This window comes from Micromonospora sp. NPDC048887 (genome assembly GCF_040649715.1).
GTDB lineage: Bacteria > Actinomycetota > Actinomycetes > Mycobacteriales > Micromonosporaceae > Micromonospora.
Map to the genome: position 1 here is coordinate 1 of NZ_JBEZGA010000003.1, position 56906 is coordinate 56906.

At 72.8% G+C, this 56906-nt stretch carries 50 protein-coding genes, 1 tRNA gene and 1 pseudogene (1 of these 52 running past the window's edge); 34 read left to right on the forward strand and 18 right to left on the reverse strand.

Translation table 11 applies throughout. The annotated features are described in order from the left end of the window. Window positions 1-135: 135 nt before the first annotated feature. On the forward strand, window positions 136-366 hold the full coding sequence (locus tag AB0C17_RS05635) for a winged helix-turn-helix domain-containing protein (protein ID WP_357469472.1): 231 nt from the start codon (window positions 136-138) through the stop codon (window positions 364-366). Window positions 367-551: 185 nt separating this feature from the next. Here the strand turns inward: AB0C17_RS05635 and AB0C17_RS05640 are convergent, their stop codons facing one another. After that, on the reverse strand, window positions 552-1136 hold the full coding sequence (locus AB0C17_RS05640) for a type II toxin-antitoxin system antitoxin SocA domain-containing protein (RefSeq protein WP_357469469.1): 585 nt from the start codon (window positions 1134-1136) through the stop codon (window positions 552-554). A 114-nt stretch (window positions 1137-1250) separates the two neighbouring features. Then, the gene (locus AB0C17_RS05645) at window positions 1251-2663 is read right to left on the reverse strand and encodes an alkaline phosphatase PhoX (protein ID WP_357469466.1); all 1413 of its coding nucleotides are present in this window, start codon (window positions 2661-2663) and stop codon (window positions 1251-1253) included. 182 nt (window positions 2664-2845) lie between these two features. Between AB0C17_RS05645 and AB0C17_RS05650 the strand changes: the two genes are divergently transcribed. The 4 genes from AB0C17_RS05650 (at window position 2846) to AB0C17_RS05665 (ending at window position 7640) form a co-directional block, all read left to right on the forward strand. Next, window positions 2846-5365 carry an FtsK/SpoIIIE domain-containing protein gene (locus AB0C17_RS05650; protein WP_357476828.1) on the forward strand — a complete coding sequence of 840 codons (2520 nt, stop codon included), beginning with the start codon at window positions 2846-2848 and terminating at the stop codon, window positions 5363-5365. A 115-nt stretch (window positions 5366-5480) separates the two neighbouring features. Further along, window positions 5481-6257, forward strand: a complete 777-nt coding sequence (locus tag AB0C17_RS05655) for a hypothetical protein (protein ID WP_357380909.1) — start codon at window positions 5481-5483, stop codon at window positions 6255-6257. A 148-nt stretch (window positions 6258-6405) separates the two neighbouring features. Next, on the forward strand, window positions 6406-6669 hold the full coding sequence (locus AB0C17_RS05660; RefSeq protein ID WP_073830945.1) for a DUF6244 family protein: 264 nt from the start codon (window positions 6406-6408) through the stop codon (window positions 6667-6669). Between the two features lie 167 nt (window positions 6670-6836). Beyond that, window positions 6837-7640 (forward strand): alpha/beta fold hydrolase, encoded by an 804-nt coding sequence (locus AB0C17_RS05665; RefSeq protein ID WP_357469460.1) that lies wholly within the window; start codon window positions 6837-6839, stop codon window positions 7638-7640. 116 nt (window positions 7641-7756) lie between these two features. On the opposite strand, the gene AB0C17_RS05670 is transcribed toward AB0C17_RS05665, so the two are convergent. Together AB0C17_RS05670 and AB0C17_RS05675 are read right to left on the reverse strand one after the other, a co-directional pair. Further along, the gene (locus tag AB0C17_RS05670) at window positions 7757-9349 is read right to left on the reverse strand and encodes a GMC family oxidoreductase N-terminal domain-containing protein (RefSeq protein ID WP_357476831.1); all 1593 of its coding nucleotides are present in this window, start codon (window positions 9347-9349) and stop codon (window positions 7757-7759) included. A 90-nt stretch (window positions 9350-9439) separates the two neighbouring features. Next, window positions 9440-10306 (reverse strand): aldo/keto reductase, encoded by an 867-nt coding sequence (locus AB0C17_RS05675; protein WP_357476833.1) that lies wholly within the window; start codon window positions 10304-10306, stop codon window positions 9440-9442. 175 nt (window positions 10307-10481) lie between these two features. Between AB0C17_RS05675 and AB0C17_RS05680 the strand changes: the two genes are divergently transcribed. The 6 genes and pseudogenes from AB0C17_RS05680 to AB0C17_RS05705 all read left to right on the forward strand — a co-directional run bounded on the left by AB0C17_RS05680 (window position 10482) and on the right by AB0C17_RS05705 (window position 17957). Continuing rightward, window positions 10482-10847 (forward strand): YciI family protein, encoded by a 366-nt coding sequence (locus AB0C17_RS05680; RefSeq protein WP_013287532.1) that lies wholly within the window; start codon window positions 10482-10484, stop codon window positions 10845-10847. 277 nt (window positions 10848-11124) lie between these two features. Next, window positions 11125-12573 carry a pyruvate kinase gene (gene pyk / locus AB0C17_RS05685; protein ID WP_357469450.1) on the forward strand — a complete coding sequence of 483 codons (1449 nt, stop codon included), beginning with the start codon at window positions 11125-11127 and terminating at the stop codon, window positions 12571-12573. Between the two features lie 64 nt (window positions 12574-12637). Further along, window positions 12638-13507: an acyl-CoA thioesterase II gene (locus AB0C17_RS05690; protein ID WP_013287530.1), complete on the forward strand. Its 870-nt coding sequence runs from the start codon at window positions 12638-12640 to the stop codon at window positions 13505-13507. A 71-nt stretch (window positions 13508-13578) separates the two neighbouring features. Then, a complete protein-coding gene (locus AB0C17_RS05695) occupies window positions 13579-14049 on the forward strand; it encodes an Rrf2 family transcriptional regulator (protein ID WP_357380921.1) in 471 nt (156 codons plus the stop codon). Window positions 14050-14181: 132 nt separating this feature from the next. Beyond that, a pseudogene (locus tag AB0C17_RS05700) lies at window positions 14182-15066 on the forward strand (sulfite exporter TauE/SafE family protein); the annotation flags it as partial. A gap of 608 nt (window positions 15067-15674) precedes the next feature. After that, a complete protein-coding gene (locus AB0C17_RS05705) occupies window positions 15675-17957 on the forward strand; it encodes a cellulose binding domain-containing protein (RefSeq protein ID WP_357476836.1) in 2283 nt (760 codons plus the stop codon). A gap of 167 nt (window positions 17958-18124) precedes the next feature. Here the strand turns inward: AB0C17_RS05705 and AB0C17_RS05710 are convergent, their stop codons facing one another. After that, the gene (locus AB0C17_RS05710) at window positions 18125-19120 is read right to left on the reverse strand and encodes an LLM class flavin-dependent oxidoreductase (protein WP_357380925.1); all 996 of its coding nucleotides are present in this window, start codon (window positions 19118-19120) and stop codon (window positions 18125-18127) included. A 61-nt stretch (window positions 19121-19181) separates the two neighbouring features. Then, window positions 19182-19661: an Lrp/AsnC family transcriptional regulator gene (locus AB0C17_RS05715; protein ID WP_357380927.1), complete on the reverse strand. Its 480-nt coding sequence runs from the start codon at window positions 19659-19661 to the stop codon at window positions 19182-19184. A gap of 83 nt (window positions 19662-19744) precedes the next feature. Between AB0C17_RS05715 and AB0C17_RS05720 the strand changes: the two genes are divergently transcribed. Further along, window positions 19745-20920, forward strand: a complete 1176-nt coding sequence (locus AB0C17_RS05720) for a PLP-dependent aspartate aminotransferase family protein (protein ID WP_357380929.1) — start codon at window positions 19745-19747, stop codon at window positions 20918-20920. Window positions 20921-20956: 36 nt separating this feature from the next. On the opposite strand, the gene AB0C17_RS05725 is transcribed toward AB0C17_RS05720, so the two are convergent. Both AB0C17_RS05725 and AB0C17_RS05730 read right to left on the reverse strand, forming a co-directional pair. Next, window positions 20957-21640 (reverse strand): transcriptional regulator, encoded by a 684-nt coding sequence (locus tag AB0C17_RS05725; RefSeq protein ID WP_357380931.1) that lies wholly within the window; start codon window positions 21638-21640, stop codon window positions 20957-20959. Between the two features lie 98 nt (window positions 21641-21738). Next, window positions 21739-21821, reverse strand: a tRNA-Leu gene (locus AB0C17_RS05730). A gap of 81 nt (window positions 21822-21902) precedes the next feature. On the opposite strand from AB0C17_RS05730, the gene AB0C17_RS05735 reads away from it, so the two are divergent. From AB0C17_RS05735 to polA, 11 genes are all read left to right on the forward strand, one after another. After that, entirely contained in the window at window positions 21903-22523 is a 621-nt protein-coding gene (locus tag AB0C17_RS05735; protein WP_013287522.1) for a response regulator, read from the forward strand. 37 nt (window positions 22524-22560) lie between these two features. Beyond that, window positions 22561-23772 carry a hypothetical protein gene (locus AB0C17_RS05740; RefSeq protein ID WP_357476838.1) on the forward strand — a complete coding sequence of 404 codons (1212 nt, stop codon included), beginning with the start codon at window positions 22561-22563 and terminating at the stop codon, window positions 23770-23772. A 257-nt stretch (window positions 23773-24029) separates the two neighbouring features. Continuing rightward, entirely contained in the window at window positions 24030-25190 is a 1161-nt protein-coding gene (locus tag AB0C17_RS05745; protein ID WP_357380935.1) for a branched-chain amino acid ABC transporter substrate-binding protein, read from the forward strand. 105 nt (window positions 25191-25295) lie between these two features. Beyond that, on the forward strand, window positions 25296-26246 hold the full coding sequence (locus tag AB0C17_RS05750) for a branched-chain amino acid ABC transporter permease (protein WP_135241219.1): 951 nt from the start codon (window positions 25296-25298) through the stop codon (window positions 26244-26246). Then, window positions 26243-27382, forward strand: coding sequence for a branched-chain amino acid ABC transporter permease (locus tag AB0C17_RS05755; RefSeq protein ID WP_357469437.1), 1140 nt, complete (start codon window positions 26243-26245; stop codon window positions 27380-27382). The genes AB0C17_RS05750 and AB0C17_RS05755 overlap by 4 nt, the downstream gene beginning before the upstream one ends. 55 nt (window positions 27383-27437) lie before the next feature. After that, on the forward strand, window positions 27438-28220 hold the full coding sequence (locus tag AB0C17_RS05760) for an ABC transporter ATP-binding protein (protein WP_357381176.1): 783 nt from the start codon (window positions 27438-27440) through the stop codon (window positions 28218-28220). Continuing rightward, entirely contained in the window at window positions 28210-28920 is a 711-nt protein-coding gene (locus AB0C17_RS05765; protein WP_357469434.1) for an ABC transporter ATP-binding protein, read from the forward strand. Before AB0C17_RS05760 ends, AB0C17_RS05765 begins: the two co-directional genes overlap by 11 nt. Before the next feature lie 32 nt (window positions 28921-28952). Then, window positions 28953-29864 carry an ABC transporter substrate-binding protein gene (locus AB0C17_RS05770; RefSeq protein ID WP_357476842.1) on the forward strand — a complete coding sequence of 304 codons (912 nt, stop codon included), beginning with the start codon at window positions 28953-28955 and terminating at the stop codon, window positions 29862-29864. Between the two features lie 2 nt (window positions 29865-29866). After that, window positions 29867-30841, forward strand: coding sequence for an amino acid ABC transporter permease (locus tag AB0C17_RS05775; RefSeq protein WP_357380942.1), 975 nt, complete (start codon window positions 29867-29869; stop codon window positions 30839-30841). Then, window positions 30838-31641 carry an amino acid ABC transporter ATP-binding protein gene (locus AB0C17_RS05780; protein ID WP_357469429.1) on the forward strand — a complete coding sequence of 268 codons (804 nt, stop codon included), beginning with the start codon at window positions 30838-30840 and terminating at the stop codon, window positions 31639-31641. The genes AB0C17_RS05775 and AB0C17_RS05780 overlap by 4 nt, the downstream gene beginning before the upstream one ends. 72 nt (window positions 31642-31713) lie before the next feature. Then, complete coding sequence (gene polA / locus AB0C17_RS05785) at window positions 31714-34413, forward strand: DNA polymerase I (protein ID WP_357476845.1); 2700 nt, start codon at window positions 31714-31716, stop codon at window positions 34411-34413. A gap of 456 nt (window positions 34414-34869) precedes the next feature. On the opposite strand, the gene AB0C17_RS05790 is transcribed toward polA, so the two are convergent. Genes AB0C17_RS05790 through AB0C17_RS05805 form a run of 4 tightly spaced genes read right to left on the reverse strand, consistent with a single transcriptional unit; the run spans window position 34870 to window position 36926 of the window. Beyond that, on the reverse strand, window positions 34870-35217 hold the full coding sequence (locus AB0C17_RS05790) for a DUF3140 domain-containing protein (RefSeq protein ID WP_073830920.1): 348 nt from the start codon (window positions 35215-35217) through the stop codon (window positions 34870-34872). Next, window positions 35204-35422 carry a DUF2945 domain-containing protein gene (locus AB0C17_RS05795; RefSeq protein ID WP_135241212.1) on the reverse strand — a complete coding sequence of 73 codons (219 nt, stop codon included), beginning with the start codon at window positions 35420-35422 and terminating at the stop codon, window positions 35204-35206. The genes AB0C17_RS05790 and AB0C17_RS05795 overlap by 14 nt, the downstream gene beginning before the upstream one ends. Before the next feature lie 41 nt (window positions 35423-35463). Continuing rightward, window positions 35464-36066 (reverse strand): Uma2 family endonuclease, encoded by a 603-nt coding sequence (locus AB0C17_RS05800; protein WP_357380949.1) that lies wholly within the window; start codon window positions 36064-36066, stop codon window positions 35464-35466. A gap of 56 nt (window positions 36067-36122) precedes the next feature. Next, complete coding sequence (locus AB0C17_RS05805) at window positions 36123-36926, reverse strand: methyltransferase domain-containing protein (protein ID WP_357476848.1); 804 nt, start codon at window positions 36924-36926, stop codon at window positions 36123-36125. Between the two features lie 312 nt (window positions 36927-37238). On the opposite strand from AB0C17_RS05805, the gene rpsA reads away from it, so the two are divergent. Both rpsA and coaE read left to right on the forward strand, forming a co-directional pair. After that, window positions 37239-38768 (forward strand): 30S ribosomal protein S1, encoded by a 1530-nt coding sequence (gene rpsA, locus AB0C17_RS05810; RefSeq protein ID WP_357380953.1) that lies wholly within the window; start codon window positions 37239-37241, stop codon window positions 38766-38768. Between the two features lie 161 nt (window positions 38769-38929). Continuing rightward, window positions 38930-40108, forward strand: coding sequence for a dephospho-CoA kinase (coaE, locus tag AB0C17_RS05815; RefSeq protein ID WP_357477263.1), 1179 nt, complete (start codon window positions 38930-38932; stop codon window positions 40106-40108). A 41-nt stretch (window positions 40109-40149) separates the two neighbouring features. Here the strand turns inward: coaE and AB0C17_RS05820 are convergent, their stop codons facing one another. Continuing rightward, complete coding sequence (locus AB0C17_RS05820; RefSeq protein ID WP_357476851.1) at window positions 40150-41760, reverse strand: hypothetical protein; 1611 nt, start codon at window positions 41758-41760, stop codon at window positions 40150-40152. Window positions 41761-42055: 295 nt separating this feature from the next. On the opposite strand from AB0C17_RS05820, the gene uvrB reads away from it, so the two are divergent. The 4 genes from uvrB (at window position 42056) to AB0C17_RS05840 (ending at window position 46387) form a co-directional block, all read left to right on the forward strand. Beyond that, entirely contained in the window at window positions 42056-44161 is a 2106-nt protein-coding gene (uvrB, locus tag AB0C17_RS05825; protein WP_357380959.1) for an excinuclease ABC subunit UvrB, read from the forward strand. 16 nt (window positions 44162-44177) lie between these two features. Continuing rightward, complete coding sequence (locus tag AB0C17_RS05830; RefSeq protein WP_357380961.1) at window positions 44178-45014, forward strand: helix-turn-helix transcriptional regulator; 837 nt, start codon at window positions 44178-44180, stop codon at window positions 45012-45014. Window positions 45015-45039: 25 nt separating this feature from the next. Continuing rightward, entirely contained in the window at window positions 45040-45408 is a 369-nt protein-coding gene (locus tag AB0C17_RS05835; protein ID WP_357380963.1) for a VOC family protein, read from the forward strand. 85 nt (window positions 45409-45493) lie between these two features. Next, window positions 45494-46387: a DUF5753 domain-containing protein gene (locus AB0C17_RS05840; protein WP_357380964.1), complete on the forward strand. Its 894-nt coding sequence runs from the start codon at window positions 45494-45496 to the stop codon at window positions 46385-46387. Window positions 46388-46486: 99 nt separating this feature from the next. Here the strand turns inward: AB0C17_RS05840 and AB0C17_RS05845 are convergent, their stop codons facing one another. Continuing rightward, complete coding sequence (locus tag AB0C17_RS05845) at window positions 46487-46780, reverse strand: antibiotic biosynthesis monooxygenase (RefSeq protein ID WP_357380967.1); 294 nt, start codon at window positions 46778-46780, stop codon at window positions 46487-46489. A 394-nt stretch (window positions 46781-47174) separates the two neighbouring features. On the opposite strand from AB0C17_RS05845, the gene AB0C17_RS05850 reads away from it, so the two are divergent. After that, a complete protein-coding gene (locus AB0C17_RS05850; RefSeq protein WP_357380969.1) occupies window positions 47175-48173 on the forward strand; it encodes a TerC family protein in 999 nt (332 codons plus the stop codon). Between the two features lie 57 nt (window positions 48174-48230). Here AB0C17_RS05850 and AB0C17_RS05855 read toward each other — a convergent pair whose 3' ends face one another. Then, window positions 48231-49100 carry a C40 family peptidase gene (locus AB0C17_RS05855; RefSeq protein WP_357474998.1) on the reverse strand — a complete coding sequence of 290 codons (870 nt, stop codon included), beginning with the start codon at window positions 49098-49100 and terminating at the stop codon, window positions 48231-48233. Window positions 49101-49199: 99 nt separating this feature from the next. Continuing rightward, window positions 49200-50297 (reverse strand): dipeptide epimerase, encoded by a 1098-nt coding sequence (locus tag AB0C17_RS05860; protein WP_357380973.1) that lies wholly within the window; start codon window positions 50295-50297, stop codon window positions 49200-49202. Window positions 50298-50341: 44 nt separating this feature from the next. Between AB0C17_RS05860 and AB0C17_RS05865 the strand changes: the two genes are divergently transcribed. After that, complete coding sequence (locus AB0C17_RS05865; RefSeq protein WP_357474995.1) at window positions 50342-51139, forward strand: tyrosine-protein phosphatase; 798 nt, start codon at window positions 50342-50344, stop codon at window positions 51137-51139. A gap of 4 nt (window positions 51140-51143) precedes the next feature. On the opposite strand, the gene AB0C17_RS05870 is transcribed toward AB0C17_RS05865, so the two are convergent. After that, a complete protein-coding gene (locus AB0C17_RS05870; RefSeq protein ID WP_357476854.1) occupies window positions 51144-52013 on the reverse strand; it encodes a serine hydrolase in 870 nt (289 codons plus the stop codon). A gap of 73 nt (window positions 52014-52086) precedes the next feature. Between AB0C17_RS05870 and AB0C17_RS05875 the strand changes: the two genes are divergently transcribed. Beyond that, on the forward strand, window positions 52087-52752 hold the full coding sequence (locus tag AB0C17_RS05875; RefSeq protein ID WP_357474989.1) for a class I SAM-dependent methyltransferase: 666 nt from the start codon (window positions 52087-52089) through the stop codon (window positions 52750-52752). A gap of 317 nt (window positions 52753-53069) precedes the next feature. Here the strand turns inward: AB0C17_RS05875 and typA are convergent, their stop codons facing one another. Then, window positions 53070-54938, reverse strand: coding sequence for a translational GTPase TypA (typA, locus tag AB0C17_RS05880; RefSeq protein ID WP_357476857.1), 1869 nt, complete (start codon window positions 54936-54938; stop codon window positions 53070-53072). A 131-nt stretch (window positions 54939-55069) separates the two neighbouring features. Here typA and AB0C17_RS05885 point away from each other — a divergent pair, with 131 nt between their 5' ends. Together AB0C17_RS05885 and AB0C17_RS05890 are read left to right on the forward strand one after the other, a co-directional pair. Further along, on the forward strand, window positions 55070-56593 hold the full coding sequence (locus AB0C17_RS05885; RefSeq protein WP_357476860.1) for a DedA family protein: 1524 nt from the start codon (window positions 55070-55072) through the stop codon (window positions 56591-56593). Between the two features lie 99 nt (window positions 56594-56692). Then, window positions 56693-56906, forward strand: partial view of a transglycosylase SLT domain-containing protein gene (locus AB0C17_RS05890; RefSeq protein WP_357476863.1) — the 5' end (the start) only. 590 nt of this gene lie beyond the right edge of the window; 214 of the gene's 804 nt are visible here — the first part of the coding sequence; the start codon lies at window positions 56693-56695; its stop codon lies beyond the right edge, outside the window.

Sequence of the window (56906 nt, forward strand, 5' to 3'; positions counted from 1 at the left end):
ACCCGCTACGACAAGTTAGCCGTCCGCTTCCAGGCCGTCCTGACCATCACCATCATCTGCGAGTGGCTCTGACCGGCTTATGAAACACGCCCTAGTCGTGCGTGATCGAATGGCGGAGCAGACCTGGGAGTCCATATGCCCGTCAAACCGAAGTGGGAACAGCTCGCGGACCAGCTCCGCACTCAGATTCAGTCGGGAGAACTCTCGCCGGGAGACAAGTTGCCATCTACGGCACAGCTCAAGGCGGAGCATGGCGTCTCGACGACGGTGGTCCGGCAGGCCATCCTCGTGCTGCAAACGCAGGGGTGGGTAGAGGGTGTGCATGGCCTCGGCGTGTTCGTCGCCGACCGTTCGGAGTCGCGGTAGATCGCAGAGTGGCGAGATCTTGGAAGCTGAGGGCCCTTCTGGGGGCCGTTTTCTTCCAAGATCTGCGTGGAGGGTCGGGGATGGCGCAGTGCGCGAATCCCTCGCCGAGTACCACGAGCGCCTAGCACGCGATCTTGCACTCTTGGTCGGCGGAGCGCGGCCTACGCGCCGTTCTGACGGGGCAGTTAGGGCAGGCGGGCGATCTCTTCGGCGATCAGATCGTCCGCGTCGACCAGGCCCGAGGCTACGTCACGCAGCCGCTCCTGCCAGTCATGGTCGAACTCCTTGCCCTCGATCGCGGCGTTCGCAGTGGCCAGCGCGACGGCTGTCTCGGTGCTTGCCATCTGCCGTGCGAAGTACGTCCGCATCAGGTCGACGTCGAGTTGTTCGGAAGAGCCGGCGGATTCGGGCAGCACGCCGCGAGCGGCCCGCCAGGGCAGCTCGTTGCGCGCCATGGCGGACAACTCGGTCGCAGAGAACCTGCCGTACTCGCGGGCCACCCAGCGGACGGATTCGCGCTGGGAGTCGGTGAGCCGGGAGAGGGCTCCGAGGGGCCACTCCGAGACGTAGAGCTGTTGGCGGTGGTGCCGGTGGAGCAGCGGGATCACGGGGCCTTCCCGCCACGCCTCGATTGGCTCGGCGAACAGCGGCGAACCGCTGCGCGCCAAGTGCCACCCCTGGCAGTAGTAGACGAGCTTCTCGAACTTCATCGCGGTGACCCGGCCGACCTCGGCGAGTACCGCAGCGGCGACGTCGTGTGCGGTGGCCATCCGGCGAAACCTTCCATCGGACCTGCTCAGAGAGTACCGATGATCCGGGCGCACCCCGAGACTCCATGACGACGGCCGGCGGCTCCCGCCCGGGAACTGCCAGCCGCCACCCTCTCAGCGGTGCCCGTTGCCCGGCCGCCCCCACGGCCCGGTGATCGCGAACACGTACCCCGGCGACTGGATGTTGGCGAACAGCGTCCTCCCGTCCGCGCTGAACGTCGGCCCGGTGAACTCGCTGTCGTTCAGTTCGTTGCGCGCCAGCGGGTACGCCTTGCCCTGCTCGGTGACGCCGACCAGGTGCGACACGCCCTCGCCGTCCTCGGCCAGGATCACCCCGCCGTACGGCGAGACGGTGATGTTGTCCGGCCCGTCGTAGTTGCCGTGGTCGGCCTCCGGGTCGGTGTTCACCCCGAAGATGGTCTTCAGCGTGACGGTCTGCCGGCGCGGGTCGTAGAACCACACCTGCCCGTCGTGCTCGTTGGCGCTGCCGTCGTCGTGCCGCGCGTAGCTCGCCACGAAGTACGCGCCGCCGTCGCCCCACCAGGCACCCTCCAGCTTGCGGCTGCGGGTCACCTCGGCGTCGGTGAACTGCTTGCGTACCGACACGGTGCGGGCGTCCCGGTCGGGCACCTCCACCCACTCGACGCGGTAGCGGGTGCCCGGGGTGGTGGCCTCGGACAGGTCGGCCACGTGCGTGTCGCCGCGCAGGCAGCGCATCGCGGCGAGGCTGCCGGCGGTGCCGCCGTCGGGCCGCTGGGCCAGCGCCCGCAGCGCGCCCTTGCCGGCCCGGAAACCGGGCGGCGGCGTCCACCGGAAGTACAGGCCGTTCGGCCCGCTCGCGTCCTCGGTCAGGTAGATCGAGTGGGTGTACGGGTCGACGGCGACCGCCTCGTGGGAGTACCGCCCGAGGAACGTCAGCGGCACCGGGTCGGTGTTGGCGGACCGGTCGTGCGGGTCGACCTCGAAGACGTACCCGTGGTCCTTGAGGTATCGCCCACCGGCCCGCTGCTCGGTCTCCTCGCAGGTCAGCCACGTGCCCCACGGGGTGATGCCACCGGCGCAGTTGTTGTGCGTGCCGGCGACGCTCACGTACTCGCGCAGCCGCCGCCCGTGCCGGTCCACCTCGATGGTGGTGGTGCCGCCGCGGGCGCCCGGGTCGTAGGTGAGACCGGGCAGCGCCGGCACCGGGTACGGCTCGTCGCCGCCGATCTCGTGGTTGTTCACCAGCACCGAGCCGTGCGGGCCGCGGAAGCAGCCGGTGCCGTCCGCGTCGCTCGGCGTGGGCTGCCCGGACTCCAGCAGCGTCGCACCCGCCCGCGCGACGACCGTGTACGAGAACCCGGGCGGCAGCGCCAGCAGGCCGGCCGGGTCCGGCACCAGGTCGCCGTAGCCGACGGCGGGGCGGCACGCGGGCCGGGCCGCCGCCGGTCCGGCGATCGCCTCCAGACTGCCGGCCACCACGATGCCGAGTCCGCCGGCCACGCCGCCGCGCAGCAGGGACCGCCGGGGGAGAGGTGAGGAGGTCACGTCGTCGCCTTCCTGTGCGCACGGATGCCTGAGGGAAGGCAAGCCGGGCCGGGGGAACGGCGGGCGGCGCGGCCGTCCGCCGCCGGGTGAACAGTGGACGAATCCCCGGTGCGGAGCGCCACGTGCCGCCGTGGCGCGCGTCCGTTAGGGTTCCCTCGATCGCAAACGTCGGAGGGCGGACGGTGGGCAGACTCGCGGCGGCGTACCGGCAGGCGGTCGATCGGCATCGACGGGCGGTGCGGCACTGGGAGGCGGCCCGGCGGCTGCTCGGCGCCGCCGGCCCGGCGCCCGTGGGGAGCCCCGAGCTGGTCGCGCGGCTGGCCCGCCTCGGCGGTGAGCTGGCCGCCGCGGTGCCTGGCACCGCCCGCGTCGCGACCCACCCCGTTCCGGTACGCCTCGGCGCGGCGACCACAGTCGACGGCACGTTCCCAGTGCTCGTGCCGGTGGGGGCGGGCGCGCACCTGGCGGTCGACGTGGACGCCCGTGACCCGCGCGTCGGCGAGCTGCTGCGTGCGGTGGTGGTACGGCTGCTGACCGCCGCCCCGGCCGGCGCGATCCGGGTGGCCGGCATCGACCAGGCCGCCTTCGGCGCGGCGTTCCTGCCGCTGCGCCCGCTGCAGGACGCCGGGGTGCTCGCCGCGGCGGCCACCACCGAGGCGGAGACGACAGCCCTGCTCGACCTGGCCGAGCGGCACGCGCGTACCGCCCAGCGATCCGCGCCGGAGGACCGCGAACTGCTCGTGGTGGTCGCCGCGTCCGCGCCGCCGCCCCGGGAGCTGGCCCGGCTGGCGGCGCTCACCCACGCCGGACCGGCCGCCGCCGTCTGCGTGCTGCTCGCCGGCCACCCGCCGGCCGGGCCGACCGCCGCGCCGCCGCTCGGCGCCACCACCCAGCTTCGCGTCACCGAGCGCTACACCCTCGTCGGAGACCCGCCCGGCCGCCCGTTCAGCGCCGACGGCAGCGGGCTGGCCGCACCGGTGGTGCTCGACGGCGACCCGTCGCACGCCACTGTGACCGCGCTGGCCCGCCGGTACGCCGAGGCCGCCGGCCAGGACGGCGTCACGTTCGCCGACCTGCTGCCCGCGCAGCGCTGGGCCGGGTCCGCCGCCTCCGGGCTGCGTACCGTGCTCGGCCGGGCCGGCCGCCGGCCGCTGACTGTGGCGTTCGACGACGCCACCCCGCACTGGCTTGTCGGCGGGCGCACCGGCGCCGGCAAGACGGTCCTGCTGCTCGACGTGCTCTACGGGCTGGCCGCCCGCTACTCCCCGGCCGAGCTGCGGCTGATGCTGCTCGACTTCAAGGAGGGCGTCAGCTTCACCGAGTTCGTGCCCACCGACCGCGACCCGTCCTGGCTGCCGCACGCCGACGCGGTGGGCATCGAGTCGGACCGCGAGTACGGCGTGGCGGTGCTGCGCGAGCTGCGCGCCGAACTGGGCCGCCGCGCCGACCTGCTCAAGCGGCACGGCGTCAGCCGGCTCGCCGACGTGCCGCCCAACGCCCGGCCGCCCCGGATCGTCACGGTGGTCGACGAGTTCCACGTGCTGTTCGCCGGCAACGACGCGCTGGCCCGGCAGGCGGTCGACCTGATCGAGGAGCTGGCCCGCAAGGGCCGCTCGTACGGCCTGCACCTGGTCCTGGCGAGCCAGAGCACCACCGGCGTCGAGGCGCTCTACGGCCGGGCCGAGGCGATCTTCGGGCAGTTCCCGCTGCGGATCGCGCTGCCAGGCGGCGACGCCGTGCTGGACCCGCGCAACGACGCCGCGCGCGGGCTCACCGTCGGCGTCGCGGTGGTGAACACCGGCGCGGGCGCGCCCGGCGCGGACGTCGAGGTGCGGTTCCCGGACGCGCACGCCGCCTCGGCCGACCTGGCGGCGCTGCGCCACGAGCTGCACGCCGCCCGCCCGGCCGGTTCGCGCCCGCCGGCCGTCTTCCGGGGGCACGAGACGCCCCGGCTCACCGACGACCCCGCCTGGGCGGCGCTGACGCCCGGCGCCGACCCGCCGTACGCGCTCGTCGGCCGCGTGGTCGACGTGGCCGGCAGCCCGGCGGGGTTCGCGCTCGACGCCAGTCCGGGCCGGCACCTGGCGGTGGTCGGCACCGCCGCGGCCGGCGCCGACGTGCTCCGCTCGGCCGCCCTGTCCCTGGCCCGCCAGCACGCCCCCGGCACCGCCCGGTTCCTGTTCGCGCCGCTGGCGCCGGGCACCACCGACGCCGCCGACGACCTGGCCATGACGCTCGCCGCCGCCGGGCACCCGGTCCGGCGCCTCGACGCCGCCGCGCTGCGCGCCCAGCTCGCCGAGACCGCCTCCGGCGACGCCCCGGCGGCCGGGCGCACCTACCTGGTGGTGTTCGGGATGGACGCCGCCGCCACGACGCTCGCCGCCTCCGACCCGGCCACGTTCCGATCCGGGTACGACGACCTGCGCGCCGTGCTGCGCCAGGGGCCCGCGCGCGGTGTGCACGTGCTCGGCTGGTGGCGCGGGCTGCGCCGGCTCGCCGACGACCTGGGCGGCAGCGGGCACCGTGACGACGTGACCGGCCTTGTCGCGCTGAACGTGCCCGCCGCCGACCTGGGCCTGCACCTCGGCGCGCACGACCTGGCGTACGTCCCGCGCGAGGGCCGCGCCCTGCTCGTCGACCGGCACGAGCACCGCACCGCGCTGATCGTGCCGTTCGCCGCCGGGGGAGAGGTCACCCCGTGAGCGCGAGGAGTGAGCCGGGTTTGCGAGCCCCGCAGTCGCGAACGGAAGACGGCCTTGTGAGCGCGAGGAGTGAGCCGGGTTTGCGAGCCCCGCAGTCGCGAACGAAAGACATCACATGAGCGGATTCGACGAGTACGCGGCGCTGCTGCGGGAGCTGTCCACCCGGCAGCGGGGCGGGGAGCGGGAGATCGCCGCCGAGGCGGAGCGCCGCCGTGGCCTCCAGGCCGCTGTCGACTCGCTCGGGCAGCGGCTCTCCGCCCAGGGGCAGCACCTGGATCGGCTCGGGCAGGCGATCGGCGTGCCGATGACCTCGGTCCCGGCCGAGGCGCCGGTGCCGGCGGCGGTGGCCGCAGGGGGAGCGCCGGATCCCGCGCCCGTTCCGGGGGACGGGGTGACCGGCGGCGCAGCCGACGCCCCGGGGCGGCCGGAGGTCGGGGCGTACCCCTCGGGTGGTGTGCCCGCGCCGCGAGCGGGTGACCCGGCGGCGGAGCTGGCGGCGGCGGGCCGGCTCGCCGAGGAGGCCGACGGGTACGGCCGGCAGGCCGACGCGCTGGCCCGCACGCCGGTGCTGCTGCCCACCTGGTCCGCGCCAGCTCGGGCGGTGGTGGTGTACGCGGGCTGCGCGCTCGTCGGCTCGCTGCTGATGCTGATCGCGATCATCGGTTCGTCGCTGCCGGTGGCCGGGCTGGACCTGGTGGCGGCGCTGTCCTGCGCGGGCGTTCCGTTGATGTCCTTCGTGGCCGGTCAGGTGGTACTCGCCCGCTGGGGCCGCCCGGCGGTGGAGGGCGACGCGCCGCCCGGGCGGTACGTGCCGCTCGGTTTCGTGATCTGCGCCCTGGTCTCCCCGTCCTTCTTCTGCCTCTATCTCCTCCTCTTCCGCCTCCTCCGCTGACCTTCTACCCGCTCCGTCGATCATGGAGTTTCGGCCCCGGGGGCGCGGCAATTGTGGCTTTCGGGCGGGCGGAAAGTGCAAGATCGCGAAGGCGGTGGGGTGGGGCGGGGCGGTAGGCTCGCGGGGTCGGTGAGCTGGGGGAGGGCGTGTGAGCGCGGCGGAGATCATCGCCAGGCTGGCGGCGGCGGCACAGAAGCTGGACGAGGCCAAGGCGCGCACCGCCGCCGCCGCGCAGGACGCGGCCGAGGCGCGGGCGCTGGTGGCGGGCGCGCTGGAGGGGGCCACGGCGGGGCCGCTTATCGGCGCCATCGACTCCTACCGGCAGGCGCTGGCGCAGGCCGCGCAGGGCGGGGAGCCGGCCCGGCAGCACGTGCAGGAGACAATCGCGAAGGTCCAGGCGCTGGGCAACTGAGCCCGGCCCGGCATGCCGGTTTGCGCGCAGGGCGCGACAAGGGTTACCGACGCGTAACTTTTCATTGACGTGCGTGAAATCGGACACGCATCATCGTGTCCACGATCGATCGGATCCCACCCGTCCCCCCGGGTACGCCCGGGTGCCTCCCCCCGGAGGTGCAGCCCATGCTGCTCCGAACGATCCTGGCCGCCACCACCGCCGCCACCGTCCTGCTCGTCCCGGCCGCCGCCCAGGCCGCCACCGCCGAACCCGCCGCCCCGTCGAACGCGGCCACCGTCGCCACCGCCGCGCAACGGGCCGCCGCCGCTGCCGCCGACCCGGTGATCGTGGTCGGCGGCCTGAGTGGAATCTCCATCGCGTACGAGCCGATCGCCGCCCGGCTGCGCGCCGACGGCTACCGGGTCTCGATCTTCCAGTTGCCGAACCTCGGTCTCGGCGACATCCGCGAGTCCGCCCGGACGTTGTCGTCCTACGTGGACCGGGTGCGCGCCAGCACCGGCGCGGCCCGTGTCGACCTGGTCGGCCACTCCGAGGGTGGCCTGGTCAGCCGCTGGTACGTCAAGTACCTCGGCGGCGCGGCCACCGTCGACCAGTACGTCAGCCTGGGCAGCCCGCAGTACGGCACCTACGTCGCCAACCTGGTCGCCGTCCTCGGGCTGGGCAGCTGCGCCGGGGTGATCGCCTGCCAGCAGATGACCATCGGGTCGAGCTTCCTCGCCGACCTCAACGCCGGGGACGACACCCCCGGCCCGGTGCGCTGGGCAACGGTGCGCACGTGGCAGGACGAACTGGTCCGGCCGGTCGACAACGCCGTGCTCGCCGACGGCGCGACGAACATCCTGGTGCAGGCGTGGTGCCCGCTGCGGGTCGTCGGCCACCTCGGGCTGGTGCTGGACGGCACCACCTACACGGCGGTGCGCCAGGTGCTCGCCGGTGCCCCGGTCCAGCCGAACTGCTTCGCGGTCTGAGCCACGTGCCGGGCCCGCCGTTCGCGCGCGGGTCCGGCACGTCCCGCCGTTCGCGCGCGGGCCCGGCATGTCCCGCCGGGCGTCGGCGCGGGCGGAACCCGGCCCGGGCCGGTCGCTCAGCCCGCGTCCCGTCCCGTGATCAGGTCGGCGGCCCGCCAGGCCAGCGCGGTCACCGGGGCGCTGGTCCAGCCGGCCACCATCACCGGCAGCACCGACGCGTCGACCACCCGCAGCCCGTCCACGCCGCGTACCCGCAACTCCGGGTCGACCACGTGGTCGTCGCCGGCGCCCATCGCGCAGGTGCCGATCGCGTGGTAACCGCAGTAGCCGCGCGCCACGGCCGCCTCGACGATCTCCGCGTCGGTGGTGGTCGCCGCTCCGGGCACCGTCTCGGCCTGGATCCGCCGCGCGATCGGCCCGGTGCGGAAGAACTCCCGCATCCGGCGGAACAGATCCACCGCCACCCGCTGGTCGTGCTCGGTGGCGAGGTAGTTCGCCACGATGCCCGGCGGCGTACGCGGGTCCGCGTCGGTGATCGTCAGGCTGCCCTCGCTGTCCGGCCGGGTGACAGTGCCCAGGCACATCACGCCCGGCTCCCGTTCGAGTTCCAGCGCCCTGCCGGGCCGCGGCGGGGCGGCCGAGAACGGCGCCATCAGCAGGTGCGCGTCCGGGCGGTCCAGATCCGGGCGGGACTTGAGATGGGCGGCCACGTCCAGCACCGGCAGGGCGAGCGGCCCGCCCCGGGTGAGCAGCCAGCGCAGCGTCGCCCGGGCCTGCCCGAGCGGGCTGCCGATGGTCATGTTGTGGCCGCCGGGCTCGGCGAGGCGGTGTTGAAGCACCATCGACCGGTGCTCGCGCAGCCCCGCGCCGACCCGGGGCCGGTCGAGCAGCACCGGCACCCCGGCGGCGCGCAGCGTGTCCGCCGGGCCGATGCCGGAGACCTGCAACAGGTGCGGGGTGGCCAGGGCGCCCGCGGCGAGGATCACCTCACCCGCCGCCCGGTGCTCGGCCTCCCGGCCGCCGTGCGCCACCCGTACGCCTGTGGCCCGGCCGCCCTCGACGAGCACCCGCAGGGCGACGGCGCCGACCTCGACGGTCAGGTTGGGCCGGCGCCGGACCGGGTGCAGGAACGCGTCGGCGGCGCTGACCCGGCGTCCACCGTGGATGGTGGCGGTGGGGTAGCCGATCCGCTCGTCGTCGTGGGCGTCCAGGTCGTCGGCGTGGCGCCAGCCCAGCTCGGCGCCGGTGGCCACCATCTCCTCGGCGAGCGGGTCGGTGCCGGTGGCGACGGACAGCCGCACCGGGCCGCCCGTGCCCCGGTGCGGCGCGGGCCCGAGGGGGTGGTCCTCCAACCGCTGGAACACGGGCCGCATGGTCGACCAGCCCCAGCCCAGCGGTTCGAGGGCGTCCCAGTCCCGGGCCGCGCCGCGGCTCCAGATCATGCCGTTCACCGACGTCGAGCCGCCGACCATCCGCCCGCGCTGCCAGATCTCCCGGCGGCCCGGCCCGGTGGTGGCCGGGTAGTGCCAGGCGGTGCGCTCGTCGTCCATCAGCCGGGAGAACGCCTTCGGTACGCGCACGTACGGGCTGCGGTCCCAGCCGCCCGCCTCCAGCAGCAGCACCCGGGTGCCCGGATCCTCGGTGAGCCGGTTGGCCAGCACGCACCCCGCCGCCCCGGCGCCCACGATGACGTAGTCGAACTCCTCCACAGCGGACCCCCACTCGCGAGAATCCTTCTGACGGTAGTTGTTCGATCACATTCCGCGAAAGGGGCCGGTCGGGGGAGGTGAGTGACCCGCTCAGGCGGCCTTTGCCAGCGCCTCGAACTCGTCGTCGGTCAGCACCACCTCGGCCGCCGCCACGTTCTCCTCCAGGTGCGCCACCGACGACGTGCCCGGAATCGGCAGCATCACCGGCGACCGGCGCAGCAACCAGGCCAGCGCGAGTTGCGCCGGGGTGGCGCCGTGCGCGGTCGAGATCGCGTCGAGCGGGCCGCCGGGCCGGGCCAGGCTGCCGGTGGCGATCGGGAACCACGGGATGAACGCCAGGTCGTGGCGCTCGCAGTGCTCCAGCACGTCCTCCGCGCTGCGGTCGGCCAGGTTGTAGAGGTTCTGCACGGACACGATCGGCGCGATCGCCTGTGCCGCCTCGATCTCCTCGACACTGACCTGGGACAGCCCGATGTGCCGGATCTTGCCCTCCTGCCGCAGCAGCGCCAGCTCGCCGAGCTGGTCGGCCAGCGGGACCTTCGCGTCGATGCGGTGCAGCTGGTAGAGCGGGATGCAGCCCAGGCCCAGGTGGCGCAGGCTCAGCTCGCACTGCTGGCGCAGGTACTCCGGGCGGCCCACCGGCCGCCAGTCGTCCGGGCCGGAGCGGGTCAGCCCGGCCTTCGTCGCGATGACCAGGTCGTCGGCGTACGGGTGCAGCGCCTCGCGGATCAGCAGCTCGCTGACGAACGGCCCGTACGAGTCGGCGGTGTCGATGAACGTGACGCCCATCTCGTACGCGCGGCGCAGCACCCGTACCGCCTCGGCCGGATCCTTCGGGTCACCCCACACCCCCGGACCGGTGAGCTGCATCGCCCCGTAGCCGAGGCGGTCGACCGGCAGGTCGCCACCGATCCGGTAGGTACCCGACGCCTTGGCGGGCTGGGTGCTGGTGGCCATTCGTGCTCCTCCTGTGCTCGTTCTGTGCTCGTTCGTGCCTCGCGGGGTGGTGCTGCGCCCCGACCCCTGGACATTCCCCGAATCGGGGCGGCGAAGCACTGGCAGTTGCGCCGAGCTGCCCCGGCACGCCGGGCCGCCGTGGCAGGCTGGGCGGAACGGTGGTCAGGAGGTGCGCATGGCCGCGACGCCACGGCTCGACTTCGCGCTCGACACATACGAGTGCATCGTGCTCTACCCGGGGCCCTCGGGGCGGGCCCTGCCGGACGAGACCGTGCAGCGGTTGCAGGCCGAGCACCTTCAGCACATGCGGGCGCTGCAGCGGCGCGGCATCGTGCTCGTGGACGGGTCGGTGGACGGCCCGGCCCGGGAACCCGACCCGCCGATCGGCTTCGGCCTGGCCCGGACCGGCTCGGTGGACGACGTCCGCAGCGTCATGGAGGCCGACCCGGCGGTGCAGGCCGGGCTCTACCGCGTCGAGGTGCTCACCTTCCTGTGCCCGGCCGGCTCGCTGGAGTTCCCGCTGGTCAAGACGGAGAGCTGAGGCTCCGCGCGCGTACCTTCGACGGCCCGCCGGCCGGCGCGTACCCCCGGCCCGCCCACGGCCCCAGCGGCCGGGCACGGCCGTGCCACAGTGCCCCCGGCCGGCCGGTGACGGGGAGCGGTACGATTTCTCACCGCGCGGTCGCTGATGCCCGCCACACGACGTTCCGGTGCGGTACGCCTACGCCCGCCCAGCGGTTGACGCGCGTCGTTGGACAGATGTTCCACAGTCCGCAAGGGGTCGGCCGGGAGGCCGACCCGGAGGAGAGACTAGCCTGATGGGCGTGACACGCCGCGCGAAGATCGTCTGCACCCTCGGCCCCGCAACCGCGTCCCCGGAGCGTATCCGCGGCCTCGTCGAAGCGGGCATGAACGTGGCGAGGCTCAACTTCAGCCACGGCAGTCACGCCGACCACGAGTCGGTCTACCGGCTGGTCCGCGAGGCGGCCGAGGCGGCCGGCAAGCCGGTCGCGGTGCTCGCCGACCTCCAGGGCCCCAAGATCCGCCTGGGCCGGTTCGCCGACGGACCGCACGAGTGGCGCACCGGCGACTCGGTGGTGATCACCGGGGACGAGGTGGAGGGCACCAAGGAGCGGGTCTCCTGCACCTACCGCAAGCTGCCCCAGGAGGTGAAGCCGGGCGACCGGCTGCTGATCGACGACGGCCGGGTCGCGGTCGAGGTCAGCGACGTCACCGGCAACGACATCCGGTGCCTGGTCACCGAGGGCGGCCCGGTCTCCAACAACAAGGGCGTCTCGCTGCCGAACGTCGCGGTGAGCGTCCCGGCCCTGTCCGACAAGGACGCGCAGGACCTGCGCTTCGCCCTCGGTCTCGGCGTCGACCTGGTCGCGCTCTCCTTCGTCCGCTCGCCCGACGACATCAAGCTCGTCCACTCGATCATGGACGAGGAGGGCGTGCGCCGCCCGGTCCTGGCCAAGGTCGAGAAGCCGGAGGCGGTCGACCACCTGGAGGCGATCGTGCTCGCCTTCGACGGGGTCATGGTCGCCCGCGGCGACCTCGGCGTCGAACTGCCACTGGACCAGGTGCCGCTGGTGCAGAAGCGCGCCGTGCAGCTGTGCCGGGAGAACGCCAAGCCGGTCATCGTGGCCACCCAGATGCTCGACTCGATGATCGAGAACTCGCGCCCGACCCGCGCCGAGGCGTCCGACGTGGCGAACGCGGTGCTCGACGGCGCGGACGCGGTGATGCTCTCCGGCGAGACGAGCGTCGGCAAGTACCCGGTGCTCACCGTCAGCACCATGGCCAAGATCGTCACCACCACCGAGGCGGGGTCCATCGCCGTCCCCCGGTTGCAGCACGATCCGCGTACGCACGGCGGCGCGCTCACCGTCGCCGCCTCGTCGATCGCCCGGGCCATCGGCGCCAAGGCCATGGTCGCGTTCTCGCAGACCGGTGACACCGTCAAGCGGCTGGCCCGGCTGCACTGCGACCTGCCGCTGCTGGCGTTCACGCCGGTGCCGGAGGTGCGCAACCAGCTCGCGCTGTCCTGGGGCGTGGAGACGTTCCTGATGCCGTTCGTCCAGCACACCGACGACATGTTCCGCCAGGTCGACCAGGCGCTGCTCGGCCTCAACCGGGCCAACCCGGGCGACTACGTGGTGATCGTGGCGGGCAGCCCGCCCGGCACGCCCGGCTCCACCAACACCCTGCGCGTGCACCAGCTGGGTTCGCTGGTCGACGCGGCCTCGGCACGAGCCCTCCAGTGAGCGCGAGGAGTGAGCCGGGTTTGCGAGCCCCGCAGTCGCGAACGAAGGTGACACAGTGAGTGGTGTGGCGACCGGGCAGGCGGCTGTCGACCAGCTACTGGAGGTGCTCGACCTCGCCCGTACCGGGGAGATGACCTTCCGGGGGATGAGCCCGCAGGTGGGCCCGCAGCGGGTCTACGGTGGCCAGGTCGCCGGCCAGGCCCTGGTGGCGGCCGGCCGCACCGTCGACGCGGAGCGGGCCGTGCACTCCCTGCACGGCTACTTCGTGCGCCCCGGCGACCCGGCCGAGCCGATCGAGTACCAGGTGGAGAACGTCCGCGACGGCCGCTCCTTCTCGGTGCGCCGTTCGGTGGCGTTGCAGCACGACAAGCCGATCTTCTTCATGTCGGCGTCGTTCCAGCGCCAGGAGGAGGGGCTGGACCACCATGCCCCGCTCCCGCCGGACGTGCCTGGTCCGGACGACGTGCCGACCATGACCGACCGGCTCTCCCGCTACCCGGAGCGCCTGGGCATCTGGGGGATGATCCCGCGCCCGATCGACGTGCGCTACGTCGGCGAGCCCGGCTGGGTGCGCCCCGGCGACCGCCCGGCCGAGCCGCACCAGCGGGTGTGGATGCGCCTGGACGGCAAACTGCCGGACGATCCGCTGCTGCACGCGTGCGCGCTCACGTACGCCTCCGACCTGACGCTGCTGGACTCGGTGCTCTCGGTGCACGGCGAGGTGTGGGGGCCGGGCGGCGTGGTCGGCGCGAGCCTCGACCACGCGCTGTGGTTCCACAGGTCGTTCCGCGCCGACGAGTGGTTCCTGTACGACTGCTGGAGCCCGTCCGCGTCCGGTGCGCGTGGCCTGGCCACGGGCCGGATGTTCACCACCGACGGCCGGCACATCGCCAGCGCCGTGCAGGAGGGTCTGCTGCGGCGCGTGGGCGGCTGAACGCCCGGCCCGGTGACCCGCCCGCACGGGTCGGCGGGCCAGCTCCCGGCACAGCGGACTAACCTGGCCGTATGCGTCTCTCCGCCCGGGTCGACTATGCCCTCCGCGCGGCTGCCGAGCTGGCCTCGGTAGCGGACGAGGAGGCCACCGGGCGGAGCCGGCCGGTGACCGCCGAACAGATCGCCCGCGCGCAGGACATCCCGCCGAAGTTCCTGGAGAGCATCCTGCTGCAACTGCGCCGCGGCGGCATCGTGCACGCCCAGCGTGGCCCCGAGGGCGGCTACTGGCTGGCCCGGCCGGCCGGGGAGATCTCCCTGGCCGAGGTGATCCGGGTCATCGACGGTCCGCTCGCGCACGTGCGCGGGCAGCGGCCGGAACAGCTCGGCTACCAGGGCGCGGCCCGCGCGTTGCAGGACGTCTGGATCGCGCTGCGGGCCAGCGAGCGGGAGATCCTCGATCTGGTCACCATCGCCGACGTGGCCACGGGGGCGCTGCCCGGCCGGGTCAACGAGCTGGCCGCCGACCCGCGCGCCTGGAGCTGACGGGCGCCTCCGCACGCTCCGGCACACCGTCCGGCGTCTCCTACCAACCGGATGGGGGACTTGACCCGGGGCGCCCTCGTGCCGCATTGTCGACCAAGTCGATAGGAGATACCGAAAAGTCAGGGGGCGCTCGTGCGCAAGCTGCTGGTCCTCGCCCTCGTCGGGCTCGCCGCGCAACTCGTCGACGGCGCGCTCGGCATGGCCTACGGGCTGACCTCCTCGACCCTGCTCCTGTTCGCCGGTGTCGCGCCCGCTGCCGCGTCCGCCTCGGTGCACCTGGCCGAGATCGGCACCACGCTGGCGGCGGGTGTGTCGCACTGGCGGTTCGGCAACGTCGACTGGCGGGTGGTCGGCCGTATCGCGCTCCCCGGCGCCATCGGCGCGTTCGCCGGGGCGACGTTCCTCAGCTCCATCTCCACCGAGGCGGCGGCGCCCTGGATGGCCGCCATCCTGTTCACGCTCGGCGCGTACCTGCTGGTGCGGTTCTCCCGGCCGCTGCGCGCCAACCGGGCCGCCGGCCGCTTGCGCAGCCGGTTCCTCGCCCCGCTCGGCCTGGTTGCCGGCTTCGTCGACGCCACCGGCGGCGGGGGCTGGGGCCCGGTCGCCACCCCGGCGCTGCTGGTCTCCGGCCGGATGGAACCCCGCAAGGTCATCGGCTCGGTGGACACCTCCGAGTTCGTGGTGGCCGGCGCGGCGAGCATCGGCTTCCTGATCGGCCTGGGCTCCGAGGGCTTCCTGCTGCCCACTGTTGCCGCCCTTCTGATCGGCGGCCTGATCGCCGCCCCGATCGCGGCGTGGCTGGTCCGCATCGTGCCCGCCCAGCTGCTCGGCGCCGTGATCGGCGGCGTGATCGTGCTGACCAACGCCCGCACGCTGCTGAGCGCCGGCGGCGTGGGCGGCTCGCTGCCGGTGGTGGTGTACGTGCTGCTCGGCGTCGCCTGGCTGGTCGCCGTCGGGCTGGCGGTGCGCGCGTTGCGCCGTACCCGCCGGGCCCGCGCCACTGTCGACGCCGCACTCGCCGCCACGTCGCCCGCCGAGGCGGGGGAACCCGAGCTCGCCACGTCGGCGGAGCCGGGGGAGTCCGTCAAGCCGGCGGAAGCCGTCACGCCAGCGGGAGCCGTCGAGCCGGCGGAGGTCGTCAAGCCGGTGGAGGCGGTCGAGCCGGCGGAGGCCGTGAGGCCGGGGCGGGCCGCGGAGCCGGAGGCCGCCACCGAGAGCGCCGAGGCCGCGGAGTCGCGGAAGCTCGCCGCCGCCGTCGAAGGCTGAGCCGCTCGCGGTTTCCCGGCCGCGCCTCCTCCCGGGAGGGCGCGGCCCGGGACAAAGGTCGCCGGTCGCCGGTCGCCGGTCGCCGGTCGCCGCTCCGCCAGCCGTCGCCCTGTTGACGGCCGCGCCGCCGCCCGCCGGGCGCCACCCGCGCGACCGGGGTGAAGGCGCGCGACGTCCTCGGTGGGCCCGGCGAGGGGCGGCGCTTGTGGGGGTGTCCGGCGGTGACCTAGGCTAACGAGGCGCGGAGCCTAATCACCGACGTCGATGTGTTGGCGTCGCCCCTCGCGTCAGGGCACGTATCCGCCGGTCCGGGCAGACCGGCGTCGCCGCGTGCCTGACCTCCGCGAAAGGCATTTTCCGTGCACCTCACCACCCCACGCCACCGGCTCGCGCTGCTCGCCGCGGCCTCTGCGGTCACCCTGTCGGCGGGCGCGCTCACCACGATGACGGCCGCCGCGGCGGCCGTCGCCTGCCGGGTCGACTACCGGATCACCAACCAGTGGAGCGGCGGCTTCGGCGCCGACGTGACAGTCACCAACCTCGGCGACCCGGTCAACGGCTGGACCCTCGGCTGGAGCTTCGCCGCCGGCCAGCAGGTCGTCCAGGCGTGGAACGCGACGGTCAGCCAGTCCGGCACGCAGGTGAGCGCCCGCGACGCCGGCTACAACGCGGCCCTCGGCACCGGCGGCACCGCCAACTTCGGCTTCAACGGCTCGTGGAACAACGCGTCGAATCCGGTCCCGGCCGCGTTCACGCTCAACGGCACCGCCTGCACCGGCGCGCCGTCCACCACCCCGCCGTCCACCACGCCACCGCCGACCACGCCACCACCCACCACTCCGCCGCCGACCACGCCGCCACCCACCACACCCCCGCCGACCACCCCGCCGGCCGGGGCGAAGCAGATGGAGGACCTCGACCGAGGGCTGGTCAGCGTCCGCTCCGGAAACGGGAACCTGGTCTCCTGGCGGCTGCTCGGCACCGAGATCACAGGGGTTTCGTTCAACCTCTACCGGGGCGGCACCAAGGTCAACGGAAGCCCGATCACCGGCGCCACCACGTACCTGGACAGCGGCGCGGCGGCCGGCTCGGCGTACACCGTGCGGGCCGTGGTGAACGGCGCCGAGCAGGCGGCGTCCGCCCCGGCGCTCCAGTTCGCCAACGGTTACCTGGACGTGCCGATCCAGCCGCCGCCCGGTGGCACCACCCCGGCGGGGGAGGGCTACAGCTACTCGGCGAACGACGCGAGCGTTGGCGACCTCGACGGTGACGGCCGCTACGAGTTCGTGCTCAAGTGGGACCCGTCGAACGCCAAGGACAACTCGCAGTCCGGCTACACCGGCAACGTCTACGTCGACGCGTACACGCTCACCGGCACTCGGCTGTGGCGCGTCGACCTGGGCCGCAACATCCGCGCCGGCGCCCACTACACCCAGTTCCAGGTGTACGACTACGACGGCGACGGGGACGCCGAGGTGGCCATGAAGACCGCCGACGGCACCCGCTCCGGCACCGGCCAGGTGATCGGCAACGGCTCGGCCGATTACCGCAACTCCAGCGGTTACGTGCTCGCCGGCCCGGAGTACCTGACGATGTTCGACGGCCGCACCGGCGCGGCCCTGTCCACAGTCGACTACGACCCGCCGCGCGGCACCGTCTCGTCCTGGGGCGACTCGTACGGCAACCGGGTCGACCGGTTCCTCGCCGGCACCGCGTACCTGGACGGGCAGCGTCCCTCGCTGATCATGGCGCGCGGCTACTACACCCGGGCCGTCATCGCGGCCTGGGACTTCCGCGACGGCACGCTGCGCAAGCGCTGGACGTTCGACTCGAACGCCTCCGGCAACGGTGCCGCCGCCGGCCAGGGCAACCACCAGCTCTCCGTGGCCGACGTGGACAACGACGGCCGCCAGGAAATCGTGTACGGCGCAGCCACCATCGACGACAACGGCCGGCTGCTCTACTCCACCGGCAACGGCCACGGCGACGCGCTGCACGTCGGCGACCTCGATCCGGCCCGCGCGGGCCTGGAGGTGTTCAAGGTCGACGAGGACGGCAGCAAGCCCAGCTCCTGGATGGCCGACGCGCGGACCGGGCAGATCATCTGGCAGACCGCACCGAACGGCGACAACGGCCGCGGCGTCTCCGGCGACATCTGGGCGGGCAGCCCGGGTGCGGAGTCCTGGTCGTCGGCTGTCGACGGGCTACTGAACACCAGGGGGCAGAGCGTCGGGCGTAAGCCGTCGTCGGCGAACTTCCTGATCTGGTGGGACGGCGACCCGGTCCGCGAGCTGCTCGACGCCACGAAGATCGACAAGTACGGCACCGGCGGGGAGACGCGGCTGCTCACCGGCAGCGGCGTCGCCTCGAACAACGGCACCAAGTCCACTCCGGCGCTCTCGGCCGACCTGCTCGGTGACTGGCGCGAGGAGGTGGTCTGGCGCACCTCCGACAGCACCGCGCTGCGGATCTACAGCACGCCCGTCACCACCGGCCTGCGCCTGCCGACGCTGATGCACGACCCGCAGTACCGAGTGGCAGTGGCCTGGCAGAACACCGCCTACAACCAGCCGCCGCACCCGGGCTTCCACCTGGGCGACGGCATGAGCACACCGCCCGCGCCGAACATCTACCTGCGCTGAAACGGCAGGCACCGGGTCGCCGGCCGCGGAATCCGCTCCGCCGGCGACCCGGTGCACCACACCGCAGCATTCCCGACCCGTCCCGACCGGGAATGCCGTACCACCACCGGGGACAAAGTTATGCGTCCCACGCGACGGTGCGGTGACGTGGCTATGAAGAGCGTGTTTCAGGCGTCCCGGCGCAGCCCGCCGGCCACCTTCTCGGCGATCAGCTCGAACGAGCGGATCCGGTCGGTCACGTCGTACACCATCGTGGTGAGCATCAGCTCGTCCGCGCCGGTGCGCTCCAGCAACTCACCGAGCTGCCGGGCCACCGTCTCCGGCGAGCCGGTCGCCTGGCCGTCGCGGCGCTGGGCGACGAACTCCCGCTCGAACTCCGAGTACGGGTACGCCGCCGCCTCCTCCGGCGTGACCAGTGGTTCCGGCCGCCCCGACCGCAGCTTCAGGAACGACAGCCCGGCCGGTCCGGCCAGCCACTCGGCCCGCTCGTCGGTCTCGGCGCAGACCGCGTTCACCGCCACCATCGCGTACGGCCGGTCCAGCCACTGCGACGGCCGGAAGTGCTGCCGGTAGAGCCGCAACGCGGGGATCGTGTTCTGCGAGCTGAAGTGGTGCGCGAACGAGAACGGCAATCCGAGCAGGCCGGCCAGCTGTGCGCTGAAGCCGCTGGACCCGAGCAGCCACACCTGCGGCGACTGGCCCCGCCCCGGCGTCGCGGTGATCGGGCCGGGCTCGGCGCCGGAGAAGTAGTTCATCAGGTCGGCCAGCTCACGCGGGAAGTGCTCGGCGGACAGGCCCTCCATGGTGCGGCGCAGCGCCAGCGCGGTCACCTGGTCGGTGCCCGGGGCGCGGCCGATGCCCAGGTCGATCCGGCCCGGGTGCAGCGCCTCCAGGGTGCCGAACTGCTCGGCCACCACCAGCGGCGCGTGGTTGGGCAGCATCACCCCGCCCGAGCCGAGCCGGATCGTGCTGGTGTTCGCCGCCAGGTGCGCCAGCAGCACGGCCGGCGCGGAGCTGGCGATGGCGGGCATGTTGTGGTGCTCGGCCACCCAGAACCGGCGGTAGCCCAGCTCCTCGGTGCGGCGGGCCAGCTCCGTGGTGTGCCGCAGCGCCTCACCGGCACTGCCGGTCGCCGCCACCGGGGCAAGATCAAGAACAGACATGGGTACGTCGATCACAGCGTGGTGCAACAGGCCACGTGCCGGAATTGTTCCGCCGGGTGCGCTACCCCATACCCCGGGCCTGCTCGAAGATCAGGCTGGTCTGCGTGTGCTGCACCGCCGGGTCGACTGCGAGATGATCGAGGACGAAGTCCCGCAGGGCGTCCCCGGAGGCCGCCCGTACGTGCAGCACGTAGTCGTCCGCGCCGGCCACGTGGAACACCGACACCACCCCCGGCAGCCGTACCGAACGGGCCCGGAACGCGTCCACGGCGGCCCGCTCGTGCGCGGTCAGCCGCACCGAGACCAGCGCCTGCAACGGCAGGCCCACCGCAGCCGGGTCCACCTCCGCGTGGAACCCGCGGATCGCCCCGCACTCGCGCAGCGCCCGGGTGCGGGTCAGGCACGTCGACGGCGCCACCCCCACCCGCTCGGCCAGCGCGTTGTTCGGCAGCCGGCCGTCGGCCGCCAGCTCGGTGAGGATCGCGCGGTCGGTGTCGTCCAGGCCGGCGAACGGCCGTAGATCATTCGGTGCGGCAGGCATGTGACCATCCTTCACCGAATCACTCCCGGGCGAAAGCGTGATCGTCAGAATCTTCTTCGCTGGTATTGCCTTGTGCCGTCGTCATGTTCGACGCTTCCGGCATGACTTCCGTGGACACCGCAGCCGTACACGCCGGGCGCGCCGACCTCGCCGGGCTCGGCGTCCACGTCCCGCCGATCGACCTGTCCACCACCAACCCGCTGCCCTCGGTCGCGGGCGGCGGCGACGACTACGAGACACTCGCCACCGGCGGCACCCTCCCGGCCGGCGGCAGCGCCGTCTACCAGCGCCTCTGGAACCCCACTGTGGCCCGGTTCGAGACCGCGCTCGCCCAGCTCGAAGGCACCGCCGAGGCGGTCGCGTTCGCCAGCGGCATGGCCGCGCTCACCGCCACCCTGCTCGCCGCCACCCGCGACGGCAAGCGGCACGTCGTCGCCGTCCGCCCCCTCTACGGCGGCACCGACCACGTCCTCGCCACCGGCCTGCTCGGCACGGAGGTCACCTGGGCCACCACCGCCGACGTGGCCGCCGCGATCCGGCCCGACACCGCAGTGGTCGTGGTCGAGACCCCGGCGAACCCCAGCCTCGACCTGGTCGACATCGCCGCGCTCGCCGCCGCCGCCGGTGACGTCCCGCTGCTCGTCGACAACACCGTCGCCACCCCGGTGCTCCAACAGCCCGCCCGCCACGGCGCCGCGCTCGTGCTGCACAGCGCCACCAAGAGCATCGGCGGCCACGGCGACGTCCTCGCCGGCGTCGTCGCCTGCGCACCGGAGTGGGCCGCCCGGCTGCGCCAGGTCCGCGCCGTCACCGGTGCCGTCCTGCACCCGCTCGGCGCGTACCTGCTGCACCGCGGTATCCAGACCCTCCCGCTGCGCGTCCGCGCACAGCAGGCCGGCGCGGAGAAGCTCGCCGCCTGGCTCGCCGGGCACCCCGCCGTCGAGCGCGTCCACCACCCGTCGCTGCACGACCCGGCCGGGCTGGTCGGCCGGCAGATGTCCGGCACCGGCAGCCTGCTCGCCTTCGAGGTACGCGGCGGTGCTCCCGCCGCGGCCGAGGTCGCCGGCGCCTGCGAGCTGATCACCCACGCGGTGTCGCTCGGCGGCGTCGACACGCTGATCCAGCACCCGGCCTCGCTCACCCACCGGCCGGTCGAGGGCGACGCGAAGCCCTGCGGCGGGCTGCTGCGCGTCTCGGTGGGCCTGGAGGACCCGGAGGACCTGCGGGCGGACCTCGCGCGGGCACTGTCGCGGATCTGACGTCGCCCGGCAGAGCGCGTCCGCGGTGTCGTCCGGTCACGACTTCGGGCCCACGTGCCGGTCGAGGGCGGCGACCGCCTCCCGGCGGGCGACTGACAGGGACCACGGCAGATTCATCCGCCACGCGATGCCGAGCAGGTCGAGGGACCACTGGCACAGCGCCATGATGTCGGTGGAGCGGTTGGAGAACATGTAGCGGGGATAGACGTACTGCTTCCCGCGAACGACGACCCGGTTGGTGAAGCGGCAGCCGTCGGAGTGGAAGAGTCCCCGCAGGAAGTCGCCCGGGTGGGCCTCGACGATGCTCCGCTGCCAGGCGGCCAGGACGATCGGGCGCTCGTGTTTCTTGCCCGGTCCGTGCTGGGGGAACAGGCACGGCCAATGGAGTGCTGTGCTCTGTATGGCGACACAGCCGCGCTTCTGGATGCGCTGCACCTTGTTGGCCAACACCGCCCGCATCGCTGCGTCGCACTTCTCGATCAGGCTCGGCCAGGCGTCGGCACAGTAGATGCGGAGCACCGGCGTCCGGTCCGTGGTGACCAGGTGTCCGTCACCAAGATAGAGCCCGAGCAGGTAGGCGTAGGAGGCATGGTCGGGTGGAGCGTCCGGATTGGGGCGGCACCGGAAGCAGCGGACGGCGCTTCCGAAGATCGCCGGCTCTGGTCGGTCGACGCACCAGTGCCAGACCGTGGTGTAGGGCAGGGAGAGGCTGCGGGCCACCGAACGGATGTTGTGACCCTGGGCGCGAAGGGCGCGGGCTCGTGCCCGCATTTCGGGAGGATGCACGGCAACATCCTCGAACACCTGTATGACAAGAGTGCCGGGAGCGGGATTCGAACCCGCAAGCCCTTTCGGGCAGAAGTGTTTGAGACTTCCGTGTATGCCGTTCCACCATCCCGGCGGGGTGCGGTAACTGTACCCGACTAGGCTCATGCGGGAGCATGGGTGGTGACCGTGCCGGGATCGATGGTGGGAGTGGCTCGTGGGCGAGATGCAGGCGGACGCCGAGCGCAAGCGCGTTCTGATCGCCGAGGACGAGGCGCTCATCCGGCTGGACCTGGCCGAGATGCTCGTCGAAGAGGGCTACGAGGTGGTCGGCGAGGCCGGCGACGGCGAGACCGCCGTCAAGCTCGCCGAGGAACTCAAGCCCGACCTGGTCATCCTCGACATCAAGATGCCGATCATGGACGGGCTGGCCGCCGCCGAGCGGATCGCCGGCGCGCGCATCGCCCCGGTCATCATCCTGACCGCGTTCAGCCAGCGTGACCTGGTGGAGCGGGCACGGGCGGCGGGCGCGATGGCGTACCTGGTCAAGCCGTTCCAGAAGAGCGACCTGGTGCCGGCGGTGGAGATCGCGCTGTCCCGCTACTCGGAGATCGCCGCCCTGGAGTCGGAGGTCGCCGGCCTCACCGACCGGCTGGAGATCCGCAAGACCGTCGAGCGCGCCAAGGGCGCGCTGATGACCACGTACGGCATGACCGAGCCGCAGGCGTTCAAGTGGATCCAGCGCACCGCGATGGACCACCGGATGACCATGAAGGAGGTCGCCGAGCGGATCCTCGCCGAGACCGCCGGCGGCGAGGTGGAGCAGCCCGCCTCCTGACCTCCCCGGGAGGCGTCCGATCGATAGGATCGGATCCATGCTTTCCGCGCGCGTCCGGCCGGTCCTCGTCGCCGCCGCGCTGCTCCTGGCGGCCTGCCACGCCACCCCGCGTCCGCTGCCCGGGCCCGAGCCCGTGCGCCCGCTGTGGCAGCCGGTCGAGCTGGTCCTTCCCGCCGGTGGCGTGGGCCGTTCGGTGCCGCGCGACGTCGCGCGGTGCGCCGGCCGGTGGTACGTCGTGGGCGGGCTGGTCGATCCGGCGGGGGAGACCCGGCCGGCGGCGTGGTCCTCACCGGACGGCGTGACCTGGTCGCCGATTCCGGTGCGCGGGCAGACGTTCTACGGCCGGCAGCATGTGCTCTACGCGGTGGCGTGCCGCGCCGACGGGATGGCGGCCCTGGGCGCGAAGACCGGTGGCGTGCACGGCAATCCGCGTACCGGAACGTGGGTGTGGCGCCCGGGCGGGCCGTTGCGGGAGGTGCCGGCGGCGTTCGAGTTGTTCGGCGGCCCGCGCGCGGTGAGCGCGTCGCGGCTGGCGGCGGGGCCGGCCGGTTGGCTGGTCGCCGGTGCCCGCGCGGACGGTGCGGCCGTGTGGACGTCGCCGGACGCCGAGGGGTTCGCCCTGCGTGCGGGGGTCGCGGAGCTCGCCGGTGACGGCCGGGGCCGGACGGCGGCGTACGACGTGACAGCGGTGGGGCCGGGTTGGCTGGTGGTGGGGTCGTTGCTACCGCCCGGCGGGACGGCCCGGACGCCGCTGGTGTGGTCCTCGGTGGACGGCCGGGTGTGGCGGCGGGTGCTCCTGCCGGTGCCGGCGGGGGCGGCCGGGGCGGCGGAGCGGGTGGCGTCGGCCGACGGCGGGCCGGTGGTCCTCGGCCCGGTGGGGGACCGCTTCGCGGTGTGGCGGGCGTGCGACGACTGTGGTTCGCGCTCCGCCGGGCCGGCGGGTGTGGGGCAGGGGTGGCGGCGGGTCGGCGGGTTCGGCACGCCGGGCCCGGGGGTTTCGTCGGTGGACGCGCTCGCGGCGTCGGCCGGCCGGCTGGTCGCGGTGACCGGTGACGGGGCCGAGCGACGGCTCTGGATGTCGCGTGACGGGGGCGCGTCGTGGCTTCCGGTGATCACGCCGGTGCCGGTGCCGGACGGGGGCGACGCCGCGCTGGCGGTGGCCGTCCGCGACGACGGGCTGCTCGTGGTCGCCGACGACGGGAAATCATCCCGTGCCTGGTGGGGGGCGTTGCCAGCCGTCGATCGGTAGCGGGTGAAGTGATGTTGGCCCGTTACCAAGGAATAGTCGGTAAAAGCCTTGCCGCGCCTACGGTTCTTACGGCGATCGGCTTGAATCCGCCACCGCGTGTAACGGTTCGGTCAACCCCGCTTTCCAGGTCTTACGCCACCGCCCACGGTGGGATAACGTCCCGGCCCAGACCGGCGACGACGGTCTTGGTTCGTCCACCCCGCAAGGGCCAATCAGCGGCGGGTGGTTCGGATCATGGACGGAGGAGGGTTCGGGCCTTGAGGCAGAAGCTCGCACGCGTGATCGGCGGGGTCGCCATGCTGGCGCTCGTCGCCGGCGGTACCGCTTGTTCCAGCGGCAGCGACGATGAGGGTTCCGGGGGCAGCGCCTGCGGGAGCAAGATCGCTTTCTTCGGCGCGCTGACCGGTAGCTCGGCCGCGCTGGGCATCAATGAGAAGAACGGCGTCAAGGTGGCCGTCGACAAGTACAACAAGGAGAACCCGGACTGCAAGGTCGAGCTGGCCGAGCTCGACTCGCAGGGCAGCCCGGACCAGGCGCCGGGTCTGGCCCAGAAGGCGATCGACGACCCCAAGATCCTCGGCGTCGTGGGCCCGGCCTACTCGGGCGAGTCCGAGGCCGCGGGCCCGCTGTTCAACGAGGCCGGCCTGGTCACCATCACCCCCTCCGCGACCCGTCCGAGCCTCGCCGAGCAGGGCTGGAAGACGTTCTTCCGCGCGGTCGGCAACGACCTGAGCCAGGGTCCCGGCGCCGGCAACTACATCAAGAACGTGATCAAGGCCGACCGGGTCTACGTCATCGACGACCAGTCCGCGTACGGCGCCGGCCTGGCCGACGAGGTCAAGAAGGTTCTCGGCTCCTCGGTCGTGGGCAGCGACAAGGTCCAGGGCGAGGGCAAGCAGACCGAGTTCTCCGGCGTGGTCACCAAGGTCAAGGCCGCCAACGTCAAGGCGATCTTCTACGGCGGCTACTACCAGGAGGCCGGCCTGATCCGCAAGCAGCTCACCGCTGCCGGCGTCACCGCCCCGCTGGTCGCCGGTGACGGCGTGAACGACGGCGCCTACATCACCTCCGCCGGTGCCGCCGCAGCCGAGGGCACCATCCTCACCTGCCCCTGCGCTCCGTCCACCGAGGCGCGTGGCACCTTCATCGCCGACTACAAGGCGCTCAACGGCACCGACCCGGGCACCTACAGCGACACCGCCTACGACGCGGCGAGCATCCTGCTGGCGGGCATCAAGGCCGGCAAGACCACCCGTCCCGGCCTGCTGGAGTTCGTGAAGGGCTACAGCGGCGAGGGCGTTGCCGCCAGCTACAAGTTCGTCGAGGGTGGCGAGCTCGACCCGGCGCAGGTCAAGGTCTGGGCGTTCAAGGTGCAGGGCGGCAAGGTCGTCCCGGACCAGGAGATCCCCAAGTCCTGATCGTTCGATCGCTGGACTGGCGATTGAGTAGTGATCGCGGGTGCGGCCGGGAGCTGGCTCCCGGCCGCACCCTCTTTTTCTCTTGAGCGACGGAGCGTCCCTCCCTTGGACTTCGACGGACTGTTCTCCAACTTCGGGGAACTCACCACGACCGGCTTGACGCAGGGCGCCATCTACGCCCTGGTCGCGCTCGGCTACACGCTTGTGTACGGCGTGCTAAGGCTCATCAACTTCGCCCACTCCGAGGTCTTCATCGCCGGTGCGTTCGCCGCGATCTGGACCTGGAACGGCTTCGGACTCGACCAGAACTCCCAGGTCAGCGGCATCGGCTCGATCCTGTTCTACCTGCTGGTGGCGATGATCGTGGCGGCCATCGCCTCGGCGGGCACCGCGACGGTGATCGAACGGGTGGCGTACCGGCCACTGCGTAAGCGCAACGCGCCGCCGCTGGCGTTCCTCATCACCGCCATCGGCGCCTCGATCGCCATCTCCGAGGCGTTCGGCGTCTACACCCGGCGCCGTCCGGAGGGCGCACCCATCCTGGTCAGCTCGGAGCCGCTGTTCCACGTCGCCGGGGTGCCGATCGACGCGGTGCAGCTGCTCACGATCGGTTCCGCGCTGGTGATGATGTTCGCGCTGGACCAGTTCATCAACCGCAGCCGTACCGGCCGCGGCATCCGGGCGGTGGCCCAGGACGCCAACACGGCGGCGCTGATGGGCGTCAACAAGGACCGCATCATCCTGATGGTCTTCATCGCCGGTGGCACCATGGCCGGCGTCGCGGGCCTGCTCTACGACGTGCGGATCCAGACGCTCACCTACAGCGTCGGCTTCCTGCTGGGCCTCAAGGCGTTCACCGCGGCGGTGCTCGGCGGTATCGGCAACCTGCGCGGCGCGCTCGTCGGCGGGTTGCTGCTCGGCGTCGTGGAGAACTACGCCGCGGGCCTGTTCGGCAGTCAGTGGAAGGACTTCGCCGCGTTCGCGGTGCTCGTCGTGCTGCTGATGTTCCGGCCGACCGGTCTGCTCGGCGAATCACTGGGGAGGGCACGCGCATGACGACCACCATCGACCCGCCGGAGCGGCGGGAGACGGCGGCGGACAAGCTGCGGCAGGGCCGGCACGCGATCTCGGAGCGCTGGCACCACGCGCCCCGCTGGGTGCGCTGGGTGCTGCTCGCGGCGGTGATCGCGTTCTTCTACGCGCTGCCGAACAAGGAGTTCTACCAGTACCTCGGGCCGATCCCGACCCCGGGAGCGAACTTCACCCAGGTGATGTTCACGGTCTCGATCTACGTGCTGCTGGCGGTCGGGCTCAACATCGTGGTCGGCTTCGCCGGCCTGCTCGACCTGGGCTACTTCGGCTTCTTCGCCGTCGGCGCGTACACGGTAGCGGTGCTGACCTCGCCGAGCAGCGACCTCAAGACGCTGTGGCCGTGGCTGGCGGTGGTGCCGATCGCGATCGGCCTGACCATGGTCTCCGGCGTCATGCTCGGCACGCCGACGCTGCGCCTGCGCGGCGACTACCTGGCGCTGGTGACGCTCGGCTTCGCCGAGATGATCCGGATCGCGGCGGTCAGCTCCGAGTTCCTCAAGGGACAGCGCGGCTTCAACCAGATCCCGCACCCGCCCGGCGAGTACGCCGACGGCCGGCCGTGGTTCGGCGTGCTCGACGCCCGCCCGTACTACTGGCTGGTGCTCACGCTGATCATCCTGGTGGTGATCGGGGTGCGGAACCTGACCCACAGCCGGGTCGGCCGGGCCTGGATCTCGATCCGCGAGGACGAGGACGCGGCCCAGCTCATGGGCGTGCCGACGTTCAAGTTCAAGCTGTGGGCGTTCGCCTCCGGCGCGGCCATCGCCGGCCTGGCCGGCGCGCTGTTCGCCGGTAAGCAGAACTTCGTCAACTCGCAGAACTTCGAGCTGCTCAACTCGATCATCATCCTGGCCGCTGTCATCTTCGGCGGCTCGGGCAACATCGTCGGCGCGATCGTCGGCGGTGGCCTGGTGGCGTACATGATCGAGCGGTTCCGTGGCATCGAGCTGTTCGGCATCGAGCTGTACGAGTACCGGTTCCTCTTCTTCGGCCTGGTGCTGGTGATCATGATGATCTTCCGGCCGCAGGGCCTGATCCCGAACCGGCGACGAGCGGCGGAGTTCAAGGACCGCCGCAAGGAGGTGATCGTCGGTGAGTGACACCGAGCAGACCCCGGCCGTTCCGGCCCAGGCGGCGGCCCCCGCCGTCGAGACGGTGAGCGAGCGCGAGCCGTTGCTGGAGGTCGACCACGTCACGCTGCGCTTCGGCGGCGTGGTGGCCCTCAACGACGTGGACTTCACCCTCTACAAGGGGGAGATCCTCGGCCTGATCGGCCCGAACGGCGCCGGCAAGACCACCTGCTTCAACGCGATGACCGGCATCTACCAGCCCACCGAGGGGCAGATCCGGTTCCTGGGCCAGAAGATCAGTGGCAAGAAGCGCCACCAGATCACCCGGATGGGCATGGCCCGTACGTTCCAGAACATCCGGCTCTTCCCGGAGATGACCGCGCTGGAGAACGTCCAGGTCGGCGCGGACGCGCACCACAAGACCAGCGTGATCTCCGCCCTGCTGCGCCTGCCGCGGCACTGGAAGGAGGAGCGCGAGGGCCGGGAGAAGGCCGAGCGCCTGCTGGACTTCGTCGGGATCCGCAACCGCAGGCACGAGTTCGCCCGCAACCTGTCCTACGGCGAGCAGCGCCGGCTGGAGATCGCCCGCGCGCTCGCCACCGACCCGAAGCTGCTCTGCCTGGACGAGCCGGCCGCCGGCTTCAACCCGGCGGAGAAGGAGGAGCTGCTCCAGCTCATCCGGCAGATCCGGGACCAGGGCGTGACGGTGCTGCTGATCGAGCACGACATGCGCCTGGTGATGGGCGTGACCGACCGGATCGTGGTCCTGGAGTTCGGAAAGAAGATCGCCGAAGGGCTGCCCGCCGAGGTGCGGGACAACCCGAAGGTGGTCGCGGCGTACCTGGGGGTGCCGGACGATGCTGCTTGAGATCGAGGACGTGAGCCTGCTCTACGGGCGGATCCAGGCGCTGCACGGCATCAGCCTGACCGTGGACGAGGGGGAGATCGTCGCGCTGATCGGCGCGAACGGCGCCGGCAAGTCCACCACCATGCGGGCGATCTCCGGCATCCGGCCGGTCGCCTCCGGCACGATCAAGTTCGCCGGTGAGGACATCACCAAGCTGCGGGCCGACCTGCGGGTGCGGCGCGGCCTGTGCCAGGCGCCCGAGGGCCGGGGCATCTTCCCCGGCATGTCGGTGCTGGAGAACCTGGACATGGGCGCGTACACCCGGCGGGACAAGGCCGGCATCGCGCAGGACCTGGCCCGGGTGCTGGACCTGTTCCCGCGGCTGGCCGAGCGGCGCAAGCAGGCCGGCGGCACGCTCTCCGGCGGCGAGCAGCAGATGCTCGCCGTCGGCCGGGCGCTGATGAGCCGGCCGAAGCTGCTGCTGCTCGACGAGCCGTCGATGGGTCTCGCGCCGATGCTGATCCAGCAGATCTTCACGATCATCACGGAGATCAACCAGCAGGGCACCACCATCCTGCTGGTGGAGCAGAACGCCCAGCAGGCGCTGGCGCGCGCCCACCGGGCGTACGTGCTGGAGACCGGCCGGATCGTCAAGAGCGGTTCCGGTGCGGACCTGCTGCACGACCCCTCGGTCAAAGAGGCATACCTCGGCGTGGCCTGACCGACCGACCCCTCGCAATAAGGAGTACAGCCATGTTCCACCCCAACCCCGGACGGCGGGCGGCGCTCGGCGTCGCCGGTGCGGCCGTCCTGCTGCTCTCCCTGGCCGCGTGCGGCGAGAAGGAGAACTCGGCCGAGCCGGGCTCCGGCCCGTCGGTGTCCGCCACGGCCGACTCCACCCTGGCCGCGAAGGTGCCGGACGCCATCAAGGCCGACGGCGTGATCAAGGTCGGCACCGACTCGACGTACGCCCCGGCCGAGTTCCTGGATCAGGACGGCAAGACCGTGGTCGGCTTCGACGTCGAGCTGTTCAACGCGGTGGCGCAGAAGCTGGGTCTCAAGGCCGAGTACGAGTCGGCGCCGTTCGACGCGATCCTGCCCGGTGTGGGTTCGGGCAAGTACGAGGTCGGCGTCTCGTCGTTCACCATCAACCCCGACCGGCTCAAGAGCGTCAACATGGTGAGCTACTACTCGGCGGGCACCCAGTGGGCGACCAAGAAGGGCAACCCGGCCGGGGTCGACCCGGAGAACGCCTGCGGCAAGAAGATCGCCGTGCAGGTCGGTACCGTGCAGCTCGACGACATCACCGCACGGTCGAAGAAGTGCACCGACGCCGGCAAGCCGGCCATCAAGATCGACCAGTACCAGGCGCAGAGCGACGCCACCGCCGCCGTGGGCAGCGGCAAGAACGACGCCATGCTGGCCGACTCCCCGGTCGGGGCGTACGCGGTCAAGCAGAGCAACGGCCAGCTCGAGGTGCTCGGCGACATCTACGAGTCGGCGCCGTACGGCTACGCGGTGAACAAGGACCAGCAGGCGTTCGCCGAGGTGCTCAAGGAGGCCGTGCAGGCGGTCATCGCCGACGGCAGCTACAAGGCCGCGCTCGCCAAGTGGGGTGTCGAGGGCGGCGCCATCACCAACGCTGAACTGAACCCGTCGGTCTGACCATGTCGGTCGACACATCCGGACGGGCACGGCCTGAACCGATCAAGGCCGTGCCCGTGCGGCACCCCGGGCGCTGGGTGGGCGTGGCGGTCATCGCCGTGCTGGTCGCGATGTTCGTGCACATGCTGGTCACGAACTCCGCGTTCCAGTGGTCGTTCATGGTGGACGAGATGTTCCGCCCGCCGATCGTCGAAGGCCTGCGCGGCACCATCCTGCTGCTGATCACCTCGATGGCGATCGGCATCGTCCTGGGCGTCGTCATCGCGATCATGCGGCTGTCGCCCAACCCGGTGCTGCGCGGCGTGTCCTGGGTCTACACCTGGTTCTTCCGCGCGGTACCCCGGCTCGTGCTGGCGATCCTCTTCGGCAACCTCGGCATCCTCTGGGCGCGGCTGGAGTTCGGTCTGCCGTTCGACAGGCAGATCGGTGCCCTGTTCGGGCTGCACGACTTCGAGGCCCGGCTGTTCGGGTTCAGCGCGGTCGACATCCTGACCGGTTTCGTCGCCGGCATGCTGGCGCTGGGTCTGTCCGAGGCCGCGTACATGGCCGAGATCGTCCGGGCCGGCATCCAGTCGGTGGACGAGGGGCAGACCGAGGCGGCTCAGGCGCTGGGCATGAGCCGGGCGCAGATCCTGCGGCGGATCGTGCTGCCGCAGGCGATGCGGGTGATCATCCCGCCGACCGGGAACGAGACCATCGCGATGCTGAAGGACACCTCGCTGGTGGCCTTCGTGCCGGTGTCGATGGAGCTGTTCTTCCAGCTCAAGGCCGTCGGTTCCCGGACCTTCCAGCCCTTCCCGATGTACGTCGCCGCGACGTTGTGGTACCTGCTCCTGACCAGCGTCCTGCTGGTCGGGCAGTACTACCTGGAGCGCCACTACTCCAAGGGTGTCGGACGCAGCGGGCGAGCCCGGCAGCGGCTACGGGGTCTGGCCGCCGAGAGCGGCGGCACCACGAGTGGGACGGCGGAATCATGACCGAGGCGACGGTTTCCCCGCAGACGCCGACCGCGGAGTCCGGGCTGATGGTGCGGGCCGAGCAGGTGCACAAGTCGTTCGGGCCGCTGGAGGTGCTCAAGGGCATCGACCTGGAGGTCCGCTCCGGTGAGGTGTGCTGCCTGCTCGGGCCCTCCGGCTCCGGCAAGTCGACGTTCCTGCGCTGCATCAACCACCTGGAGAAGATCGACGCCGGCCGGATCTGGGTGGACGGCGACCTGATCGGCTACCGGGAGCGCGGCGGCAAGCTGTACGAGATGCGGGACAAGGACGTGGCCGCGCAGCGCCGGGCCATCGGCATGGTGTTCCAGCGGTTCAACCTGTTCCCGCACATGACGGTGCTCCAGAACGTCATGGAGGCGCCGGTGCTGCTGCGCCAGGCCAAGAAGGCGGAGGCCCGGGAGCACGCCGCGCAACTGCTGGACCGGGTGGGGCTGGGCGACAAGCTCGGCGCGTACCCCGGTCAGCTCTCCGGCGGCCAGCAGCAGCGGGTGGCGATCGCCCGGGCGCTGGCCATGCGGCCGAAGCTGATGCTGTTCGACGAGCCGACCAGCGCGCTCGACCCGGAGCTGGTGGGCGAGGTGCTGGACACGATGAAGAACCTGGCCCGCGACGGCATGACGATGATCGTGGTGACCCACGAGATCGGCTTCGCCCGGGAGGTGGGCGACCACCTCGTGTTCATGGACGGCGGGGTGGTGGTCGAGCAGGGCGACCCGCGCGAGGTGATCTCGGCGCCGCAGCACGAGCGGACCAAGGCGTTCCTGGCCAAGGTTCTCTGACCTCGGCCTCCGGTGCGGCGCGCGCCGCACCGGAGGCCGGAGTTGTCGGGCGTACGGACTAGAGTCGCAGCCGTGACAGCTACGACGCCGCGCCTGCTCCTCGTCGACGGACATTCCCTGGCATACCGGGCGTTCTTCGCCCTGCCGGTGGAGAACTTCTCCACCACCACGGGGCAGCCGACAAACGCCGTCTACGGCTTCACCTCGATGCTGATCAACGTGCTGCGCGACGAGCAGCCCACGCACATCGTGGTGGCATTCGACGTCTCCCGCCGTTCCTTCCGCACCGAGAAATACTCCGAGTACAAGGCCGGCCGCAGCGAGACCCCCACCGACTTCAAGGGTCAGGTCAGCCTGGTCAAGGAGGTCCTGGCCGCGCTGCGCGTGCCGGTGGTCGAGAAGGAGGGCTACGAGGCGGACGACGTCATCGCCACGCTCGCCTGCCAGGCCCGCGACCAGGGCATGGACGTGCTGATCTCCACCGGCGACCGGGACGCGTTCCAGCTCGTCGGCGAGCACGTGACCGTGCTCTACCCGCGCAAGGGCGTCTCCGACCTGGCCCGGATGGACCCGGCCGCCATCGAGGCGAAGTACGGCGTCACCCCGGACCGCTACCGCGACCTGGCCGCGCTGGTCGGCGAGACCAGCGACAACCTGCCCGGTGTGCCCGGCGTCGGCCCGAAGACCGCCGCCAAGTGGATCAACCTGTACGGCGGCGTCGAGGGCGTGGTGGCCCGGGCCGACGAGATCAAGGGCAAGGCCGGTGACAGCCTGCGCGAGCGGCTCGCCGACGTGATCCGCAACTACGAGATCAACTGCCTGGTCTCCGACCTGGAGCTGCCGGTCCGCCCCGAGGACGCCCGCTGGCAGGGCTGGGACCGCGAGGCGGTGCACCAGGTCTTCGACACGCTCCAGTTCCGCATCCTGCGCGACCGGCTCTACCAATACCTGGAGGCGGTCGAGCCCGAGGCCGAGGCGGGCTTCGAGCTGGCCGGCGAGGTGCTCACCGAGCCGGGCACGCTCGCCGGCTGGCTCGACACGCACGCCCCGGCGGGCGCGCCGGTCGGCCTGGCGGTCACGCTCGACACCGGTCCCAACCGCCGGCACACCGCCACCGTCACAGCGATGGCGCTGGCCACCGCCGCCGGCGCCGGCGCCTGGTTCGACCCGAGCCGGCTGGACGCCGGTGACGAGGCCGCGCTGGCCGGGTGGCTGGCCGACGTCGAGCGCCCGAAGGTGCTGCACGACAGCAAGCCGGCCGTGCTGGCGTTCGCCGCGCACGGCTGGGAGCTGCGGGGCATCGCCCGCGACACCCAGATCGCCGCCTACCTGGCCCGCCCCGACCAGCGCTCGTACGACCTGACCGACCTGGCGCTGCGCTACCTGCACCGGGAGCTGCGCGTCGACGCGCCGGAGAGCGGGCAGCTCACCCTCGACGGGCTCGGCGACGAGGGCGTGGCCGAGCAGAACCTCATGCTCCAGGCCCGCGCCACGCTCGACCTGGCCGACGCGATCGACGCCGAGCTGTCCCGCGACGGCGAGCAGTCGGCCCGGCTGATGGCCGGTGTGGAGCTGCCGCTGATGCGGGTGCTCGCCACGATGGAGCGCACCGGCATCGCCGCCGACACCGACTACCTCTCGGAGCTGGAGGCGCACTTCGCCGCCGAGGTGAAGGCCGCCGCCCAGGGCGCGTACGAGGTGGTCGGCCGGGAGTTCAACCTGGGTTCGCCGAAGCAGTTGCAGGAGATCCTCTTCACCGAGCTGGGCCTGCCCAAGACCAAGCGGATCAAGACCGGCTACACCACTGACGCCGACGCGCTCCAGTGGCTGTTCGCGCAGACCGAGCACCCGCTGCTGCATCACCTGCTGCGCCACCGCGACGTCGCGAAGCTCAAGTCGACTGTCGACGGGCTGCTCAAGTCCGTGTCCGACGACGGCCGGATCCACACCACGTTCAACCAGACCGTGGCGGCGACCGGGCGGCTGTCCTCCACCGAGCCGAACCTCCAGAACATCCCGATCCGCACCGAGGAGGGGCGGCGGATCCGGCGCGCGTTCGTCGTCGGCGAGGGCTACGAGTGCCTGCTCACCGCCGACTACAGCCAGATCGAGATGCGGATCATGGCGCACCTGTCCTCGGACGACGCGTTGATCGAGGCGTTCAACTCCGGGCACGACTTCCACGCCGCCACGGCCTCGTCGGTCTTCGCCGTCGAGGTCGGTGACGTCACCGCCGACCAGCGCCGCAAGATCAAGGCGATGAACTACGGCCTGGCGTACGGGCTCAGCGCGTTCGGCCTGTCCCAGCAGCTCGGCATCAGCGCCGAGGAGGCGCGCGGGCTGATGGAGAACTACTTCGCCGGGTTCGGCGGGGTCCGCGACTACCTCCAGGAGGTCGTGGCACGGGCCCGCCAGGACGGCTACACCTCCACCATCCTGGGCCGCCGCCGCTACCTGCCCGACCTGGTCAGCGACAACCGGCAGCGCCGGGAGATGGCCGAGCGGATGGCGCTCAACGCCCCGATCCAGGGTTCGGCGGCCGACATCATCAAGGTCGCCATGCTGCACGTCGACGGCGCGCTGCGCGACGCCGGTCTGCGCTCCCGGATGCTGTTGCAGGTGCACGACGAGCTGGTCTTCGAGGTCGCCCCGGGCGAGCGCGAGGCGCTGGAGGCGCTGGTGCGCAAGGAGATGGGCGAGGCGTACCCGCTGTCGGTGCCGCTGGAGGTGTCGGTCGGCGAGGGCCACGACTGGAACAGCGCCGACCACTGACCCCGTCCCCACCGACGCCGGCCTCCACCCGGCCCGCAGGCCCCGGTGATCAAGGAGTTCGTGTCACGCCCGAGCCCGTTCGGGGACACGAACTCCTTGATCACTGGGGAAGAGACGGCGGCGAGCGCGACCCCGGCCAGCAGCGGCGGCACCGCCTCGCGGTACGGCGCGACCGGGTCCGGCCACCTCGGGTCGGGTGCGGGCGGGATCAGGCGGATCAGCACGATCCCGGCCAGCGCCGGGATCCACCGGTGCCACATCGGTACGGTGCCGTCGTGGTCGGCGCTGTACCTGATGCCGGTGTTCCCGGTCACCACCAGGAGGAGCGCCGCGACGGCGACGAGCCCGAGGCCCGCCAGGAGGATCACCCGTCCGGCGCGGGATGACGGCCGGCGGTCGGGACGTCTGTCGTCATCGCCGGCACGCTACCAACGCGCGGCGAACGGACCGGGCGGCTCAGCTCTTGAGTGGGTCGTGCCCCCAGTTCATCAGCGACCAGCGCCAGCGGGTGTCCCGGACGTCTCCGGACGGCCGCTGGGCCAGGTGGCGGTGGACGTACCCGATGACCTTGCGCATGTGCTTGTAGTCGGCGGCGGTGAGGTCGGCGCGCTTGCGGCGCAGCAGGTCGACGATGCGCCGGCCGGAGTCGTGGCCGACCGACTCACCGCCCTGGGTGCCCTTCTTGTGCCAGCCGACGTGCTTGGACTCCTCGGTCTCCAGCCAGCGGGTCAGCTCGCCCGGCTTCATGTTCACCGCGTCGGTGAACTCCCGGTAGGTCTGCTGCGGGTCCTCAGCGCGACTCATGGCGAAGCACCTCCGGCCGGTGGGCGACGTCGCGGCCCGAGTCGTCGTTGGTGATCCGGTACTGCGGCTGCGCGGGCGAGGCGTTCACGGTGTGTCCGCGTACGTGGGTGCGCTCGGTCAGCTTCTCCTTGACGACGCCGTACGCCCGGCCGCTGTGGCTGGCCCAGGAGACGTGGTCGCCGGCGCGGAACTCCTTCTCGGCCATGCGGCCCGGTTACCCGTGCCGGACACCGAGTAACGGTGTGGTCAGGGCCGGATCTCCGCGATCGGCAGCTTGATCGCGAAGGGCTCGGACAGCTCGATCACCTCGCTGCTGTCGTCCACCAGCTCGTACTGCCGCTCGCCGCCGGGGCCGATCCGGTCACCGAGGCGGTACGCGTAGAGGTGCACCGGGTCCTGCTCGATCCGCCAGTAGAACGGGATCCGCGCGGCGGCGTACTCGCCCGGCTTGGCGAACCGGTCGACGCGCCGGGTGCCGGGGGAGACGATCTCGACGGCCAGGACGACGTCCGCCGGTCGCAGGAGGGACCTGTCGCTCGGCAGCCCGGCGTGGTGGAGCAGCACGTCCGGACGGCGACTGGAGTCGACGTCCAGACCGATGCTCACCGCCTGGGCCGCGCGCAGATGGGCTGGAACGCGGGATCGCAGCCATATCGCCAGCAGGCTGGCGATGCCTTGGTGGCCGAGAGTGGGGAAGGGCGTCAGGTGGATGATGCCATCGACGAGTTCGACGCTCGGTGCTTCGGGCGGCAGCGTCAGTAGGTCGTCCAGCCTGTAGTCGGTCAGCAGTTGCCGAATGGGGTCAGGGCGCCAGGGAAAGGCTGAGGTGGGGGCCGGGCCGACGCTCATGGGGACAGCGTGCCGCGTGCCACGGGAGGGTCGATCGCACAGCGGGTCCGTTGGCGTCAGCCGGCCGGCTTCTCCGCGACGAAGATCGCGGTGCCGGGGAACAGCCGGCCGCGCAGCGGGCTCCACTGCCCCCAGACCCCCTCGTGCCCGGCGGGCCACTCCGGTTCCACCAGGTCCAGCAGGCGGAAGCCCGCCCCGACCAGTTCCCGGATCCGGTCGCCCAGGGTGCGGTGCTGCTCGACGTACGTGGCCACACCGTTCTCGTCCTGCTCGACGTACGGGGAACGGTCGAAGTACGAGTGCACGGCGGTCAGCCCGCCCTCGCCCGGGTCGTCCAGGAAGATCCAGCGCATCGGGTGGGTGACCGAGAAGACCCACCGGCCGCCCGGCCGCAGCACCCTCGCCACCTCCCGCATCGCCGCCGCCGAGTCGTCCACGAACGGGATCGCGCCGAACGCGGTGCAGACGGTGTCGAACGCGGCGTCGGCGAACGGCAGCGCGAGCGCGTCGGCCTGCACCAGCGGCACGCGTACCCCGGTGCGCCCGGCGGCCTCGGCGGCGTGCCGCAACATGCCCGCGGACAGGTCGAGTGCGACCGGCCGGGCGCCCTGGGCGGCGAGCCAGCGGGCGGCGGCGGCCGCCCCGGCGCCGAGTTCGAGGATCCGCCGGCCGGTGACGTCGCCGAGCAGCCGGGCGTCGGACTCGCGCAGCCCCTCCGGGCACCAGACGAAGTCGACCTCGCCGAGGAACGCGCCGTGCTCGTCCTGGTACGCGTCGGCGTCGGTGTCCCACCAGCCGCGGTTGGCGCGGCGGATCTCCCCGGCGTCGACCCGTCGGCGGGTCACCCTGTCGTCGTCCACGGGTTCACGCTAGGTCCGGCGGCGCGGACCCGGTGCGGTGGGGTGGCGGCTGGGGCGGATGTGACGGACGAGACAGCGATGGCACCTTACCGAGCAAAATCTCCGCTTTCGCAGGGGATGAGTTCGCACGGACCCGGGAGGGCTTGCACGCTGTGGTAATGCAGCGGGTAGGCTAGACGATGCGCTCGCGGATCGTGTGCCTCGGCAGGGAGCAGGTGCGCGGTCACCGGAGCCACTAATGATCTTCTCGCGTCGATCGTTCGGTGTGCCCGGCGACGGATCCGTTGGCGCGGAAGAGTCACCGCGACACCCATGCCCGCTGTGACAACCCATCCGACCGGAGCAACCGCCCACATGACGAGCAGCATCGAGGCCACCTCGAGCGCCAACAAGGTCACCCACGACGACCTCGGCTCTGAGGAAGCTTTCCTCGCCGCGATCGACGAGACCATCAAGTACTTCAACGACGGCGACATTGTCGAAGGCACCGTCGTCAAGGTCGATCGGGACGAGGTCCTGCTCGACATCGGCTACAAGACCGAGGGTGTCATCCCCTCTCGGGAGTTGTCGATCAAGCACGACGTGGACCCGGCCGAGGTCGTTTCGGTGGGTGACCACATCGAGGCCCTCGTCCTCCAGAAGGAGGACAAGGAGGGTCGGCTGATCCTCTCCAAGAAGCGGGCGCAGTACGAGCGGGCCTGGGGCACGATCGAAAAGATCAAGGACGAGGACGGCGTCGTCCGCGGTTCGGTCATCGAGGTCGTCAAGGGTGGTCTCATCCTCGACATCGGCCTGCGTGGCTTCCTGCCCGCGTCGCTCGTCGAGATGCGGCGTGTGCGTGACCTGCAGCCGTACGTCGGCCGCGAGCTCGAAGCCAAGATCATCGAGCTGGACAAGAACCGCAACAACGTGGTGCTGTCCCGCCGTGCCTGGCTGGAGCAGACGCAGTCCGAGGTGCGCACCGAGTTCCTCAACAAGCTCCAGAAGGGGCAGGTCCGCAAGGGCGTCGTCTCCTCGATCGTCAACTTCGGCGCGTTCGTCGACCTGGGCGGCGTGGACGGCCTCGTGCACGTCTCCGAGCTGTCCTGGAAGCACATCGACCACCCGTCCGAGGTCGTCGAGGTGGGCCAGGAGGTCGAGGTCGAGGTCCTGGACGTCGACCTGGACCGCGAGCGGGTCTCGCTGTCGCTGAAGGCGACGCAGGAGGACCCGTGGCGTCAGTTCGCCCGCACCCACGCGATCCAGCAGATCGTGCCGGGTAAGGTCACCAAGCTGGTGCCGTTCGGCGCGTTCGTCCGGGTGGACGACGGCATCGAGGGCCTGGTCCACATCTCCGAGCTGGCCGAGCGCCACGTGGAGATCCCGGAGCAGGTCGTGCAGGTCGGCTCCGAGGTCATGGTCAAGGTCATCGACATCGACCTGGAGCGCCGCCGGATCTCGCTGTCGCTCAAGCAGGCCAACGAGGGCTTCGTCGAGGGCGAGGAGCACTTCGACCCGACCCTCTACGGCATGGCTGCCACGTACGACAACGAGGGCAACTACATCTACCCGGAGGGCTTCGACCCGGAGACGGGCGAGTGGCTCGAGGGCTACGACAAGCAGCGGGAGACCTGGGAGAACCAGTACGCCGAGGCCCGTCAGCGCTGGGAGGCCCACACCAAGCAGGTGCAGACCTCCCGCGCCGCCGACGCCGAGGCTGCCGCCAACCCGGCTCCGGCCACCACCGGCACCACCTCGACCTCGACCTCGGCCCCGAGCCGTCAGGCCGAGGAGCCGGCCGGCACGCTCGCGACCGACGAGGCGCTCGCCGCGCTGCGGGAGAAGCTCGCCGGCGGCAAGTGACCGGACGCTGACGCGGGTCCGTCCCACCGGACGGACCGCCGACTGCCTCTGACGACGGGCCCCGTCCCCGCGTTCCGCACCAGCGGAGCGCCGGGGGCGGGGCCCGCGTCGTGTGGCCGGGCGGTTTGGCATGCGGACGAAGGATCCGGTTGACTGTGCGGGTGCTGAAGGTGGGGCTGACCGGCGGAATCGGATCGGGCAAGAGCGCGGTGGCGAGCCGGCTCGCCGCGCTGGGCGCGGTGATCGTCGACTCGGACCGCATCGCCCGCGAGATCGTCGCGCCCGGCACCGACGGGCTGGCCGAGGTGGTCGCCGCCTTCTCCGACCGGGTCCTGGACGCCGACGGGGCGCTGGACCGGGCCGCCCTGGGCGCGCTGGTCTTCGGTGACGAGGCCGCCCGCCGCACGCTCGAAGGGATCACCCATCCCCGGGTACGCGCGCGCAGCGCCGAACTGGTCGCCGCCGCCCCCGCCGACGCGATAGTCGTCAACGACGTACCGCTGCTGGCCGAGGTGGGACTCGCGCCGACGTACCACCTGGTGGTCGTGGTGCGGACGGCCGTGCCGATCCGGATGGCCCGGCTGACCCGCGACCGGGGCATGGCCCCGGCGGAGGCCCAGCGGCGCATCGCCGCGCAGGCCGACGACGCCACCCGCCGCGCGGTCGCCGACGTGCTGCTCACGAACGACGGCACACTCGCCGAGCTGCACGCCGCGGTGGACGTCCTCTGGCGGGACCGCCTGCTGCCCTACGAGCGCAACGTCCGCGAGCGCCGCGCCGTCCCGCCCGACCCGGCGGCGCCGGCCGAGCCGGACCCGACCTGGCCCGAGCAGTACGCCCGGCTGGCCGCCCGGATCCGCCACGCGGCCGGCGGCGACATCCGCGTCGACCACGTCGGCTCCACGGCCGTGCCGGGCCTCGCCGCCCCGGACGTGATCGACATCCAGGTGACGGTCTCCTCGCTGGCCGAGGCGGACGGGCCGCTGGCGCGGCGGCTGGCCGAGGCGGGGTTCCCGCGGCTGCCGGGCGAGTGGTGGGACACCCCGCGTCAGCCGGAGGAGGTGCGCTGGCCCAAGCGGCTGCACGGGAGCGCGGACCCGGGGCGTCCGGTGCGCCTGCACCTGCGGGAGGCCGGTTCGCCCGGCTGGCGGTACGCGCTGCTCACGCGCGACCACCTGCGCGCCGACCCGGCTCGGCGGGCCGACTACCTCCAGGTGAAGCGGGAACTGGCGGCGGCCGCGCCGGAGCGCGCCGCGTGGGGCACGGTGACCGATCCCTGGTTCGACGAGGAGCACCTGCGCGCCGAGGAGTGGGCGGCGCAGAGCGGCTGGCGGCCCTGACCGGGCGCTCCGGCTCAGCGGGCTGTGGAGGCCCCGCCGGTTCAGCGGGGCGGCGCGGACGGCCCGCCGCTGCCCGGCGTGAGGTCGAGCCGGATCCACACGCCCGGCCGGGTGCGCAGTTCCATCCGGCGCGGCAGGCCGCCGCGGTCCAGCCACAGGCGGCGGTTGCCGGACAGCTCGAACACGTCGACCGTCCGGTCGCCCAGCCGGTCCTCCCGGACCCGGGCGGTGGCGCCGGGCGCGTGCCGGGCCGCCCGCAGGGCCGCGTCGAGCAGCCGGTCCAGGTCATCGCCGGGCGGTCGCGTGGGGGCGGCGAGCAGCGCGGGCGGCATCGGCGTCGGGAGGGACGCGGGCCCGTCGGGGGGGTGCCGCACCTCGGCCACCCGGTCCGGCCGGACCCACCGCAGGGTACGCCGGCCGCTGCCCTCCTCGACCACGACGAGGTACGCCGACGGGCTCGTCCAGTTCACCGTGCCGGTGGCCCGCAGGTCGGCGGACGGGCCGAGCGGGGCGGCCACGTCCACCGACGCGCCGCGCAGTGCCCGTAGCCGGGCGGGCAGCGTGGCCAGCCGGGCGGCCTCGTCGTCGGTGAGCGCCCGGGGCTGCCCCGGCCGGCCGCCGAGGGCGTCCACCGCGCGCAGGGCGGGCCGGTCGGCACGGATCAGGTCGACGGTGACGGGCGTGCCGTCGGCCAGCCGGCCGGTGAGCCGGTGCAGCCGGGCGTCCGCGTCCACCCACAGCGCCGGCCGGCCGCCGAGCGGGGCCAGGGGCGCCTGGAGCACGTCCACCGGGACGCCGTCGACCTGGTCGCGGCGCAGCCACCGCCCGTCGGCGGCGGGCCTGTCGACCCGGTCGGCCCCGAGCCCGATCAGCAGGTCGCGTACCGCGCCGAGGCCGTGGCCGCCGGCCGGATCGCGCAGCCGCCACCGGTCCGCCGGTGGCACCAGCGGCGGCCGGGCCGGGGTGGGGAGCGCGGCGGGGTCGGGACGTACCAGCAGCGCGGACGCGACGGCCTGCACCAGGCCCCGGTCGGCACCCGCGCCCGGGCCGCCGACGTCCAGGTAGACCAGGGGGCGGGCCCAGTCGACCCAGCCGACCAGTTCGGTACGGGCGGCGTCCGCGCCGACGGTGACCCGGACGCCGGCGCGCACGTCGCGCAGGTTGGTGACCCGCAGCGCTGCCACCCGGTCGGCCTGGGCGGCGGTGAGGGGGCGTTCGGCTGCCGCCTTGTCGGTGTGGCCGGGTACCCACGCCGGCAGGGCGGCGACGAGCGTCGCGGCGGATATCGCAGCCGCCGCCACGAGCGCGGCGAGCGCGAGCCGGCGCCGGCCCGGCCCGTCCGGCGGATCGTCGGCGCCGTCCAGTTCCGGTTCGCCGGCCGGCCGGGTGACGAGCGTGGGGTGGTGGCCGGCGAGCAGGCCGGCGCGGCGGCGACGCCCGGCCACTGTGGCGGGCCGGGTCGGTGTGCTGGTGCGGCCACGCCGGTGACCCCGGCCCGGTTCACGGGGTACGGCCTGGTCGCCGCCGCCACGCGCGGAGGACCGGTGGGGACGGCTCACCCCGCGCGGGCGGCCCGGCTCGTCGGCGGGCGGGGGCGTGCCGGTGCCGGTGTCGGGCTCGCGTCGCGGCCGGCGCTCGGGAGAGGTCCCCACGAGTGGAGAACGCGAGAGCGGGGTTTCGGTGACGAGCAGGGGCGCTCGCGGCGGCCGGTCAGCGCTGCGCGCGACCACCGTCGGCGCGCACGCCGGTCGTCCCGGGTGCTGCGGCCCTGGCGCCGGGGGCGACCGGCCCGCGAGGGGCGATCACCGGCCCGGTCGGCCGCCGCGAGCGGCCTACGGTACGAGGATAGGCCGGTGAGATGAGCCACACAATGCGAATATCGAAGCGGATCAGGGACGGTCAGTGGTCGTGGCCGAAGTGTCGGACCCCGGGCGTACGGTTGGTGTCATGGCGCTCGACATTCCCCGGCTCGACGGCCGCTTCCAGGTCGTCAGTGAGTTCCAGCCGGCCGGTGACCAGCCGGCTGCCATCGACGAGCTTGAGCGCCGCGTGCGGCGCGGCGACCGCAACACGGTGCTGCTCGGCGCGACCGGCACGGGCAAGAGCGCCACCACGGCGTGGCTGGTCGAGCGGCTCCAGCGGCCGACCCTGGTGCTCGCCCCCAACAAGACGCTCGCCGCCCAGCTCGCGAAGGAGTTCGGCGAGCTGCTGCCGGGCAACGCTGTCGAATACTTCGTCTCCTACTACGACTACTACCAGCCCGAGGCGTACATCCCGCAGACCGACACCTACATCGAGAAGGACTCCTCGATCAACGAGGAGGTCGAGCGGCTGCGGCACTCGGCCACCATGTCGCTGCTCACCCGGCGTGACGTCATCGTGGTGGCCACCGTCTCGGCGATCTACGGCCTGGGCACGCCGGAGGAATACCTCGACCGGGCCGTGCGGGTCAAGGTCGGCCAGGAGCTGGATCGCGACCAGTTGCTGCGCCGGCTCGTCGACATTCAGTACACGCGCAACGACATGGCCTTCCAGCGCGGCACGTTCCGGGTGCGCGGCGACACGCTGGAGATCATCCCGGCGTACGAGGAGCTGGCGGTCCGGATCGAGCTGTTCGGTGACGAGATCGAGAAGCTCTACTACCTCAACCCGCTGACCGGTGACGTGGTCCGCGAGGTCGACAGCCTGATGATCTTCCCGGCCACGCACTACGCCGCAGGCCCGGAGCGGATGGAACGGGCGATCCGCGACATCGAGGCCGAGCTGGGCGAGCGGCTGGCCGAGCTGGACCGGCAGGGCAAGCTGCTGGAGGCCCAGCGGCTGCGCATGCGCACCACCTACGACATCGAGATGATGCGCCAGGTGGGGTTCTGCTCCGGCATCGAGAACTACTCGATGCACATCGACGGCCGGCTGCCCGGCAGCCCGCCGCACTGCCTGCTCGACTACTTCCCCGACGACTTCCTCACCGTGGTCGACGAGTCGCACGTGACCATCCCGCAGATCGGCGGCATGTACGAGGGCGACGCCTCCCGCAAGCGGATGCTCATCGACCACGGCTTCCGGCTGCCCAGCGCCGCCGACAACCGGCCGCTGCGCTTCGACGAGTTCCTGGAGCGGGTCGGCCAGATGGTCTACCTCTCGGCGACCCCCGGCCCGTGGGAGCTGGAGCAGGCGCAGGGCGAGTTCGTCGAGCAGGTGATCCGGCCGACCGGCCTGATCGACCCCGAGGTGGTGGTCAAGCCGACGAAGGGGCAGATCGACGACCTCATGCACGAGATCAAGCTGCGTACCGAGCGGGACGAGCGGGTGCTGGTCACGACGCTCACCAAGAAAATGGCCGAGGACCTCTCCGACTACCTGCTGGAGAACGGCATCCGGGTGCGCTACCTGCACTCCGAGGTCGACACGCTGCGCCGCGTCGAGCTGCTGCGCGAGCTGCGCAAGGGCGACTACGACGTGCTGGTGGGCATCAACCTGCTCCGGGAGGGTCTCGACCTGCCCGAGGTGTCGCTGGTGGCGATCCTCGACGCCGACAAGGAGGGTTTCCTGCGCAGCGGCCGGTCGCTGATCCAGACCATCGGCCGCGCGGCCCGTAACGTCTCCGGTCAGGTCCACATGTACGCCGACAAGATCACGCCGTCGATGGCGAGCGCGATCGACGAGACCAACCGGCGCCGGGCCAAGCAGATCGCGCACAACGAGGCGAACGGCATCAGCCCGGAGCCGCTGCGCAAGAAGATCCACGACATCCTCGACGACATCTACCGTGAGGCGGAGGACACCGAGAACAGCAACGTCGGCGGCGCGGCGCGGCAGTTGTCCCGGGGCAAGGCGCCGGTCAAGGAGACGCGCAGCCGCCGGGGCGCGGCGGCGACCCCGTCGCGGGAGGGGATGGCCCGGGCCGACCTGGCCAACCTCATCCAGGAGCTGAACGACCAGATGCTCGCCGCCGCGCGGGAGCTGCAGTTCGAGCTGGCCGCGCGGATCCGCGACGAGGTCGCCGACCTCAAGAAGGAGCTGCGCGGGATGGACGCCGCAGGGGTCCGGTGACCGGCGCGGCGGCGCGATGCTGACCGAGGCCGTCGTCGGGCACCCCGACCCTCGGCTGCGCCGGTGGGTGGGCAGCTACCTCGGCTACCGCGAGGACGCGCCCGTCCCGCTGGTACGCCGGGAGGTGGCGGGCGCCTTCGTGGTGCTGATCCTCGGCTGGGGCGACCCCCTCGACGTGACCGATCCGCGTGCCGCCGGCCGGGGCGGGTCCGCCGCGAACGCCTTCCTGGCCGGTCCGTTCGACGGCTGGTGCGTCACCCGGACGGCCGGGACCGGCACCGGGGTGCAGGTGCTGCTGACCGCCCCGGCGGCCCGCCGCCTGCTCGGGCTGCCGCTGGCCGAGCTGGCCAACCGGGCGGTGCCGGTCGGCGCGGTGGCGGGCTGGCTGGCCCGGCTGCGCGACGAGCTGGCCGGCGAGCCGGGCTGGCCGGAGCGCTTCGCCCGGCTCGACGCCGCCCTGGCCGCGCGGCTGGCGGCGACCGCGCCGGTGGACCCGCACCTGCTGGCCGCCTGGCGGCGTCTGGACGGCAGCGGGGGAGCGGTCGGCGTGGCCGCGCTCGCAGGGGAGCTGGGCTGGTCCCGGCGCCACCTGTCGGTCCGGTTCCGGCAGGAGTTCGGCCTGCCGCCGAAGACTGTCGCCCGGCTGCTGCGCTTCGAGCGGGCGTACGCGAGCCTGGGCCGTACCCTTCTCACCGCGCCGGTCGCGGTGCCGGACGACGCCGGCTGGGCGGAGCGGGCGGCCCGGTGGGGCTACTACGACCAGTCGCACCTGATCCGGGAGTTCCGCGAGTTCGCCGGCACCACCCCGGCCGCGCTGACCGGGCCCGGATCGCATTCGTCCAATCCGGCCTGACCGCCCCGGCGGCAGACTGACCGCCATGCGAAGCATCTATCCGGTCCTGCGGTATCCCGACGTGCGAGCCGCCGTCGACTTCCTCTGTTCGGCGTTCGGCCTCACCGTGCGCGAGGCCCACGAGCTGCCCGACGGCACCATCGGCCACGCCGAGCTGGCGTACGGCGACGACCTGGTGATGCTCGGCCCGGGGCCGGCGCCGCAGTCCCGGCCGGCGGACGACGACTACCGCGTCTACGTGGCGCTCGACGACGTGGACGCGCACCACGAGCGCGCCCGGGCGGCCGGGGCGGAGATCGTCCGGGCGCCGTTCGACACCGACTACGGCTCGCGTGACTACGCCGCCCGCGACGTGGCCGGGCTGGTCTGGTCGTTCGGTACCTACCGCCCCTGAGCACGCCGTCCGCGCGGTTGCGCTCTGTGGGGGAGGTATTGCCGAGCGTGACGGCGATGCGTACGCTCCCTCCCGGGAGGCGCGCATGCCGTTGTCAGCAAGTCCTGTGGTCCGGAGGGCGAGGCTCGGTGTGGAGCTGCGCCGGCTGCGCCGTCGCGAGTCGCTCACGCTCGAGCAGGTCTGCGCCCGGTTGGGCTGGGCGTCCACGTCGAAGCTGTCCCGCATCGAGCTGGGGCAGAGCCGGCCCGACCTGGCCGACGTGCTCGACCTGCTCGACGTCTACGCGGTGCCGTCGCCGCAGCGCGACGAGCTGATCGTCATCGCCCGCGACGCCGCCACCGGCCGGGGCTGGTCCAAGGCGCTCGGCGAGATGGGGGAGCGTCAGCGGGCGTACGCCGAGCTGGAGGCGGGCGCGGAGCGCATCGTGGAGTACCAGTGCGTGCTCGTGCCCGGGCTGCTCCAGACCCCGGCGTACGCCCGGCTGCGGGTGTCGGCCGGCGCGGCGCTGACCGGGGAGGTGGACGTGGAGGCGGACGTGCGCGCCCGGGTGGCACGCCAGGAGCTGTTGATCCGGCCGGACCCGCCGCACTACACCGCGCTTGTCGACGAGCGCGTCTGCGACCCGGACGGCCTGCCCGCGGACGTGTGGCGCGACCAGATGCGGCACCTGCTCGCGCTCGCCGAGCGGCCCCGGGTCAGCGTCCGGGTGCTGCCGTCGGCGGCGTCGGGCGGCGACGGGCCGCACCCGCTGGCACCGTTCTCCTACTACGCCTACCCCGACCCGGAGGACCCGCGCACCGTGCTGGTGGAGACGCTCACCACCGACCTGCGGCTGGTTGCCGAGGCGGAGGTGGCCCACTATGAGCGGGTGATCGAGCGGCTGCTGGCGGCGGCGCTGCCGCGGGACGCCTCCGCCGAACTGGTGGCCCGGCGGCTCGGCGCGGCGCCGGTGCCCCGGCCGCGCGGCCCGCACGAGTAACGGCTCGTCGGCTGGGCGCGGCCACCGGGCCCGGCGCCCCCGTTGCCCGTCGGGATCGGTGACCGCGCAGCGCGCAGGCTACGGCGGGGGTACGACAGTTCAGGCCGGAACGTCGATGAAGTGCTCGACCAGGGGCGGTCCGGCGAAGTGCGGGCCGATCAGCCCACGCCACTGCGCGAACCGTTCGGTCTGGCGGAAGTTCACGTCGTGGGCCTCGACCGAGTCCCACTCGACGAGCAGCACGAACCGGGTGGGCGACTCCACGCCGCGGGTCATCCGCACGGAGCGGCAGCCGTCGGCGCCGGCGAGGATCGGCCGCGCCTGCGCGTAGGCGGCGGCGAACTCGTCCTCGTGTCCGGGAGTCACATCGATGAGCGCAACCTCAAGAACCATGCTGGCAGCCTGCCATGCCGGCCGCCCGCCGGCGCGTCCCGGGGTGAATGTGCCGGCGTGCTGCGTAGAGGCGCAGGGCTAGCCTCCTAGGACGCATTGCGCGACGTGAGCCGCGGCACCTCGGGAGATCAGGCAGCGGCCCGGAGATGCGCCATGCGGGTGCGATGGTGAACAATGGCGGCCGAGGAGGGGAGTATTCCCCCGCGACGGAGTCGTCAGCACGGAAGAGCGCCCGTACCCCCAGGCGCCCGACCCGGCTCCGTCGGTCGGAACCCGGCCCCGGGCCCCGGCGGAAGAGACCTCCGACAGTCACCCCAGTCAGCGTCGACGCACCCCGCGACCACACCCGGGCGTACGGTGTGCCTCGGCGCAGCGTGTCTGCCGGAGGATGGATTTGAACGTGTCCGCATTGGTGTGGGCGGTAACGCTGATCGCGATGACCGCGATCCTGCTCGCCGACCTGTTCATCATCGGCCGGCGGCCGCACGAGCCGAGCGTCCGCGAGTCCAGCCTGTGGGTGGGCTTCTACGTCGGCCTGGCGCTGGTCTTCGGGGTGGTGCTCTGGCTGACCGCCGGTGGCCGCGTCGCCGGTGAGTTCTACACGGGCTGGCTCACCGAGTACAGCCTCTCGGTGGACAATCTCTTCGTCTTCGTGATCATCATGGCGCGGTTCGGGGTGCCCCGGCAGTACCAGCAGAAGGTGCTGCTCATCGGCATCATTCTGGCGCTGGTCATGCGCGGTGGCTTCATCGCGGCCGGTGCGGCGCTGATCTCCCAGTTCTCCTGGGTGTTCTACATCTTCGGCGCGTTCCTCATCTACACCGCCGTCAACCTGGCCCGGCAGGGCGAGCCGGACGAGGACGAGTTCAGCGAGAACGTGCTGATCCGGTGGAGCCGCAGGGCGCTGCCGCTGTCCCGGGACTACGACGGCGCGAAGGTGACCACCCGGGAGAACGGCCGGCGGCTGTTCACGCCGATGCTGATCGTGATGATCGCGATCGGCACCACCGACCTGATCTTCGCGCTGGACTCGATCCCGGCGATCTTCGGCATCACCCAGGAGCCGTACCTGGTCTTCACCGCGAACGTGTTCGCGCTGATGGGGCTGCGGCAGCTCTACTTCCTGCTGGGCGGCCTGCTGGACCGGCTCATCTACCTCAGCTACGGCCTGGCGGTGGTGCTCGGCTTCATCGGCGTGAAGCTGATGCTGGAGGCGCTGGCCGAGAACAACCTGCCGTTCATCAACGGCGGCGAGCACGTGGCGTGGGCCCCGCACATTCCGATCTGGCTCTCGCTCACCGTCATCCTCGGCACCCTGGCCGTGGCGACTGTGGCCAGCCTGGCGAAGTCGTCGCGGGACCGGCGCCGGGAACTGGCCCAGGCCCGCCGCTGATCCGTCCGTACCGTCGGGGCGCTCCCGTGCCGGGGGCGCCCCGAGGCGTGTCTGGGGTCAGACGCGGTGCGCACCGACGAGGGTGGCTCTCCGGTCGGCCGGCAGTTCCTCCTCGATCACCCGCCGGGTCAGGTAGCAGGCGTGCAGCATCCGGCGCCGGCCGCCGTGCGGCTCGGCCGACACGATCCCGACGTGGTGGATGCGCCGGCCGGGCCGGGCGAAGAAGTAGAGGTCGCCGGGGCGTTCGGCGTCAAGCGGCACCTGCGAGGTCGCCGCCGCCTGGTCGTCGGCGTCGCGGGGCAGTGTGATGCCGTACCGACGCCAGGCCAGGTGCACCAGCCCGGAGCAGTCGATGCCGTCGGTGGACATGCCGCCCCAGACGTAGGCCAGGTCGCGCAGCCGCTCGGCGACCGCGAGCACCTTCTCGGCCTCGGGACGCTCGGCGGGCAGTGGCACCAGATCGTCCTCCGGGGCCCAGAGCGGATCGGGCCGCCCGGGTACGCGGACCGGACGCCTGCCGTCCACCGCCGGCCCGGCCGGTGTGAGCCGGGTGCCGAGGACCACGCCGGTGAGCGCCGCGTCGCCCTCCGACCCGGCGCGCAACGCGGTGCGGGCGGCGTCGACGGTCAGCGGGCCGTCAGCGGCCGGGTCGGCGTCGGCCAGGTGGGCGGCCCGCAGCCAGCCCGGATAGCCGTCGGTGCCGAGCTTCGCGGCGGGCTGGCCCAGGGCCACCACCCGGACCCAGCCGTCCGGGCGGGTCTCGATGACACGCACCGGCTCGCCGAGCAGCAGCTGGGTCAGGACACAGTCGCCGACGCGCTGGTCGCGGTCCATGCCGGCGATCCAGGCAGCGACGTCGGGGGAGCCGGCGAGGGCGGGACGGTCGACCGGGCGTACCGCCTCGGGGGCGGTCCACAGGGTCGCCACCGGCACTCGTACGACGGCTCGCCGGCCGGGCTGAGGCGCCACGCGTACCCCTCTCTCCGGTGGTCGTCGGGGCGACCATATGAAAAATTCTGACGTTGCTCAACCAACTGTCTGAATTTTAGCTTCACGCAGTCCGGTGACGCCCAGACCCGGCGCGTCGGGCAGCAGCACGCTCGCGTCCTCGTACCGGATGCCACCGGTGACCGGCGACCAGGCCAGCCACCAGGCGGCGTCGAGGTCCGACACGGCCGTGGTGCCGTAGGCGGCGACCAGGCTGGCCGCGGCGCCGACCCCCACCGGGCCCTCCATCATCGAGCCGACGATGGTGCCCATGCCGTGCGCGGCGGCCAGGTCGAGCAGCGTGCGCGCCGGTTGCAGGCCGCCGCACTTGGCCAGCTTCACATTGACCATGTCGGCCGCCCGGCGCCGGATCACCTCGACCAGGTCACGCACGTCGAAGACGGACTCGTCGGCCAGCACCGGCAGGTCGACCCGGTCGCTGACCCAGGCCAGCCCGTCCAGGTCACGGCGGTGCACCGGCTGCTCGACCAGCTCCACGTCGAGTCCCGCGTCCTCGATCGCGCGGATCACCCGGACCGCCTCCCGGGGCGTCCAGCCCTGGTTGGCGTCCAGCCGGATCCGTACGTCCGGGCCCACCGCCGCGCGCACCGCGCGGACCCGGTCCAGGTCGCCGCGGGCGTCGGTGCCGACCTTGAGCTTGAGCACCGTGAATCCCTCGGCCCCGCGCCGGGCCGCCGTCGCGGCCAGGTCGACCGCGTCACCGGCGGCCAGCGTGACGTCGGTCGGCACGCGCAGCGCCGTGCCTCCGAGCAGACGCACCAGGGGTACGCCGAGCCGCCGCGCGGCCAGGTCGTGCAGCGCCACGTCGAGCGCCGCCTTCGCCGACTCGTTGCCCACCACGGCACCGCGCACCAGCGCGCAGGCCGCCTGGAGGTCGTCGGCGTCGCGGCCGATCAACAGCGGCGCGAGCAGTTCGCGTACGCACGCCTCGGCGCCCGCCACCGACGCGCCGGTGACCTGCCAGACCTGCGGCGCCTCCCCGAAACCCGGGCGGCCGTCGCTGTCGATGACCTCCACGACCAGCGTGTCCACGGTGGTGGTACGGCGCAGCGCGGTGACGAACGGCGTGTGTAAGGGGGCCGAAAGGCGGTGGGTGCGTACCGCGGCGATCGTCATGTGGGGCACCCTATAGCCAACTGGCGGCGAGCAGGGGAGGGCCGATGTCCGGGCGGGAATGGGAGCTGGTGGGCGCGCCGAACGCGCGTGACCTGGGTGGACTGCCGACGGTCGATGGACGTCGGGTGCGCGCGGGGCGGCTCATCCGCACGCCCGCGCTGGGCCGGCTCACCGACGAGGACCTGCCGGTGCTGGGCAAGCTCGGCCCGGCCTGCGTGGTGGACCTGCGTGACGCGCACGAGCAGGCGGTGGCCCCGCCGGACCGGCTCGTGGGCGAGCCCCGCACCGTGCACCTGCCGGTCTACGACGCGGCGCACCCGGTGTTCACGTACGTCTCGGCGGTGTTGCAGGGCCACGACCTGGACGCGTACGCGGCGCTGGCCCGCGAGGGCATGCCGGGGGCGATGACGGCGATCTACCGCTGGTTCGTCACCGGGGAGTCGGCGCGGGCCGGGTTCGGCGCGGCGGTGCGGCTCGCCGCCGAGGGCGCGAACCTGCCGCTGCTGTTCCACTGCTCGGCCGGCAAGGACCGCACCGGCTGGCTGTCGGTGGTGCTGCTGACCGTGCTGGGCGTCCAGGAGGAGGCGATCCGCGCCGACTACCTGGTGCACAACGAGCTGACCGAGAGCCTGCGCGAGGTGCTGCTGTCCGCGATGATCCAGCGCCGGCCGGACCTCGACCCGGCGGTGGCCCGGCCGCTGCTGGAGGTGCGCCCGGAGTACCTGGACGCCGCCTACGACGAGGTGCGCCGCGCGCACGGCTCGTTCGACGCGTACCTGCGCGACGGTCTGGGGGTGACCGACGCGCACCGCGCGGCGCTGCGCGAGCGGCTGCTGGAGTAGCGGGTCAGCCGGCCAGGTCGTGCCGCGCGGCCCAGACCCGCGCGGAGACGTGCGCGATCAGCCGGCACGCGTCGTCCTCGGTCTCGTCGCCGTCCGCGCCGCCGTCGGCCAGGTCGGTGGTGGTGCAGACGACGATCGTGTACGGCGGCGCGTCGTCCGGGAACACCACGCCCGCGCCGTGGCGCACGCCGCGTACCCAGCCGTTCTTGTGCGCGACGCGGGTGCCGTCGGGCAGCCCGGCGGCCAGGTCCTCGCGGTGTTCCTGCGCGACGAGCACGTCGAGCATGGCGGCGCAGGCGGCCGGCGAGGCGAGCGGACCCGGCCGGGTCGCGCCGAGCGCCAGCTCGCCGAGCAGGGCGGCCAGGTCGGCGGCGGTGACCAGGTTGTCGACGCCCGAGTCGCGGGCGGCGAAGTCCTCGATGCCGCGGCCGGTGACGCTGTGCCGGGCTCCGGCGAGCGCCCACGCCTGCGCCACGGCGGGCAGCCCCACCTGGCCGATGCAGATGTTCGTGGCCAGGTTGCTGGACCGGACGATCATCCGTTCGGCGAGCCAGCGCAGCGGCGCCTCGCCGCCGACGCGGTCCCAGACCGCCTCGTCGTTGTCGTAGTCGCGGTCGTTGGCGAAGCGGGGTGCCCCCGGCAGCGCGGAGTCGAACGAGTTACGCACCGGCACCGGCGCGTCCAGGTCGAGCCGGCCGGCCTCGGCGGCGCGGAACAGCGCCACCAGCACCGCCAGCTTCATGGTGCTCGCCGCGTAGTGGGTGGTGTCGGCCCGCCGCGCCCACGCCTGCCGCGCGCCGGGGCGGCACACGTACGCGGAGACGGTGCCGGGCACCTTGTCCAGGTGCGCGTCGAGCTCGTCCTGCCAGGTCATGCCCGCACCGTAGCCGATCTTCCCGGCGCTCGCGGGGCAGCGGTGGCCGTAGGGGCGGGGCTAGCGTACGGAGATGACGACCCCGTTGTACGACGGCATCGCCGACTGGTACGAGGAGTACGCCAGCGAGACCTCGTCGGTCTACATGCACCGCGTCCGGTCGGTGCTGGCCGGCCTGCTGGGCGACGGCCCGGGGCGCTGTGTGGACCTGTGCTGCGGCACCGGCGCGCACGCGGCCGAGCTGCGCCGTCTCGGATGGACACCGGTCGGGGTGGACCTGTCCGGCGGGCAGTTGCGCCACGCCCGCGCCCGGCTGCCGGTGGCCCGCGCCGACGCCACAGCGTTGCCGCTGGCCACCGGTGCCGTACCGGCGGTGGTCTGCGTGCTGGCGCACACCGACATGCCGGACTATCCGGCGGCGATCGCCGAGGCGGCACGCGTGCTGGCACCCGGCGGGCGGCTGGTGCACGTCGGCGTGCACCCGTGTTTCGTCGGCGCGTTCGCCGACCGGTCCGAGCCGGAGCGGATCGTGATCGACGGCGGGTACGCCTCCCGGGAGCACACGCTCCGGTCCTGGAACTCGATCGGCGTCCGCGCCCGGGTCGGCGCCTGGCACCTACCTCTGGCCGGCCTGCTGGGCGCCGTGACGGACGCCGGCCTGCGGCTGACCCGGGTGGTCGAGTCCGGCTCCGGACCCGTCCCCGACGTCCTGGCCCTGGAGGCCACCAAGCCCCGCTGACTCCGCCGCCGTCCCGCGTCGGTGCTGCTTCCGGCGTCTCGTGTTGGTCCCGGCGTCTCGTGCCCTTTGCGCATGCCGAGTTTGTCCCTGTCGCCTCGCGTCCGTCCTTGAGATGCACATTCCGCCGACGTGGAAGTCGGGCCGCCCTCCCACCCTGCGCGCCGTGTCTCGCCCCGCGGCGAGCTAGCGCCGGCGTGCCGACTTGTGGGGGCGGTGGTGGCGAGCGGGTGCGGCGGGAGCGGGGGAGCGGGAAAGGGCGGAGCCCGGTCCGCCGTAGGGCGGGCCGGGCTCCGGGTGGTGCTGGTGACGGGCTGAGGTCAGCCGGCGTGCTTGCGGCGGGCGGCCATCCGGCCACGCTGGGTCTGGTCCAGCACCACCTTGCGGATGCGCACCGCGGCCGGGGTGACCTCGACGCACTCGTCCTCGCGGCAGAACTCCAGGGCCTGCTCCAGGGACAGCTTGCGCGGCGGGATCAGCTTCTCGGTCTCGTCGGCGGTCGACGAGCGCATGTTGGTGAGCTTCTTCTCCTTGGTGATGTTGACGTCCATGTCGTCGGAGCGGGAGTTCTCGCCGACGATCATGCCCTCGTACACCTCGGTGCCCGGCTCGACGAAGAGCTGGCCGCGCTCCTGGAGGTTGGTCATGGCGAACGCGGTGACCGAACCGGCCCGGTCGGCGACCAGCGAACCGTTGTTGCGGGTGCGCAGCTCGCCGAACCACGGCTCGTACGACTCGAAGACGTGGTGCAGGATGCCGGTGCCGCGGGTCTCGGTGAGGAACTCGGTGCGGAAGCCGATCAGGCCGCGCGCCGGGACCAGCCACTCCATCCGGATCCAGCCGGTGCCGTGGTTGACCAGCTGCTCCATCCGGCCCTTGCGGGTGGCCAGGAGCTGGGTGATGGCGCCGAGGTACTCCTCCGGGGCGTCGATGGTCAGCCGCTCGACCGGCTCGCAGGTCTTCCCGTCGATCTCCCGGGTGACGACCTGCGGCTTGCCGACGGTGAGCTCGAAGGACTCGCGGCGCATCTGCTCGACCAGGATGGCCAGGGCCAGCTCGCCGCGGCCCTGCACCTCCCAGGCGTCCGGCCGCTCGGTGGGCAGCACCCGCAGCGAGACGTTGCCGATGAGCTCCTTGTCGAGCCGGTCCTTGACCATCCGGGCGGTGACCTTCGCGCCCTTGACCCGGCCGACGAGCGGCGAGGTGTTGGTGCCGATGGTCATCGAGATGGCCGGCTCGTCCACGGTGATCAGCGGCAGCGGCACCGGGTTCTCGGCGTCGGCGAGCGTCTCACCGATCATGATCTCCGGGATGCCGGCGACGGCGATGATGTCGCCCGGTCCGGCGGACTCGGCGGGCTTGCGCTCCAGGCCCTCGGTCATCAGCAGCTCGGAGATGCGTACCCGCTGGGTGCTGCCGTCGGTGCGGCACCAGGCCACGCTCTGGCCCTTGCTGATGGTGCCCTGGCGGACCCGGCACAGCGCGAGCCGGCCCAGGAACGGCGAGGCGTCGAGGTTGGTGACGTGCGCCTGCAGCGGCGCGCCCTCGTCGTACGCGGGCGCGGGGATGGTGTCGAGCAGCGTGCGGAACAGCGGCTCCAGGCTGCTGCTGTCGTCCGGCACCGCGCCGTCGGCGGGCTGGGTCAGCGAGGCGATGCCGTCGCGGGCGCAGGCGTAGACGATCGGGAAGTCGATCTGCTCCTCGTCGGCGTCCAGGTCGAGGAACAGCTCGTAGGTGTCGTCCACGACCTCCTTGATCCGGGCGTCCGGACGGTCCACCTTGTTGATCACCAGGATGATCGGCAGCCGGGCGCGCAGCGCCTTGCGGAGCACGAACCGGGTCTGCGGCAGGGGGCCCTCGCTGGCGTCGACGAGCAACACCACACCGTCGACCATGGTCAGGCCCCGCTCGACCTCGCCGCCGAAGTCGGCGTGGCCGGGGGTGTCGATGATGTTGATGGTGACGGGCTTCGAGCCGTCCGCCGGCAGGTACCGCACGCCGGTGTTCTTGGCGAGGATGGTGATGCCCTTCTCGCGCTCGAGGTCCATCGAGTCCATGACCCGCTCGGTGTTCTCACCACGGGCGCCGTAGGCGCCGGCCTGCCGCAACATGGCGTCGACCAGGGTCGTCTTGCCGTGGTCGACGTGGGCGATGATGGCGACGTTGCGGAGGTCGGTGCGTAGCTGCATACCCTCCATACTCCTGTCTGCGGTTGCCCGGGCACGCCTCGGGGTCACCCCGAGATCGCCCGGATCTGCGTCGAAAGTGCTGTGCCGACCGTTCCAGCGACTGGCATGCTGACACCCGTGCGGGGTGCCCGATGCCTGACCTGCTGAGCTGGCTGCAGGAGCTGCCGCCCCTGCTGATCTACGTGGCCGCCGCGGCGATCGTCGCGGCGGAGACCGCGGTGATCGTCGGGCTGCTGATGCCCGGCGAGGCGACCCTGCTTCTGGTCGGCTTCCTAGCGTACGCGGGGACGCTGCGCCTCGCGCCCGTGCTGGTGGCGATGACCGCCGCCGCCGTGATCGGAGACACACTCGCGTGGCGGGCGGGCCGCCGGTACGGGCCGCGTCTGCGCGCCTCGGGAGTGGGCGCCCGGATCGGGGCGCACCGGTGGCGGCGGGCCGACTCGCTGCTGGAACGCCTCGGCGGCCGGGGTGTGCTGGCCGCCCGCTGGATCGCGTTCGCCCGCACGCTGGCGCCCCGGCTGGCCGGGTCGGCCGGGATGCCGTACCGGCGGTTCGCGCCGTGGAACCTGGCCGGGGTGGCGAGCTGGGTCGGCGCCTCGGTGCTGGCCGGTTACCTGGCCGGTGAGTCGTACGAGCGGGTGTCGAAGCTGCTCGGCCGGGCCACCGGCGCGGTGCTCGTCCTGCTGCTGTGCCTGCTCGCCGTGGTGCTGGCCGGCCGCTGGCTGGGGCGCAACCCGGACCCGGTACGCGCGCTGGCGGCGCGGGCCGCCGCGCTGCCGCCGCTGCGCTGGCTGCGAGCCCGGTACGGGGTGCTGTTCTTCCTGGTCGCCATGCGCGTCGGCCCGGCCTGGACGCTGCTGATCAACCTGGCGCTGGGGCTGGCGCTGCTGTTCGTCGCCGGGCTGGCCGTGGCGGTGCTGCTGGAGGCGGTCGTCGCGCACAGCGGGCTGGGTGTGCTCGACGGGCTGGCCGCCGACTGGTTCGCCGCCCGGCGTACCCCTGGGGTGGTCGACACGGCCCTGCTCGCGGTGTCGGTGCTGCGGGGCTGGGTGCTGATCGCCGCGGTGGCGGTGGTGGCCGTGGTGGTGGCGCGGCGCGGGCGGGCGTGGCGGGCCGACCCGCTCGGGGTGCTGGGCACTGTCGGCGCGGCCGTGCCGCTGGTGTTGCTCGTGGTGGTCGCGGACCTGACCGGCCCGGGCGGCCCGGACCGTCCCGGTGACCTGTTCCCGACACAGAACGCGGTGGTGACGGCGAGCTTCGGCACGCTCGCCTGGCTGCTGTCGCGGGGCGCCCGGTGGCCGGTGGGCGCGGCGGTGTGGACCGTCGCGTCGGCGGGCGTGGTCACGGTCACCGGCGCGCGGCTCTACCTGGGCTTCAGCACGGCGAGCGGCACCGTCACCGCGGTCCTGCTGGGCCTCGCCTGGACCACCGTGTTCGTGGTGGCGTGGGCGACCCGGGACCGCCTGGCGGACCCGGACGAGCGGCGGCCCGACGCGGACCCGGACGAGCGGCCGGCCGGCGCGGACCGGGAGGAGTCGTCCGCCGACGGGGACCAGGGCGAGCGGCCGGCCGGCTCGGTGACGGAGCCGCCGCCCCGGCCCCGGCGCCGCCGTTCCACGTTTCGGGTACCCCGCGGACCTGTCGATCCTTGTTAGGGTGCGCCGACGAGGACGACGGGGAGGTCCGATGCGGCGAGGACTCGGCCGGTGGGCCGTGGCGGTGGTGGCGCTGCTGGCGGCGGGCACGCTGACGGCGTGCGGCGAGGGGAGCGGCCGGTCCGTGAGGTAGCCGTGGCGCTGCCCAGCACGGCGGCGCCGGTCGACGAGCCGCAGGCGGCGCCGGCCGACGCGCCGAGTGAGGAACCACCGGCGGTGGCGGCGATGGGCGGCCGGCCCAGCCCGAGCGCGTCGGCGAGCGCGAAGCCGCGGGTCAAGCCGTCACGTACGTCGACCGCACCCCTGGCCCGGC

Coding starts and splice junctions, on each gene's coding strand:
- AB0C17_RS05870 (WP_357476854.1), bottom strand. CDS start 52,013: ATGACCTGGCAGGACGAGCTCGACGCGCACCTGGACAAGGTGCCCGGC.
- AB0C17_RS05845 (WP_357380967.1), bottom strand. CDS start 46,780: ATGGTTCTTGAGGTTGCGCTCATCGATGTGACTCCCGGACACGAGGAC.
- AB0C17_RS05720 (WP_357380929.1), top strand. CDS start 19,745: ATGTTCGACGCTTCCGGCATGACTTCCGTGGACACCGCAGCCGTACAC.
- AB0C17_RS05830 (WP_357380961.1), top strand. CDS start 44,178: ATGCTGACCGAGGCCGTCGTCGGGCACCCCGACCCTCGGCTGCGCCGG.
- AB0C17_RS05865 (WP_357474995.1), top strand. CDS start 50,342: ATGTCCGGGCGGGAATGGGAGCTGGTGGGCGCGCCGAACGCGCGTGAC.
- AB0C17_RS05875 (WP_357474989.1), top strand. CDS start 52,087: ATGACGACCCCGTTGTACGACGGCATCGCCGACTGGTACGAGGAGTAC.
- AB0C17_RS05790 (WP_073830920.1), bottom strand. CDS start 35,217: ATGAGTCGCGCTGAGGACCCGCAGCAGACCTACCGGGAGTTCACCGAC.
- AB0C17_RS05775 (WP_357380942.1), top strand. CDS start 29,867: ATGTCGGTCGACACATCCGGACGGGCACGGCCTGAACCGATCAAGGCC.
- AB0C17_RS05795 (WP_135241212.1), bottom strand. CDS start 35,422: ATGGCCGAGAAGGAGTTCCGCGCCGGCGACCACGTCTCCTGGGCCAGC.
- AB0C17_RS05655 (WP_357380909.1), top strand. CDS start 5,481: ATGAGCGGATTCGACGAGTACGCGGCGCTGCTGCGGGAGCTGTCCACC.
- AB0C17_RS05860 (WP_357380973.1), bottom strand. CDS start 50,297: ATGACGATCGCCGCGGTACGCACCCACCGCCTTTCGGCCCCCTTACAC.
- AB0C17_RS05840 (WP_357380964.1), top strand. CDS start 45,494: ATGCCGTTGTCAGCAAGTCCTGTGGTCCGGAGGGCGAGGCTCGGTGTG.
- AB0C17_RS05755 (WP_357469437.1), top strand. CDS start 26,243: ATGACGACCACCATCGACCCGCCGGAGCGGCGGGAGACGGCGGCGGAC.
- AB0C17_RS05695 (WP_357380921.1), top strand. CDS start 13,579: ATGCGTCTCTCCGCCCGGGTCGACTATGCCCTCCGCGCGGCTGCCGAG.
- AB0C17_RS05770 (WP_357476842.1), top strand. CDS start 28,953: ATGTTCCACCCCAACCCCGGACGGCGGGCGGCGCTCGGCGTCGCCGGT.
- AB0C17_RS05740 (WP_357476838.1), top strand. CDS start 22,561: ATGCTTTCCGCGCGCGTCCGGCCGGTCCTCGTCGCCGCCGCGCTGCTC.
- uvrB (WP_357380959.1), top strand. CDS start 42,056: ATGGCGCTCGACATTCCCCGGCTCGACGGCCGCTTCCAGGTCGTCAGT.
- AB0C17_RS05640 (WP_357469469.1), bottom strand. CDS start 1,136: ATGGCCACCGCACACGACGTCGCCGCTGCGGTACTCGCCGAGGTCGGC.
- AB0C17_RS05765 (WP_357469434.1), top strand. CDS start 28,210: ATGCTGCTTGAGATCGAGGACGTGAGCCTGCTCTACGGGCGGATCCAG.
- AB0C17_RS05665 (WP_357469460.1), top strand. CDS start 6,837: ATGCTGCTCCGAACGATCCTGGCCGCCACCACCGCCGCCACCGTCCTG.
- AB0C17_RS05715 (WP_357380927.1), bottom strand. CDS start 19,661: ATGCCTGCCGCACCGAATGATCTACGGCCGTTCGCCGGCCTGGACGAC.
- AB0C17_RS05885 (WP_357476860.1), top strand. CDS start 55,070: ATGCCTGACCTGCTGAGCTGGCTGCAGGAGCTGCCGCCCCTGCTGATC.
- AB0C17_RS05800 (WP_357380949.1), bottom strand. CDS start 36,066: ATGAGCGTCGGCCCGGCCCCCACCTCAGCCTTTCCCTGGCGCCCTGAC.
- AB0C17_RS05635 (WP_357469472.1), top strand. CDS start 136: ATGCCCGTCAAACCGAAGTGGGAACAGCTCGCGGACCAGCTCCGCACT.
- AB0C17_RS05710 (WP_357380925.1), bottom strand. CDS start 19,120: ATGTCTGTTCTTGATCTTGCCCCGGTGGCGGCGACCGGCAGTGCCGGT.
- pyk (WP_357469450.1), top strand. CDS start 11,125: ATGGGCGTGACACGCCGCGCGAAGATCGTCTGCACCCTCGGCCCCGCA.
- AB0C17_RS05675 (WP_357476833.1), bottom strand. CDS start 10,306: ATGGCCACCAGCACCCAGCCCGCCAAGGCGTCGGGTACCTACCGGATC.
- AB0C17_RS05680 (WP_013287532.1), top strand. CDS start 10,482: ATGGCCGCGACGCCACGGCTCGACTTCGCGCTCGACACATACGAGTGC.
- AB0C17_RS05780 (WP_357469429.1), top strand. CDS start 30,838: ATGACCGAGGCGACGGTTTCCCCGCAGACGCCGACCGCGGAGTCCGGG.
- AB0C17_RS05835 (WP_357380963.1), top strand. CDS start 45,040: ATGCGAAGCATCTATCCGGTCCTGCGGTATCCCGACGTGCGAGCCGCC.
- rpsA (WP_357380953.1), top strand. CDS start 37,239: ATGCCCGCTGTGACAACCCATCCGACCGGAGCAACCGCCCACATGACG.
- typA (WP_357476857.1), bottom strand. CDS start 54,938: ATGCAGCTACGCACCGACCTCCGCAACGTCGCCATCATCGCCCACGTC.